The organism is Ramlibacter sp. PS4R-6, from assembly GCF_037572775.1.
Lineage (GTDB): Bacteria > Pseudomonadota > Gammaproteobacteria > Burkholderiales > Burkholderiaceae_C > Ramlibacter.
The window spans coordinates 3,380,795-3,433,465 of the sequence record NZ_JBBHKA010000001.1 but is presented as its reverse complement, the minus strand read 5'-3'; the positions used below and the strand labels follow the sequence as shown (position 1 = coordinate 3,433,465).

At 68.1% G+C, this 52,671-nt stretch carries 63 protein-coding genes (1 of these 63 running past the window's edge); 22 read left to right on the top strand and 41 right to left on the bottom strand.

The genetic code is table 11. The annotated features are described in order from the left end of the window. Positions 1-36: 36 nt before the first annotated feature. Complete coding sequence (locus WG903_RS17070) at positions 37-510, bottom strand: SRPBCC family protein (RefSeq protein WP_340077622.1); 474 nt, start codon at positions 508-510, stop codon at positions 37-39. Between the two features lie 56 nt (positions 511-566). Further along, positions 567-893, bottom strand: coding sequence for a hypothetical protein (locus WG903_RS17065; protein WP_340077620.1), 327 nt, complete (start codon positions 891-893; stop codon positions 567-569). Positions 894-1,081: 188 nt separating this feature from the next. Between WG903_RS17065 and gshA the strand changes: the two genes are divergently transcribed. The 3 genes from gshA to WG903_RS17050 all read left to right on the top strand — a co-directional run bounded on the left by gshA (position 1,082) and on the right by WG903_RS17050 (position 3,818). Beyond that, positions 1,082-2,635, top strand: a complete 1,554-nt coding sequence (gene gshA, locus WG903_RS17060) for a glutamate--cysteine ligase (RefSeq protein ID WP_340077618.1) — start codon at positions 1,082-1,084, stop codon at positions 2,633-2,635. 83 nt (positions 2,636-2,718) lie between these two features. Next, a complete protein-coding gene (locus tag WG903_RS17055; protein ID WP_340077616.1) occupies positions 2,719-3,213 on the top strand; it encodes a hypothetical protein in 495 nt (164 codons plus the stop codon). 128 nt (positions 3,214-3,341) lie between these two features. Next, positions 3,342-3,818 (top strand): hypothetical protein, encoded by a 477-nt coding sequence (locus WG903_RS17050; RefSeq protein WP_340077614.1) that lies wholly within the window; start codon positions 3,342-3,344, stop codon positions 3,816-3,818. Here the strand turns inward: WG903_RS17050 and WG903_RS17045 are convergent. Beyond that, complete coding sequence (locus WG903_RS17045) at positions 3,815-4,474, bottom strand: hypothetical protein (protein ID WP_340077612.1); 660 nt, start codon at positions 4,472-4,474, stop codon at positions 3,815-3,817. The two genes, WG903_RS17050 and WG903_RS17045, sit on opposite strands and share 4 nt — an antisense overlap. Before the next feature lie 108 nt (positions 4,475-4,582). Between WG903_RS17045 and WG903_RS17040 the strand changes: the two genes are divergently transcribed. Further along, on the top strand, positions 4,583-5,512 hold the full coding sequence (locus WG903_RS17040; protein WP_340077610.1) for a succinylglutamate desuccinylase/aspartoacylase domain-containing protein: 930 nt from the start codon (positions 4,583-4,585) through the stop codon (positions 5,510-5,512). Positions 5,513-5,519: 7 nt separating this feature from the next. Here WG903_RS17040 and WG903_RS17035 read toward each other — a convergent pair whose 3' ends face one another. From WG903_RS17035 to WG903_RS17025, 3 genes are all read right to left on the bottom strand, one after another. After that, entirely contained in the window at positions 5,520-5,993 is a 474-nt protein-coding gene (locus WG903_RS17035) for an RcnB family protein (RefSeq protein WP_340077608.1), read from the bottom strand. 70 nt (positions 5,994-6,063) lie between these two features. Further along, entirely contained in the window at positions 6,064-6,570 is a 507-nt protein-coding gene (locus tag WG903_RS17030; RefSeq protein WP_340077606.1) for an RcnB family protein, read from the bottom strand. A 105-nt stretch (positions 6,571-6,675) separates the two neighbouring features. Beyond that, positions 6,676-6,999 (bottom strand): hypothetical protein, encoded by a 324-nt coding sequence (locus WG903_RS17025; RefSeq protein ID WP_340077604.1) that lies wholly within the window; start codon positions 6,997-6,999, stop codon positions 6,676-6,678. A gap of 100 nt (positions 7,000-7,099) precedes the next feature. Here WG903_RS17025 and WG903_RS17020 point away from each other — a divergent pair, with 100 nt between their 5' ends. The 3 genes from WG903_RS17020 (at position 7,100) to WG903_RS17010 (ending at position 8,231) form a co-directional block, all read left to right on the top strand. Next, the gene (locus WG903_RS17020) at positions 7,100-7,591 is read left to right on the top strand and encodes a BON domain-containing protein (protein ID WP_340077602.1); all 492 of its coding nucleotides are present in this window, start codon (positions 7,100-7,102) and stop codon (positions 7,589-7,591) included. A 93-nt stretch (positions 7,592-7,684) separates the two neighbouring features. Continuing rightward, positions 7,685-7,903: a hypothetical protein gene (locus WG903_RS17015; RefSeq protein WP_340077600.1), complete on the top strand. Its 219-nt coding sequence runs from the start codon at positions 7,685-7,687 to the stop codon at positions 7,901-7,903. Between the two features lie 19 nt (positions 7,904-7,922). Then, entirely contained in the window at positions 7,923-8,231 is a 309-nt protein-coding gene (locus WG903_RS17010) for a plasmid stabilization protein (protein WP_340077598.1), read from the top strand. A gap of 4 nt (positions 8,232-8,235) precedes the next feature. Here WG903_RS17010 and WG903_RS17005 read toward each other — a convergent pair whose 3' ends face one another. The 5 genes from WG903_RS17005 to WG903_RS16985 form a co-directional block, all read right to left on the bottom strand. Beyond that, positions 8,236-8,445 (bottom strand): hypothetical protein, encoded by a 210-nt coding sequence (locus WG903_RS17005; RefSeq protein WP_340077596.1) that lies wholly within the window; start codon positions 8,443-8,445, stop codon positions 8,236-8,238. An 82-nt stretch (positions 8,446-8,527) separates the two neighbouring features. After that, a complete protein-coding gene (locus WG903_RS17000) occupies positions 8,528-10,717 on the bottom strand; it encodes a hybrid sensor histidine kinase/response regulator (RefSeq protein WP_340077594.1) in 2,190 nt (729 codons plus the stop codon). Positions 10,718-10,745: 28 nt separating this feature from the next. After that, on the bottom strand, positions 10,746-11,444 hold the full coding sequence (locus WG903_RS16995; RefSeq protein ID WP_340077592.1) for a B3/B4 domain-containing protein: 699 nt from the start codon (positions 11,442-11,444) through the stop codon (positions 10,746-10,748). A 21-nt stretch (positions 11,445-11,465) separates the two neighbouring features. After that, positions 11,466-12,272: a helix-turn-helix transcriptional regulator gene (locus WG903_RS16990; RefSeq protein ID WP_340077590.1), complete on the bottom strand. Its 807-nt coding sequence runs from the start codon at positions 12,270-12,272 to the stop codon at positions 11,466-11,468. After that, a complete protein-coding gene (locus WG903_RS16985; protein ID WP_340077588.1) occupies positions 12,269-13,705 on the bottom strand; it encodes an amidase in 1,437 nt (478 codons plus the stop codon). Before WG903_RS16985 ends, WG903_RS16990 begins: the two co-directional genes overlap by 4 nt. An 80-nt stretch (positions 13,706-13,785) precedes the next feature. On the opposite strand from WG903_RS16985, the gene WG903_RS16980 reads away from it, so the two are divergent. The 3 genes from WG903_RS16980 to WG903_RS16970 all read left to right on the top strand — a co-directional run bounded on the left by WG903_RS16980 (position 13,786) and on the right by WG903_RS16970 (position 16,113). Continuing rightward, positions 13,786-14,178: a hypothetical protein gene (locus WG903_RS16980; protein ID WP_340077586.1), complete on the top strand. Its 393-nt coding sequence runs from the start codon at positions 13,786-13,788 to the stop codon at positions 14,176-14,178. A 79-nt stretch (positions 14,179-14,257) separates the two neighbouring features. After that, the gene (locus WG903_RS16975) at positions 14,258-15,451 is read left to right on the top strand and encodes a bactofilin family protein (RefSeq protein WP_340077584.1); all 1,194 of its coding nucleotides are present in this window, start codon (positions 14,258-14,260) and stop codon (positions 15,449-15,451) included. A gap of 146 nt (positions 15,452-15,597) precedes the next feature. Next, positions 15,598-16,113 carry a restriction endonuclease gene (locus tag WG903_RS16970; RefSeq protein ID WP_340077582.1) on the top strand — a complete coding sequence of 172 codons (516 nt, stop codon included), beginning with the start codon at positions 15,598-15,600 and terminating at the stop codon, positions 16,111-16,113. Here the strand turns inward: WG903_RS16970 and WG903_RS16965 are convergent. Further along, positions 16,110-16,418 (bottom strand): hypothetical protein, encoded by a 309-nt coding sequence (locus WG903_RS16965; RefSeq protein WP_340077580.1) that lies wholly within the window; start codon positions 16,416-16,418, stop codon positions 16,110-16,112. The two genes, WG903_RS16970 and WG903_RS16965, sit on opposite strands and share 4 nt — an antisense overlap. A 95-nt stretch (positions 16,419-16,513) precedes the next feature. On the opposite strand from WG903_RS16965, the gene WG903_RS16960 reads away from it, so the two are divergent. Next, positions 16,514-16,951 carry a VOC family protein gene (locus WG903_RS16960; protein ID WP_340077578.1) on the top strand — a complete coding sequence of 146 codons (438 nt, stop codon included), beginning with the start codon at positions 16,514-16,516 and terminating at the stop codon, positions 16,949-16,951. A 52-nt stretch (positions 16,952-17,003) separates the two neighbouring features. On the opposite strand, the gene WG903_RS16955 is transcribed toward WG903_RS16960, so the two are convergent. Continuing rightward, positions 17,004-17,564 (bottom strand): pyridoxamine 5'-phosphate oxidase family protein, encoded by a 561-nt coding sequence (locus WG903_RS16955; protein WP_340077576.1) that lies wholly within the window; start codon positions 17,562-17,564, stop codon positions 17,004-17,006. Between the two features lie 114 nt (positions 17,565-17,678). On the opposite strand from WG903_RS16955, the gene WG903_RS16950 reads away from it, so the two are divergent. Then, the gene (locus WG903_RS16950; RefSeq protein ID WP_340077574.1) at positions 17,679-18,488 is read left to right on the top strand and encodes a glycine-rich domain-containing protein; all 810 of its coding nucleotides are present in this window, start codon (positions 17,679-17,681) and stop codon (positions 18,486-18,488) included. An 85-nt stretch (positions 18,489-18,573) separates the two neighbouring features. Here WG903_RS16950 and WG903_RS16945 read toward each other — a convergent pair whose 3' ends face one another. Beyond that, the gene (locus WG903_RS16945) at positions 18,574-20,022 is read right to left on the bottom strand and encodes a DUF4214 domain-containing protein (protein ID WP_340077572.1); all 1,449 of its coding nucleotides are present in this window, start codon (positions 20,020-20,022) and stop codon (positions 18,574-18,576) included. A gap of 71 nt (positions 20,023-20,093) precedes the next feature. On the opposite strand from WG903_RS16945, the gene WG903_RS16940 reads away from it, so the two are divergent. From WG903_RS16940 to WG903_RS16920, 5 genes are all read left to right on the top strand, one after another. Then, complete coding sequence (locus WG903_RS16940; RefSeq protein ID WP_340077570.1) at positions 20,094-20,873, top strand: SDR family NAD(P)-dependent oxidoreductase; 780 nt, start codon at positions 20,094-20,096, stop codon at positions 20,871-20,873. A gap of 124 nt (positions 20,874-20,997) precedes the next feature. Continuing rightward, the gene (locus tag WG903_RS16935) at positions 20,998-22,488 is read left to right on the top strand and encodes an ATPase domain-containing protein (RefSeq protein ID WP_340077568.1); all 1,491 of its coding nucleotides are present in this window, start codon (positions 20,998-21,000) and stop codon (positions 22,486-22,488) included. 4 nt (positions 22,489-22,492) lie between these two features. Next, positions 22,493-23,995: an ATP-binding protein gene (locus tag WG903_RS16930; protein WP_340077566.1), complete on the top strand. Its 1,503-nt coding sequence runs from the start codon at positions 22,493-22,495 to the stop codon at positions 23,993-23,995. A gap of 53 nt (positions 23,996-24,048) precedes the next feature. Next, positions 24,049-24,243 carry a hypothetical protein gene (locus WG903_RS16925; RefSeq protein WP_340077564.1) on the top strand — a complete coding sequence of 65 codons (195 nt, stop codon included), beginning with the start codon at positions 24,049-24,051 and terminating at the stop codon, positions 24,241-24,243. 19 nt (positions 24,244-24,262) lie between these two features. Beyond that, positions 24,263-24,430, top strand: coding sequence for a hypothetical protein (locus WG903_RS16920; RefSeq protein ID WP_340077562.1), 168 nt, complete (start codon positions 24,263-24,265; stop codon positions 24,428-24,430). A gap of 9 nt (positions 24,431-24,439) precedes the next feature. Here the strand turns inward: WG903_RS16920 and WG903_RS16915 are convergent, their stop codons facing one another. After that, a complete protein-coding gene (locus WG903_RS16915; RefSeq protein WP_340077560.1) occupies positions 24,440-24,910 on the bottom strand; it encodes a hemerythrin domain-containing protein in 471 nt (156 codons plus the stop codon). Positions 24,911-24,924: 14 nt separating this feature from the next. Next, positions 24,925-27,357, bottom strand: coding sequence for a catalase (locus WG903_RS16910; RefSeq protein WP_340077558.1), 2,433 nt, complete (start codon positions 27,355-27,357; stop codon positions 24,925-24,927). A gap of 187 nt (positions 27,358-27,544) precedes the next feature. Between WG903_RS16910 and WG903_RS16905 the strand changes: the two genes are divergently transcribed. Then, entirely contained in the window at positions 27,545-27,769 is a 225-nt protein-coding gene (locus WG903_RS16905) for a hypothetical protein (protein ID WP_340077556.1), read from the top strand. A 44-nt stretch (positions 27,770-27,813) separates the two neighbouring features. On the opposite strand, the gene WG903_RS16900 is transcribed toward WG903_RS16905, so the two are convergent. The 6 genes from WG903_RS16900 to WG903_RS16875 all read right to left on the bottom strand — a co-directional run bounded on the left by WG903_RS16900 (position 27,814) and on the right by WG903_RS16875 (position 34,307). Next, the gene (locus tag WG903_RS16900; protein ID WP_340077554.1) at positions 27,814-27,960 is read right to left on the bottom strand and encodes a hypothetical protein; all 147 of its coding nucleotides are present in this window, start codon (positions 27,958-27,960) and stop codon (positions 27,814-27,816) included. 84 nt (positions 27,961-28,044) lie between these two features. Beyond that, on the bottom strand, positions 28,045-28,485 hold the full coding sequence (locus WG903_RS16895; protein ID WP_340077552.1) for a hypothetical protein: 441 nt from the start codon (positions 28,483-28,485) through the stop codon (positions 28,045-28,047). A 560-nt stretch (positions 28,486-29,045) separates the two neighbouring features. Next, positions 29,046-29,735, bottom strand: coding sequence for a beta/gamma crystallin family protein (locus tag WG903_RS16890; protein WP_340077550.1), 690 nt, complete (start codon positions 29,733-29,735; stop codon positions 29,046-29,048). Positions 29,736-29,954: 219 nt separating this feature from the next. Continuing rightward, positions 29,955-31,541: a DUF262 domain-containing protein gene (locus tag WG903_RS16885; protein ID WP_340077548.1), complete on the bottom strand. Its 1,587-nt coding sequence runs from the start codon at positions 31,539-31,541 to the stop codon at positions 29,955-29,957. After that, complete coding sequence (locus WG903_RS16880; RefSeq protein ID WP_340077546.1) at positions 31,538-32,509, bottom strand: putative phage abortive infection protein; 972 nt, start codon at positions 32,507-32,509, stop codon at positions 31,538-31,540. Before WG903_RS16880 ends, WG903_RS16885 begins: the two co-directional genes overlap by 4 nt. Positions 32,510-32,522: 13 nt before the next feature. Continuing rightward, positions 32,523-34,307: a glutamine--tRNA ligase/YqeY domain fusion protein gene (locus tag WG903_RS16875; protein ID WP_340077544.1), complete on the bottom strand. Its 1,785-nt coding sequence runs from the start codon at positions 34,305-34,307 to the stop codon at positions 32,523-32,525. Between the two features lie 200 nt (positions 34,308-34,507). On the opposite strand from WG903_RS16875, the gene WG903_RS16870 reads away from it, so the two are divergent. After that, the gene (locus WG903_RS16870; RefSeq protein WP_340077542.1) at positions 34,508-34,861 is read left to right on the top strand and encodes a hypothetical protein; all 354 of its coding nucleotides are present in this window, start codon (positions 34,508-34,510) and stop codon (positions 34,859-34,861) included. Positions 34,862-34,976: 115 nt separating this feature from the next. Beyond that, the gene (locus WG903_RS16865; RefSeq protein ID WP_340077540.1) at positions 34,977-35,444 is read left to right on the top strand and encodes a DUF1579 domain-containing protein; all 468 of its coding nucleotides are present in this window, start codon (positions 34,977-34,979) and stop codon (positions 35,442-35,444) included. Between the two features lie 3 nt (positions 35,445-35,447). Here WG903_RS16865 and WG903_RS16860 read toward each other — a convergent pair whose 3' ends face one another. Next, positions 35,448-35,639: a hypothetical protein gene (locus WG903_RS16860; protein ID WP_340077538.1), complete on the bottom strand. Its 192-nt coding sequence runs from the start codon at positions 35,637-35,639 to the stop codon at positions 35,448-35,450. Between the two features lie 326 nt (positions 35,640-35,965). Between WG903_RS16860 and WG903_RS16855 the strand changes: the two genes are divergently transcribed. Next, positions 35,966-36,778, top strand: coding sequence for a nickel-binding protein (locus tag WG903_RS16855; protein WP_340077536.1), 813 nt, complete (start codon positions 35,966-35,968; stop codon positions 36,776-36,778). Positions 36,779-36,785: 7 nt separating this feature from the next. Here WG903_RS16855 and WG903_RS16850 read toward each other — a convergent pair whose 3' ends face one another. The 18 genes from WG903_RS16850 to WG903_RS16765 form a co-directional block, all read right to left on the bottom strand. Then, positions 36,786-37,739, bottom strand: a complete 954-nt coding sequence (locus WG903_RS16850; protein ID WP_340077534.1) for a hypothetical protein — start codon at positions 37,737-37,739, stop codon at positions 36,786-36,788. A 24-nt stretch (positions 37,740-37,763) separates the two neighbouring features. Continuing rightward, complete coding sequence (locus WG903_RS16845) at positions 37,764-38,201, bottom strand: chemotaxis protein CheW (RefSeq protein WP_340077532.1); 438 nt, start codon at positions 38,199-38,201, stop codon at positions 37,764-37,766. Positions 38,202-38,205: 4 nt separating this feature from the next. Continuing rightward, entirely contained in the window at positions 38,206-38,580 is a 375-nt protein-coding gene (locus tag WG903_RS16840) for a hypothetical protein (RefSeq protein ID WP_340077530.1), read from the bottom strand. Then, positions 38,577-41,363, bottom strand: a complete 2,787-nt coding sequence (locus WG903_RS16835; RefSeq protein WP_340077528.1) for a hybrid sensor histidine kinase/response regulator — start codon at positions 41,361-41,363, stop codon at positions 38,577-38,579. The genes WG903_RS16840 and WG903_RS16835 overlap by 4 nt, the downstream gene beginning before the upstream one ends. Before the next feature lie 7 nt (positions 41,364-41,370). After that, entirely contained in the window at positions 41,371-43,677 is a 2,307-nt protein-coding gene (locus tag WG903_RS16830) for a methyl-accepting chemotaxis protein (protein ID WP_340077526.1), read from the bottom strand. A 1-nt stretch (position 43,678) separates the two neighbouring features. Then, entirely contained in the window at positions 43,679-44,251 is a 573-nt protein-coding gene (locus WG903_RS16825) for a chemotaxis protein CheW (RefSeq protein ID WP_340077524.1), read from the bottom strand. Between the two features lie 10 nt (positions 44,252-44,261). Beyond that, positions 44,262-44,618, bottom strand: coding sequence for a response regulator (locus WG903_RS16820; RefSeq protein WP_340077522.1), 357 nt, complete (start codon positions 44,616-44,618; stop codon positions 44,262-44,264). 3 nt (positions 44,619-44,621) lie between these two features. Further along, entirely contained in the window at positions 44,622-44,981 is a 360-nt protein-coding gene (locus WG903_RS16815; RefSeq protein ID WP_340077520.1) for a response regulator, read from the bottom strand. A 13-nt stretch (positions 44,982-44,994) separates the two neighbouring features. After that, entirely contained in the window at positions 44,995-45,762 is a 768-nt protein-coding gene (locus WG903_RS16810; protein WP_340077518.1) for a response regulator transcription factor, read from the bottom strand. After that, positions 45,759-46,793, bottom strand: a complete 1,035-nt coding sequence (locus tag WG903_RS16805) for a hypothetical protein (protein WP_340077516.1) — start codon at positions 46,791-46,793, stop codon at positions 45,759-45,761. The genes WG903_RS16810 and WG903_RS16805 overlap by 4 nt, the downstream gene beginning before the upstream one ends. A 96-nt stretch (positions 46,794-46,889) precedes the next feature. Further along, the gene (locus WG903_RS16800; RefSeq protein ID WP_340077514.1) at positions 46,890-47,519 is read right to left on the bottom strand and encodes a response regulator transcription factor; all 630 of its coding nucleotides are present in this window, start codon (positions 47,517-47,519) and stop codon (positions 46,890-46,892) included. Then, entirely contained in the window at positions 47,516-48,889 is a 1,374-nt protein-coding gene (locus WG903_RS16795) for a PAS domain-containing sensor histidine kinase (protein WP_340077512.1), read from the bottom strand. Before WG903_RS16795 ends, WG903_RS16800 begins: the two co-directional genes overlap by 4 nt. Further along, on the bottom strand, positions 48,889-49,674 hold the full coding sequence (locus WG903_RS16790; RefSeq protein WP_340077510.1) for a LytR/AlgR family response regulator transcription factor: 786 nt from the start codon (positions 49,672-49,674) through the stop codon (positions 48,889-48,891). The genes WG903_RS16795 and WG903_RS16790 overlap by 1 nt, the downstream gene beginning before the upstream one ends. Beyond that, positions 49,671-50,723, bottom strand: coding sequence for a sensor histidine kinase (locus WG903_RS16785; RefSeq protein ID WP_340077508.1), 1,053 nt, complete (start codon positions 50,721-50,723; stop codon positions 49,671-49,673). Before WG903_RS16785 ends, WG903_RS16790 begins: the two co-directional genes overlap by 4 nt. 6 nt (positions 50,724-50,729) lie before the next feature. Next, a complete protein-coding gene (locus WG903_RS16780) occupies positions 50,730-51,029 on the bottom strand; it encodes a 2TM domain-containing protein (RefSeq protein WP_340077506.1) in 300 nt (99 codons plus the stop codon). A 29-nt stretch (positions 51,030-51,058) separates the two neighbouring features. Further along, positions 51,059-51,628: a DUF6622 family protein gene (locus WG903_RS16775; protein ID WP_340077504.1), complete on the bottom strand. Its 570-nt coding sequence runs from the start codon at positions 51,626-51,628 to the stop codon at positions 51,059-51,061. A 26-nt stretch (positions 51,629-51,654) separates the two neighbouring features. Next, positions 51,655-52,065, bottom strand: coding sequence for a DUF2306 domain-containing protein (locus tag WG903_RS16770; protein ID WP_340077502.1), 411 nt, complete (start codon positions 52,063-52,065; stop codon positions 51,655-51,657). A 129-nt stretch (positions 52,066-52,194) separates the two neighbouring features. Next, positions 52,195-52,464 (bottom strand): hypothetical protein, encoded by a 270-nt coding sequence (locus WG903_RS16765; RefSeq protein ID WP_340077500.1) that lies wholly within the window; start codon positions 52,462-52,464, stop codon positions 52,195-52,197. Positions 52,465-52,579: 115 nt separating this feature from the next. On the opposite strand from WG903_RS16765, the gene WG903_RS16760 reads away from it, so the two are divergent. Continuing rightward, positions 52,580-52,671, top strand: partial view of an undecaprenyl-diphosphate phosphatase gene (locus tag WG903_RS16760; protein WP_340077498.1) — the 5' end (the start) only. 733 nt of this gene lie beyond the right edge of the window; 92 of the gene's 825 nt are visible here — the first part of the coding sequence; it begins with the start codon at positions 52,580-52,582; its stop codon lies beyond the right edge, outside the window.

Sequence of the window (52,671 nt, the reverse complement as noted above, 5' to 3'; positions counted from 1 at the left end):
GATCCCGGCCTGCGCCGGGATGACCTGGGCTCGCGCTCAGGTCACCTCGCCGCCGAACTTCTTGATGAGGTTGGCGATGTACTTGTCGACGAGCTTCTCGAACTCGCCTTCGACGACCGGCTGCACGATCATCTTCATCAGCGCCGGCAGCGGCACGGTGACTTCACCGGCGGTCTTGAGCTCGATCGAGGTGGACTTCTTGTTGTCCTTGATCTTCCAGTGGCCGCCGACGAGCGCGTTGCCCACGCCCTTGACGGGCGTCCACACGACGGTGCCCTTGGCCTTGTCGCTCTTGTACTTGCTGGCGTAGACGGTCTGGATGCCGACTTCCTTGGTGCCGACCTTCTCCATCTCCCACTTGTAGACGCCGTCGCCCATGTCGGTGAGCTTCTCCACCTTGGGAAAGTGCGACACGGAGGCGGGAACGTCGGAGAGGACGGCGAAGACGTCGTCGTACTTCGCCTTGACCTCGAACTCGTAGCCGAGGTCGATGTTGACCGTCACAGCCATGCTTCGTCTCCTCTTTCTTGTGCGGGTGGCCATTCTGCCACCCGGTGCCCGAAGCCTTAAGCGTGCTTGTACGAGCCCACGCGGTCGATGCCCGCGATCCACGCGCCGACGATCGTGTCGACCACGACGCCCGCGCCGTCGGCCGACAGGGCCAGGCCGCGCTCGTAGTAGCCGGCGAACACGTCGCGCGCATGCTTGGCGTTCTTGCGCGTCTCGGCGTCGAGTTCCTTCTTCGACTGCTCGAACGCGGTGTCCCAGCGCTCGCCGGCCAGCGTGGCCAGGCGCTCGCCGCCTTCGCGGTACAGGTCGATCGCCTTGTGGGCGGTGGTGCCGAAACGCGTGAAGGCGGCCTTCGCGGCGGCGGTGAATTCGTGCTTGTCCATGGGATGTCCTTTCAGGGGTTGAGGCAATTCTCCGCAAGCGGCCTAGTCGGCGCGACCTAGTCTTCTAGGGAGGGCGCTCCAACACGGGCCCTTTGCCTACCAGAAATGCCGCAAACCGGCCGGAAGCGGAAAAAAGCCAGCCGTGCTACCTTCCGCCCGAATAAGCAAATCACGGTCCGACAGAAGAAATGAGCCAGCTCCCGGCCCGCCTCGCCGCCCTTTCCGCCGACCGGCTGAAGGGCATGCGCCGCGGCATCGAAAAGGAAAGCCTGCGCACGCTCGCCGACGGCGGGCTGGCCATGACGCCGCACCCGCAGGCACTGGGCTCGGCCCTGACGCACCCGAACATCACCACCGACTACAGCGAAGCGCAGCTGGAGCTGATCACGGGCGTGCACGCCACGCCCGAGGCCTGCCTGGAGGAGCTCACGCAGGTGCACCAGTTCACGTACCGGGCGCTCGGCGACGAGCAGATGTGGGTGTCGAGCATGCCGTGCAACCTGCCGGCCGACGAGAACATCCCGATCGGCCGCTACGGTTCGTCGAACGTGGGCCGCGCCAAGAGCGTGTACCGCATGGGCCTGGCGCACCGCTACGGCCGGCGCATGCAGACGATCTCGGGCATCCACTACAACTGGTCGCTGCCCGGTGTGACGAGCGAGGAGTACTTCGCGCTCATCCGCAACTTCCGCCGCCACGCCTTCCTGCTTCTCTATCTGTTCGGCGCATCGCCCGCTGTGTGTTCGAGCTTCGTCGCGGGCCGCCAGCATTCGCTGGAGAAGCTCGCCGAGGGCACGATGTACATGCCCTACGGCACGTCGCTGCGCATGGGGCGCCTGGGCTACCAGAGCGAGGCGCAGGCCAGCCTGGCCGTGAGCTACAACGGGCTCGAGGGCTACGCGGCTTCGCTGCAGGAAGCGCTGACGCGTCCGTACCCCGCCTACGAAGCGATCGGCATCATGAACCCGGGCGGCGAGTACAACCAGCTCGCCACCAGCCTGCTGCAGATCGAGAACGAGTTCTACGGCACCATCCGCCCCAAGCGCGTGATCCAGTCCGGCGAACGCCCGCTGCACGCGCTGCGCGATCGCGGCGTGGAGTACGTCGAGGTGCGCCTGCTGGACCTGAACCCGTTCGTGCCCATCGGCATCACGCTACCGACGGTGCGCTTCCTCGACATCTTCCTGCTGCACTGCCTGCTGCAGGACAGCCCCAACGACACGCCGGCGGAGATCGCGGCGCTCGGGCGCAACCAGCACAAGACCGCGGCGTTCGGCCGCCAGCCCGGGCTGATGCTCGAGCGCGGCAACCGCGAGGTCCCGCTGGTCGAATGGGCCGCCGAGCTGCTCGATGCCTGCGCGCCGATCGCCGCAATGCTCGATGCCACGCACGGCAGCACCGACTACGGCGATGCGCTGCGTTCGGCGCGCGCGCTGCTCCAAGGGCCCGAGCTGTTGCCGTCGGCACGCGTGCTGGCCGTGATGGAGGCCGAGCACGGCCAGTCGCACATTGCCTTCACGCGCGCGCAGTCGAAGCAGACCAAGTCGAAGCTGCTCGCGCTGCCGTTCCCTGCGGCGCTGCAAACGAAGTTCGAGGAGCTCAGCGCGACCTCGGTGCGCGAGCAGAAAGCCATCGAGGCCGCCGACACGCTGCCCTTCGAGGTGTGGCGCCAGCAGTACGTCTCGCCCGATCGGCTGGGCATGACGCGCGCGGCGATCGCCCCGGCTCTCGCCGCGGTGTAGTTACAAGTCGCGACTTTGTCCTACAGCCGCAGGTCAGCCGTGCGGCCATGTTTGCCGTTGAGCCAGGACAACAGGAGCAACCCATGAACCGTCGCCTCGCCATCGCTGCAGCCATCGCCGCCGCGTCCCTCTTGAGCATGCCCGCTTTCGCCAAGGACGGCGACAAGGGCGACAAGCATGCGGACAAGGCCGAACGCAAGGCCGAGAAGGAACACCGCAAGGCCGAGAAGCGTGCGGCCAAGGAAGAGATCCGCGAAGGCGCGTACTTCCGCGAAGAGCATCGCCAGGCCGCGCGCCGCTACTACGTGGAGCACTACAGCGAGGGCAAGGCCAAGAAGTGCCCGCCCGGCCTCGCCAAGAAGCACAACGGCTGCATGCCGCCCGGCCAGGCGCGCAAGTGGGCGGTGGGCCAGCCCCTGCCGCGCGACGTCGTGGTCTACGAGGTGCCGCGCCCGGTGCTGGTCCAGCTGCCGCCCGCGCCGGTGGGCTACCGCTACGAGCGTGTGGGCGGCGACATCGTGCTCGTTCGCGTCAATGGCCGCGTCGTGGTCGACATCATGCTCAACATCTTCGGCTGATCCGTCGTACCGCGACCTTTCGTAACGGGGCTTCACGGCCCCGTGTTCATTTATGGCCGGCGTCCTACAGCGGCGAACTCGTCCGCGCATGAGACTTTTCTCTTGCAGTAGCAAGAGGAGTACGCGCAATGGATGGTTGGAAGTTTTCCGCGCGCGGCCTGGCCTTCGCCCTGATCGCGGCGCTGGCGGGCGCGAGCGGGGCGGCCCAGAAGGCCGCGGAGAAGAAGGCCGAACAGGAGCCGCAGGCGGCTCCCGCACCCGGCAACACCATGGGCTACGGCGTGAAGCTGGGAGGCTTCTTCACCGACCAGCACAAGGCCGCCGCGAAGCGATCGTTCGCGCAGCACTTCGCCAAGGCGAAGACCTGCCCCAAGGACATGGACCGCGAAGGCAAGACCTGCCGTGCGCAGGTCAAGGGGCATTACTGGGCGGTGGGCCAGACGCTGCAGAAGGCGGTGGAGACGCATCCCCTGCCCGATGAAGTGGTGGCCAGGCTGCCGCCGGCTCCCGACGGCTACGAGTACGTTCGCGCCGGCGAGGACATCCTGCTGCTCTCCAAGGGCCTGCACCTCGTCGTCGACGTGATGCAGGACGTGGCCGGCTAGCGCGCGTCGAGCTTGGCGGGCTCCGTGCTCGCCCAGGTCTGCTTGGTGCCGCCATGCTGCTTGAAATCCGCGTCGCGGATGGCGAGCAGCTGGTCGAGGTCGGCGCGCGCGGCGTCGACTTCCTTGCCGGGCGCGGCCTGCGGGGCGATGCGCACCGGCCCTTCGATCACGCCGCCCACCTTCTCGGGCGCGGGCGCGACCTTCACCAGTTCGTGCGGCGCCGACGTCCAGCTGCCCGGGTGCGGCAGCGGCGGGCATTGCGATTCGTCTTCCAGCGCGAACTGCCACGAGATGCCCGTGAGCCAGTTGGATGCGAGCGGGTCGAACGTCGTCACGCGCTTGATCAGGGCCTGCTGCAACGCGATCTCGCAGGCGAGCAGGCGCGGGTCCCAATGCTTGATCATCAGCCGCCAGTGCACGCCACGCTCGCCGTTGCGCGACGTCGTGGTGAGGACTTCCGCGGCGATCCACGCCGACGGGATGCCGTGGCGGTTCAGCGTGTCGCGCAGGACGACGCGCAGGAGTTCACGGCGCGTCGTGCCTTGCATCGTCATCGCGTTCTGCTGCGACAGGCCACCCGATGAAATCTGCGAGTGCATGCGCGACGTCGGCGGCACGGAAGGCTTCTTGCCGAAGAGTCGCTCGATCAGGCTCATGGACATCCCCTCGTTACTGCAGGCATAGTAACAACTTGTTGCAAGCATGTACAAGTGGCAACACGCACTGTTTCGCGTAACCTCGTGAATTCCTCCACGGCAGTAAGCATGGACCAAACTTTCGAATTACTCCCGCGCGACCTCAAGCCGTATCGCGACGGCAACGCCGGCGTCCCCTACGTCCACCGTTTCGAGTCCGGCAAGCCCGGCCCGCACGTCCTGGTCAACGCGCTCACGCACGGCAACGAGTTCTGCGGCATGGTCGCCGCGACGCACCTGCTCGATCGCGGCGTGCGCCCCAAGGTGGGCACGCTCACCGTAAGCTTCGCGAATGTCGAAGCGTACGAATCGTTCGACACCAACGACCCCTTCAAGAGCCGCCTGCTCGTGCACAACTTGAACCGCATCTGGTCCAGCCAGTGGCTCGACGGCGGCGAGGACAGCCCCGAGCTGCGGCGCGCGCGCGAGCTGCGGCCCGTCGTCGCCGCAGCCGACCACATCCTCGACATCCACTCCACCGCGCAACCGGTCGAGCCGTTCTGGGTCTACTCGGGCTTCGAGCGCAACGCGAGGGCGGCAACCGCCATCGGCGTGCCGCCCGTCCACCTGGTGATGCCCGGCGGCATGAGCACCGGCACGCCGCTCATCGAACACGGCCTGCACGGCAAGGCCTCCCACGACGGCGTGTCGCTGGTGGTCGAATGCGGCCAGCACTTCCGCCGCGCGAGCGGCGAGCTCGCGGTGGAAGTGACGATGCGCTTCCTCGCGCACTTCGGGCTGGTGGATGCGGACCCGTCGTGGCCCGCGCCGCAGCGGCAGCGGCGCTACGAGCTGCTGGCCACGCCGGTGATCAAGACGGGGAACGTGAAGTTCGCGCGCCCCGTCGTCGGCATGGAAACCTTCGACAAGGGCGAGCTGATCGTGACGGACGGCGACGAGGAAGTGCGCGCGCCGGTCGACGGCTGCACGATCTTCATGCCGGCGCGCGTGCACATCCCCGGCCGCGAGCTGGTGTACCTGACGCGGCCGCTGGACTGAAACGCTGCTAGCGGCGGCCGATGACGCGCGCGATGCGCCCGGAGTCCTGCGCCATCAGCAGCACCTCTCCGTTGTCGGCCTGCACCCAGCGGTAGCCCTGCGGCGGCCGGTCGAGGCGGCGGGCGCGCCAGTCGCGCACCCAGTATTGCTCCGAGCGGAACTGCGGCGCGTAGCCGCCGGCACGGAAGCGCTGGCCGAACACGCGCGCCTGGCGGTCGTACTCGTAGCCGGGCGACACCGACTGGTACTGCGAGCGCTGCGGGTCGTTCGCGTACGCGTGGCCGGGCGGCACGTTGTTCGCGTTGTACTGCGGGCTGCGCGGGTCGAGCTCGGGGTTGTAGTGCTCCGAACCCGGCTGCGGCGCCTGGTACTGCTGCTGTGCCTGGATCTGCGAGTCGCGGTATGCGCCGTAGTCCGGCTGGGCTGCGGCCCCGAAGCTGGCGGCTGCCAGCACGGCGCCCATCACGAGGGTCTTGTTCATGGCTTATCTCCCAACGGTCGGCACCCATGGTGCGCGCGGCCGGCGGCCGCGCGCGTCGGAAAATCCCCGCTCACTGCGACAGGATCGCGCTGGCAATGAGGCCCGTGGCCAGCGCCATCAGGAGCACGTCGCCGCCATCCGTCTGGACCCACTGGTAGCCATAGGGCGGGGCGTAGAGGTGGCGGGAGCGCCAGTCGTTCACCCAGTAGCGCTGCGCGCGGTACTGGTGGGGCACGTAGCCGCCGGCGTAGTAGCGCGGGGCGTATGCCTGCCGGTACTGCGGCGTGTACTGGCCGTACGAGCGGTACTGCGGCGCGTAGTTGTCGTACGCGCGGTATTGCGGCTGCGCGTAGCTGCGCTGCGAGTAGCGCTGGGTCTGGTTGTCCTGGTAGCTGCGCTGGTGGTCGCGCTGCCAGTTGCGCTCCACGTTGCGTTCCTGGTGGCGGCTGCCGTCGTGGCGCTGCACGTGGTCGCGGCCCTGGCGGTTGCCGTCGCGGTCCCAGTCGCGCGCCTGCGCGGCGGTGCTGAAGCCCAGCGTCGCGGCGAGCGCGGTGCAGAGGATGGCTGTGGTTTTCATGGCTGTCTCCCAGGTTGGACAGCCTGCATCGTGCGCGCCCCAGGTGTCGCTGCTGCGTCGCCACCGCCTGCGCAGGCAAAGTTCAGTGACGAAGTGTGTGGCTCTTCAGAAGGTGGCGGGCAGCACCTTCAGGCCCAGCCAGGCCGCGCCGATGACGGCATTGACCGGCACGCTCAGCGCGCCGGGGATGTAGAACAGCATCGAGAGCACCGGCGCGTCGAGCACCCACTCGGCGAAGCCGCCCAGGCCGTAGAAGATCACGCCGCACCACAGCCACCGGATCATGTAGGTGACGAGCCAGTGCGCGTGCTCCTTGTTGTAGCGCAGGGCGGCCGCGCGCTCGAACAGGTTGCCGCGCGAGGCATCCTTGTACAACCAGCTGAAGAAGAAGTAGCGGTACAGCAGGGTGTGGAAAGCGGTGTCCGGCACTCGACGTCTCCTTGCCTCGGCAATGCGTCATCGTAGGCACGATGGGCCCAATGTGCTTGTAGGACGTTCAGGGTTTTCACCAGCGGCACAATCGCGGGGCATGAAAGCCCTGGCCTTCGCCGCGCTCGTCATGCCCGCATGTGGTGCCTTCGGCCAGCAGGTGGGCAACCTTTTCAACGACCCGTTCGTCCAGGTCACCGCCGGCCTGCCCGGCTGCCCCGTGCCGCGCGGGCCGTACATCACCGAGGAGAAGGCGCGCGTGCAGCAGCACGTGCGCTCGCAGCATGGCAACAGCTGCTACCGCTCGGGCCGCTGCCGGCTGCCCAACTCCTACCTCTATGACGCGGAGCTGGTCCCGCGCGTGCAGACCTTCATCCGCGCCGACGGCCGCTTCAACGACACGAGCCTGTGGATCGTGGGCGAGCGCCGCATCGTCACGGTCATGGGCTGCGTGAGGACGCAGGAGCAGGCGATAGCCCTGGAGCGCGCCATCACGCTGGTCGACGACGTGTCGAACGTGATCCCGTACGTCATGGTCGGCACGCAGGGCGCGCCCCCGTACAAGGTGGTGGGCGACACCCAGCCCGATTGAGTAGCCCCGCACGGCACGTCAGGGTGCGGTCCTACGCGTAACTGCGTCGACGCACGCCTAACATTCCCCGATTCGACAACAGGGAGATGTCAGATGTCCACCGACAAGACCGAAACGCTGTCCGAGGTGTGGAACGCGCGCTTCGACGACCGCGACGACGAGGACCTGGCGTGGCACGTTTGGTCGCAGCGCCTGGCGGAGAGGGAGAAGGCGATGGCGCAGCCCATCCGCAATTTCACGCTTCCGGAACAGGAAGGCGCGCGCCCCGACCTGCGCGAGGCCGCCAACGATTCCAAGCCCTCAGCCAAGTGAACCGCAGAAAGGAGTAGCCATGCCCCGCGGAGACAAGTCCTCCTACACCGACAAGCAGAAACGCCAGGCCGAGCACATCGAGGAAGGCTACGAGAAGCGCGGCGTCGGCAAGAAGGAAGCGGAATCGCGCGCCTGGGCCACCGTCAACAAGGAAACGGGCGGCGGCAAGAAGAGCGGCTCGGGCCGCGGCAAGGCCGTGAACCACAGCTCCTCGAAGAAGGGCGGCGAGAAGGGCGGGCGCGCCTCCGCGTCGCGCTCCGCCGCCGAGCGCTCGGCTTCCGCCAAGAAGGCGGCCGCCACGCGCAAGCGCAACGCTGCGAAGAAGTAGCGCCTCAGCGCAGGCGGATCTTCCCCTCGCGCACGTAGCGGTCGAACTCGTCGCGCGTGATCGCGGTCGAGCTTGCGTCCGCGCCTTCGTGCCAGCTCAGCATCACGCTGTCGGCGGCCACCTCGATCTCGACGGGGCCGTCGGGAATCTCCAGCTTCATGCCGTCGCCGGCGCGAAACTCCACGTCGCCGCGGATGGTGGCTTGCTGCGTCATGGGCACTCCTTGTGTTGCACTGCACCCATTGCAGCAGAGCACGGTCCTCCGCGCTGTCAGCGGAGACCGACGGAAGCTGTCGCTAGGCCGGCGCGCCCTCGCTGAGCTTGGCGACGAGCTCGAGCAACTCCTGCGGCGACACCGGTTTCGTCAGGTGCGCATCGAAGCCGGCCACCTTCGAGGCCGCCATGTCCGCCGCCTGCCCGTAGCCCGTGAGTGCCGCGAGCCGCCCGCCGTAGTTGCGCTGGCGGAATTCGCGCGCCAGCTCGTAGCCGCTCATGCCGGGCAGGCCGATGTCGAGGATGGCCACGTCGGGCGTCCATTCCTCGAGCAGCTTCAGCGCCGCGTCGGGCGTGTACGCCACCTTCACGGCATAGCCCGACATCTCCAGCAGCGTCGCGCAGGTGTCGGCCGCGTCCTCGTTGTCGTCCACGACCATCACGCGGCCGGACCCCTTTTCGAGCGCCATCGGCGCAGAGGGGGCCGCCTGCTCGGGCGGCGACGCCAGGGGCAGCGTCACTTCGATGCAGGCGCCGCGCCCGGGGCCTTCGCTGGTCGCCTTCACCGAGCCGCCGTGCATCTGGACCAGGCTGCGCACGATGGGCAGGCCCAGGCCCAGCCCGCCGCGCGAGCGGTCGGTGTTCTGCGGGGCCTGGTAGAACAGTTCGAACACGCGCTTGAGTTCGTCGCTCGCCATGCCGATGCCGTCGTCGCGCACCTCGACGCGCACGTCCTCGCCGGCCACGTGCGCCCGGACGTGGATCTCGCCGCCGCTCGGCGTGAACTTGACGGCGTTGACCAGGAGGTTGTTGAACACCTGCACCAGCCGCACCTCGTCGCCTTCGATCCATGCGCCGTGCACTTCCGGGTCCAGCTCCAGCAGCAGCGTGCGCTTCATCAGCAGGGGCTGGATCGCGTCGACCACCTGCTCCAGGATGTGGGCCACGTTCACCGGCCGCCGCGCGAGCGTCAGGCGCCCGGTCGTGATGCGCGAGACGTCCAGCAGGTCGTCGACCAGGCGCGTGACGTGCACCAGCTGGCGCTCGATGATGCGGCGCTCCTGCGCGGTCGCCTCGTCGCCCTTGAGCGCCATCAGTTGCACCGCGTTGGCGATCGGCGCCAGCGGGTTGCGCAGCTCGTGGCCCAGCATCGCGAGGAACTGGTCCTTGCTGCGGTTGGCGTCCTCGGCGATGCGCAGCGCCTCCACGCGCTCCTGCGTCGCGAGGTCGCGCTCCATCGCCGCCGTGCGCAAGGCCACGGCCACGTCGTCGAGCTCGCTGATTTCCAGCGTGGGCACGTGCACGGGGGCGCCCCGGCCCAGCGCGCTCGCCGCTTCCTTGAGCCTCTCGATCGGTTCGCTCACGCGGCGCGCGAGCACCCAGGCGAGCACCAGCGCGAGCGCGAGCGATGCGCCCAGGCCCAGCGCGATCGCGCCCAGCAACGCATAGAAGGAGCGGTTGGCTTCGTTCACCGAGGTGCCCACCGACACGACCCAGCCGAACGAGTGCAGGCGCGTGAAGCCGGTGTACACCTGCTCGCCTTCGGTCGTGGTGGTCATGCCGACGCCTTGCGTGGCGCCGCCGGCGAGCAGGCGCGTGAGCGAGGGGTTCGGCGGGGCGCTGACCGGCGGGCGCGAGCGCGCCATGCGCCGCCCGGTCTGGTCGAACACCGAGGCCACCGAGCCCACGGGGATGTTCTGCCGCGCCAGCACCTTGTGGATCACCTCGGTCGACAGCACCGCCGACAGGATGTAGACGACGTGTTCGCCGCGCACGACCGGAACCCGTACCACGAAGGTCTCGACCTTGTCGGATGGCGAGACCACCACGCGCGACACCAGCGGCTTCTTCGTGCGCACCACCTCGTTCAGGCTGTCCGGGTCGACCGGCTGCGGGTCGAAGCGGTCGAAGGGCTGGTTCGAGCGGAAGAGGAGGTGGCCTTCCGCATCGGCCAGCACGACCTGCCGCCACCCGAGCTGCTGCGCGCTGCGCCGCGTGGACAGGTGGAAGGCGCGCAGGTCCGCGCGTTCCAGCTCGTCGGACGTGCTCATCTGGTCGAGCAGCGCCGTGATGGAGCGCACCTCGGCCTCCACGGCGGTCGCGAGCGCGCGCGAAATTTCCAACGCGGAACGCTGCGCGGAGTTGCGCTGTTCGTCGTAGAGGTGGCTCACGCCCCAGGCCAGCACCATCACCAGCGGCACGAGGCCGCTCGCGGCCAGGAGCAGCAGGCGCATCCGCAGCGGGCCGGTGGTACCACGCGAGACCGGGCTCATCCGCCCATGGTAATGGCGGAAAGCTGGCTCAGCCGAAGGAAATCGTGGGCTGGTGCGGCTCCAGCCGCCCCTGCTGGACCGTAACGCCCCAGGCGGACGCGATCGCCTGCGCGAGGGCGGCCGCCAGCGCGCCCACGTCCGCGCGGCCGCCCGGGTGGACGGCTTCCATGACGACCAGGACATCTCGCGTTTCATCGCGCACCGCCGACAGGCCGCTTTGGCGGTGCGTCCAGCGCCGCGCGTGGGCCTGGCCCGAGGCGTCGACGAAGCTCACCTCGCCGGGGTCGGGATGCTCGACGTCGCCGCCGAAGGGGAGGTAGCGCTCCGTGCCCTCCGCCAGGCGCACCTGCAGCGGCCATTCGACCTTGGCGACGTCGAGCGCCGCGACCGGGATCGCATACGCCAGCGACGCCGCGTTGCACACGTCGATCAGCGGGTGGATGGCGGGCAGCTCGCCTTCCTTGCGGAAGCGCCGCAGGAGCGACTCCGACGCGCAGCGGTACTGCGTGGGCTTCAGGCCCATGCGCGAGAACACGCGGCGCCAGGCGTTCACCTCGGGCAGCTCGCTTTCCGATTCGACGGCGGCCAGGCGCTGGCGCGCCGTGGTGTTGAAGGCCGCGACATGCTGCGAGACATCGGCCTTCGCGTCGATGCCGCGCACGAACAGCGCGGCGGCCGCGAGCTCGGGATAGCGCGACCAGATCTGCGGGTGGTGGCTGAACTCCATGGGCGCAGTGTCGCGCCCGCCTCAGGCCCGCGTCTTGAACGAAATTGCGCCCGCGCGCCAGGCGCCGGGCGTGAAGCCGAAGCGCTGCACGAAGACGCGCGTCATGTGGCTCTGGTCGGCGAAGCCGCAGGCCGCCGCCGCGTCGCCGAGCGCCACGCCCTCGCGGATCAGCGCACGCGCGCGCTCGGCGCGGCGCTGCACCAGCCAGTCGTGCGGCGTGACGCCGAAGCGCCGGCGGAAGCGCCGCAGCAGCTGGAACTTGCCCAGGCCCGACAGCGCGGCCAGCTCGTCGAGCGAAGGCGCTTCGGTGCCGTCGGCCAGCCGCTCGCGCACGCGCTCGAGGTCGCCGTCGGCCTCCTCGTCGCGCACGACCAGCGTCGAGTGGCCCCGCAGCATCAGGCCGCACGCGGCCACCAGCGCCTCCTCGAACGCCAGCGATTCGCCGTGCTCCATCGCGTGCAGGAGCGCGCCGACCGCGCGCCGCACGCGTGCATCGCCGAACGCCGCCTTGGTGAAGGCGACGTCGCTGCGGCCCGCGATGCCGCCGAACACCCCGGGCTCGATGTACACGGTGAACCAGCGCCGCGACGGCCCGCCCAGCGGCCGCCCGTCGTGCACGTCGCCGGGGTTCATGCAGACGATGTCGCCCTCGAACGCATCGACCGCGCCCTGCGGGCTGGCGGAGCGGTGCGCGCCGCGCGCGATCAGCCCGAAGCCATAGGTGGTGTGCCAGTGCCGGGCGTAGTGCCGCGCGCTGTCGACCTCGGTGGCGTACACGCCTGCATCGGGCGACGCGATCACGCGGCAGCGGTGCGGGGCGGCGCTCACGGCTGCGGCGGGCGCAAGGCGATGAAGTCGCGGCGCACCTGCTCGTACGCGGCCGCCACGCGCAGCAGGAAGGCATCGGCGCTGTGGCGCGCCATCAGCTGGATGCCCATCGGCCACTTGCCGTTGGCATGGAAGCCTGCGGGCACGGCCAGCGACGGGATGCCCACGAGCGTCGCGTAGGTGGTCACTTCCATCCAGCGGTGGTACGTGTCCATGTGCCGCCCGGCGATTTCGTTGGGCCAGCGCATGCTCACGTCGAAGGGCCAGACCTGCGCCGTCGGCAGCACCAGCACGTCCCATTTATCGAAGAGGCCGGCCACGTGCTTGTAGAAGGCCGAGCGCGTCTCGGTCGCGCGGCGGAACTCGGGGAACTTCATGCCTTGCGAGCATTCGTATTCCCACTGCGCCTCGGGCTTGATCTTCTCCCGGGCGCCGGGCAGGTGCATCAACGCGCCCACGCGAGGGCCGGCGACGGCACGCCGCCACGCGAGCCAGCTGTCCCACACCTTCGCCGGGTCGAAGCCGAGCGGGATCTCCTCGACCACCGCCCCGGCCGACGTGAAATGCTTCAGCGCGTCCTCGCACACGTCGAGCACGCCGTCGTCGGTGGCGAGGTGCCCGTCGAGGTCCGCGAGCCAGCCGATGCGCAGGCCTTTCAGCACGGACACATCGGGCTCGTAGCGCCATTCGATGGCCGACTGCAGCGACAGCGGCGCGCGCGGGTCGTAGCCGCTTTGCGTCAGGAGCAGCCGCCCCAGGTCCTCGACGTTGCGCGCCATCGGCCCTTCGGTGGACAGCATGTCGATCCACACGTCGTTGTTGAACGCCTGCGGCACGCGGCCCTGCGTGGGGCGGAAGCCGTAGCAGTGGTTCCAGCCCGCGGGGTTGCGCAGCGACCCCATGAAGTCGGAGCCGTCGGCGATGGGCAGCATGCGCTGCGCCAGGCACACGGCCGCGCCGCCGCTGGAGCCGCCGGCGCTCACGTGCGTGTCCCACGCGTTGTGCGTGGCGCCCCACAGCGTGCTGAAGGTGTGCGAGCCCAGCCCGAGCTCGGGCGTCGTGGTCTTGCCGATCACGATGCAGCCCGCGTCCTTCATGCGCGCGGCCATCACGCTGTCGCGCACCGGCTTGTTGTTGGCGAGCAGCTCGCAGCCCTTCGTCGTGGGGAAACCCACCGCGTCGGCGGCGTCCTTGATCGCGACCGGGATGCCGTGCAGCCACCCGCGCGAAGCGCCGCCCGCCAGCTCCTTGTCGTACGCATCGGCTTGCGCGAGTAGCGTGTCCTGCGGCGCCAGGTTGACGATGGCATTGAAGCTGGGATTGAGCTGCGCGATGCGGGCCAGGAAGGCCTGCATCACCTCGCGGCAGGAAACTTCTTTCGAATGGATGCTGCGGGAGAGCGCGGTAGCGCCCCGATCGGTGATCTCTTGCATGCACGCATTGTTTCACTCGGATACGGCAGAGCCAAGGTTTTCGTCCCTATGCTGGCTCATCCATTCGGAGGTGCCAGCGTATGAAGAGGGTGACGAGCATCATGGCCGCCCTGGTGTTCACGGCGGCAGCCGGCGCGGCCGGCGCGCAGACCGTCTACAAGTGCAAGGAAGGCAGCTATTCGGACCAGAACTGCGCCAGCCGCGTCGTGCGCACGTACGACTCGCCGGTGCCCGTGACGGCCAAGGCGCGCGACGGCGCGTCGCGGCGGCTGCCCGGCGAGACCGTCGCCGAGTTCAACGTGCGCAAGCGCCGGGGCCACATGAAGGAAACCGACCGCGACGAATGCGCGCGCCTGGACAAGCGCATCCCCTTCGAGCAGGAGCGCGCCAAGACCAACAACGAGGACGAGGTGGACGCCGCCCAGGCCGCCCTGGACATCAGCCGCAAGCGCTTCAAGGCCCTGGGCTGCTGACCGAAACCGTTTCGGCGCGTAACACGGGTTGACTATGATGGCCCCCTTCCCCGGTCACGAGCCGGGGGCAGGAGGACTCATGACGGACATCTCGCGCGCGATCCGCCGCGCATTCCTTGCGGCGGCTCTCGTGCTGCCGGCGATCCACGCCGTGGCCGCCGGCGACGACTCGGCCGCGATCATCATCGACAACGACAGCAACATGGTGGTCATCGGCGGCCGCGTGGTGCCGCCGCATCCCATCCCGCAGAACTTCGCGGCCGCCGGCGGGCGCATCGTCGTCGACAAGCCCATCGGCCACAACGCGGGCCTCGCGGGCGGATCGGTGGAGATCCGCGCGCCCATCGGCGGCAAGCTGGGCGCCGCGGGGGGCAGCATCACCATCGACGCCGCGGTGGGCAGCAGCGTGGGCGCGGCGGGCGGCGAGGTGCGCATCGCGAAGAACGGTTCCATCGGCGGCACGGCGCGCATCACCGGCAGCCGGCTCGACGTGGACGGCGTGGTGCGCGGCAGCCTGCACGCGGTCGGCGAAATCCTCACGATCAACGGCGAGGTGCAAGGCGACGTCGACGCCGAGGTCGAGCAGCTCGTGCTCGGCCCGGGCGCGAAGGTCGGCGGCAACATCAAGTACATCGCGGGCAGCGAGATCGTGAAGGGCGAGGGCGCCACCATCGGCGGCCAGGTGGTGCGCCGCGACTCGGCGTCGCTCGCCCACGAAGCGTCGCGCAGCGAAGGCGCGCGCACGGCGATCACGGTGATCGGCTTCATCGCCACCGCGATGGTGTTCCTCGTCGTGCTGGCCTGCGGCGCCATCTTCCTGGCGGTCGCGCCGATCTTCAGCGTGGAGGCGCCGGACCGCCTGCGCGCGAGCCCCGGCAAGTCCTTCGGCATGGGCCTGCTCACGGTGGTGGGCGCGCCCATCCTCGCCGTGCTGCTCATGATCACCATCGTCGGCATCCCGGTGGGCATCCTCATCTTCGCGCTGTACCCGCTGGCGCTGCTGCTCGGCTTCGTCGTCGGCATCCTGTGGCTCGCGAGCTGGATCACGCAGCTGGCCAGGAAGCCGCCGCCGCCCACGGTGGCGCGCGCGATCGGCTACTTCGCCATCGCGCTGCTCGCGGCCACCATCGTCAGCAAGATCCCCGTGCTGGGCGGCTTCCTCGTGGGCCTGCTCCTGCTGATGGGCGTGGGCGCGCTGGAGGTGGAGCTGTTCCGCCGCATGCGCGCCGGCTCCGGCGCGATGCGCGGGCGCGTCGAAGTGGTGCGGCCCTAGGACTGCACGGTTCGAACTTTCTACCGAAAGAAGCCGCCGCGCGTGTGACTGCGCCGCAACGCGGCCGCACGCCGCCATTGGGTTGCATGCCAACGTGAGCTAGATTGCGCCCATTGGAGGGGAGGGGGCGCAATGCCCGAAGTCCGATGAACCACGCCCCGGATTGGGTGGAGACGTTGCCGGGCCCGTGGTGGGCCGACGGCGCCATCGTCGTCGCCGCCTTCGTGCTGCTGTTCGCGCTGTCGGCCTTCCTGCGCCGCCGCTACCGCGTGCGGCTCGCGCGCGTCGTCAGCGCGTCGCGCAGCGCCGATGCCTTCGCCGCGCTGTCTCTGCGTGAATTCCAGATCGTCGTGGGCGACGCGTTCCGCGCGCAGGGCTACGAGGTGCGGGAACTGCACGGGCCGGACCTGGAAGGCGGCGTCGACATGGAGCTGCGCCGCGACGGCGAGTTCTACATCGCGCAGTGCACGCACTGGCAGACCTACAAGGTGCCGGCCTCCGCAGTCCGCGAGCTGTACATGGAGATGGACAGCCGCGGGGCCAGCGGCGCCTTCCTGGTCACCGCGGGCACGTTCAGCGAGGACGCCCGTGCGTTCGTCCAGGGCACGGACGTGCAACTGGTCGATGGCGGGAAGCTCGTCGAGCTGGTGGGGCAGCGCTAGCGGTCGCGCGGCGGCGGCTCTTCCATCGTCGTCGTCTCGCCTTCCTCGTACAGCATCGAATCGGGTTGCCGCTGCGTGGGCGCATCGGCCAATCGGTTGACCACGAAGTAGAGCACCGTCAGCAGCACGCCGGCCAGCAGCACCCAGGGGCTGAGCGCCCGGAAGGCGCCGGCGGCTTCGCGCAGGCCGGGATGGGTTGCGGCGGCCAGCAGCAACGCCGCTACGTAGAGGGCCGCGCTGGCGCCCAGCAGGCAGACGCCGCCGATGAGCACGGGGCGCCGCGGGTCCTTCGTTGTCTTGTCCACGCCCCGATGGTAGAAGGTCGTGTCGATTCCGTGGGGCTTCGCACGTCGTGGGGGTGGAGGGCGCCTTGCCCCCGGAACCAACCCAGGAGAAATCCATGCCCATGCTCGACAGCTACCTGTTCTTCGACGGCAACTGCGCCGAGGCCATGCGCTTCTACGAGCGCGTCACCGGCGGCAAGCTGCTGGCGATGATGAAGTACGGCGAATCGCCCGTGCCCCAGGACCCGGCCCACTGCGGCCCCGGCGACATGGACCGCATCATGCATGCGCACATCCTCATCGACGGCCGCAACCTGATGGCCAGCGACTCGCCCAAGGGCCAGCACAAGCCGATGCAGGGCTTCTCGCTTTCGCTCTTCTACGACACGCCCGAGGAAGCGAAGAAGAAGTTCGACATGCTCGCCGACGGCGGCCAGACCTTCATGCCCTGGGGCCCGACGTTCTGGGCCAATGGTTTCGGCATGTGCGTCGACAAATTCGGCACGCCATGGATGGTGAGCGGCGGGGCGGTGAACGCGCCGCCGCAGGGCTGAAGAGGCGCTAGGCCAGCACGCCTTCGGCCTTGTCGGGTTGGGCTGGAATCCCTTAGCCGGCGGGCGGGCGGGCCCCGGGTGTCTGCGTGCGGTCTCGCGCCGGCCACAAGTCTTCGGCGGCTGGGAGCACCGTCTGCTTGCCCGTGATGCGCTCCACGGCAATCGCATAGACGGTGACTCCGTCCAGGCGCGGGTAGAAGCCGCGCGGGCGGTCCGGGTCGGTGGGGTAGTAGCGTGCCATCAGCGCGTCGAAGAACCCGGCTTTCGCTTCGGCTTCGTCGACGATGCGCACTGCGCCGTACGCCACGACGCTGCGATAGGCCAGCCCCGTGTCGCAGGCGAAGCGGCCGTACGCGAACACTTCGCCCGGGTCGTCCACCTCGAAACACGCGCGGGCGTTCTGGTCGACGTTGCGCCGAAGGTGCCCCTCGGCGTGCGTGTTGTGGAACCAGATCTCGCCGCCCTTCACGACGAACAGCATCGGGCACACGTAGGGCTCGCCGGAGGCGCTGGCCGTCGCGACCCGGCCGCAGTACGCGGACCGCAGCGCGTTCCAGGCCTCGTCGTCGGGCATCTGCCTGTCGGCGCGGCGCAGGTTGGGGGCTTCGCTCATGGGACCTCCTGGCCCATTATTTTCGAATTCGGCGCCGCGCAGTCGCGGGCTTGACCGCGCATCGGGCGTCTTTCAACATCGCTTGCGGACGGAGGAGTCCGGGGAGCCGATGCAATGGGCCGACTTGCCATTTCGCTGCGTGTGGCGCGGGCGCTGCCGTGGCTGCTGTTTTTCACGTGGATCGTCGTCGTCACCGGCGCCGCCAACGGGTGGTGGCGCGCCGGCCCCAGCTGGGGCTTCCCCTTCATCCTGTCGGTGATCGCGGGCGCGGCCGCCTACGGCTGGCAGCGCTGGCGGCGCGAACGCATCATCCGCGAAAGCGCGCTGCCGCAATACCTCAAGATGAAGCTGCGCAAGGCCTACCCGCACCTGTCGCAGAAGGATGCGGAGCTCGTGGAGCGCGGCCTGCGGCAGTACTTCCTGGCCTGCAGCCGCAGCAAGCGCCAGTTCGTCAGCATGCCTTCGCGCGTGGTCGACTCCATGTGGCACGAGTTCATCCTGCACACGCAGGCCTACCGCCACTGGTGCAACACGGCGCTGGGCTGGTTCCTGCACCACACGCCCGCCGAAGCGCTGGGCGGTGAACCCAGGCGCAACGACGGTTTGCGCCGTGCGTGGTACTGGGCCTGCAAGGACGAAGCGATCAACCCGAGGTTGCCGACGCGCCTGCCGTTGCTCTTCGCGCTGGACACGAAGCTCGCGATCGAGAACGGGTTCAAGTACGTGCCCGATTGCCACGACATCAACCGCAAGGCGGATGGGTCGGTGGGGTTCGCGTATTGCGGCACGGACTTCGGGGACGGCGGGGCGTTCGGTGGGGACGCGGGTAGCTTCGGGGGCGCGGAGTCGTCGGATGGGAGTGGGGCGGATGGCGGGGGAGACGGTGGGTGTGGCGGCGGTGGGTGCGGAGGTGGAGGCGATTGACGAAATCCCTCAAGGCCGTCCGCAGGGTCCGGTTTTGGGCTGCACGCGTTTCCCCGCGCGTCGAGGGACGCGCTAGCTCCTTCCTTCAACCGAACATCCGGTCTTCCACGTCGTAGCCGAGCGCGCCCAGGTCCACCAGCCCCACCAGTTTCACCACGCGATCGCTGCGGTCCTGGAAGGTCGCCTCCTTGCTGCTGTCGATGACCAAGTAGGTGTCGCCGTCGTACTCGAACCATTGCAGGGCCGAATAGTTGGGCGCCTTGGTGGCGGCCGCGTCCAGGTAGGCGCCAAAGCTGGAGCCATCGGGAAGGACGAGACGCGAAGGGAACCACGTCTGCGCATCGAGCGGACCGTTCCACCATGCGTCATCCGGCAAGCGCACCATGTATTCCAGGTCGAGCTTGTCGATGCCGGGCTGGAAATCGGCGACGACGGACGGCCTCTCGCGTCCGAAGTACGAGGTCAGCCAGAAATGGTCCGCGCCTTCTCCGCCCACGAGGATGGTCGGCCCGCGGGCATACAGCACGTCGTCGCCTGCACCCCCTTCGACCGCTGCGCCTGTACCGCTGTATGCAAAAAGCTTGTCGTTCCCCGCGCCGCCGACCAGGCGGGTGTCCGGCGCCATGTACGCGGCGACCATGCCCACGAAACCCGAAGCGTCGATGACGGCGGCGTCGACGGGGTGCTCCGCGGTCCCCAGGTGCAGCAGGTCGCGGCCGGAAACCGACAGCCGCTCGAGGTGCCCGGAAGCGATGGTGACCTCGTGGGTCGTGTAGTAGGGCGGATCCGCCAGCATGAGGTTCACGCGTTCGAAGCCGCTCACATAGAGCGTGAAATCCCAGTTCGATTGGATGTCGAGGTTGGCCGAGAAGGTGACGGCCGACGCCGCATCCTGCGGATGCACCTCGACAAGGCTCATCAACCCGCCGTCGGCGATGGTGAGTGTCGCGCCGTCCATCACGTTCCGGACGACGGGGTTGCGATAGATGTTGGCGAGGTAGATGTCCTGCAGGCCGTACGCATCCACTTCGCGGTCCGCCAGCCAATCCGTCGCGTTGCGCGCAGTGGTCACCGAAGCCGGGTCCGACGTGACGTTGGCGAGCACGTCGCTTGCGAAGCTGATGGAACCGCCGCTTTCGCCGTAGTACAGGGCGGCGTCGCAGCGATTGCGGAACAGCGCCGCGCTCTGCAGCCCCGCGGGATCCGTCCCGTCGTAGTGGGTCACCACATCGATCATCTCGAGGAGCACGCCCGTGCGTGTCGCCCCGGGCGCCGCGAACCTTGCGAGCCAGAATTCAAGGCCCTCGAGATCGGTCACCCGCCCCAACACGTTCGCGTAGAACGCGAAGATCACCTGCGCGTCGCTCTGGTGTGTCGGGTAGTAGGCCCGCGCGGCTGCGGTGCCGAACATGGCATCGGCGATTTCCTGGGGCGATCGGCCGGAGGCCGACCAATAAGCCAGCCCTTCGGCATCGGGCGCGCGCCCGAACATGGCGACGTACAGCTGCGCGACGAGCGTGTGAGCGGAATCCATCCGTCCTCCGTCCCTTTGTTGGTCTTCTGGGTGGGCGGACTGTACGATTGCAGCGCTTCGGGAGTTGTGACGTGTACCACCCTTTTGACTTATCCAATCGCACGGCGATCGTCACCGGCGGCAACGGCGGCATCGGCCTCGGCATGGCCAGCGCGCTGCTCGCTTCAGGCGCCGCGGTCGCGATCTGGGGCAGCAATGCCGCCAAGACGCAAGCCGCCAAGGAGAAGCTCGCCGCCGAATGCGGCGATGCCAAGCGCGTCCAAGCTTTTGTGTGCGACGTCGGTGACGAAGCGCAGGTCGAATCCACCTTCGCGCAATCCGTGCAGGCGCTCGGCGGCACCGTGAATGCTGTCTTCGCCAACGCCGGCGTCTCCAGCAAGGGCACGCAATTGCAGGACATGACCCTCGACGAATTCCGCCGCGTGCAGCGCGTGAACGTCGAAGGCGTGTTCCTCACCTTCCGCGCCGCGGCGCGCCACATGATCGAGCGCGGCCAGGGCGGCTCGCTCGTCGCGACAGCCAGCACGGCCGCCGTCGAAGGCGCCGCGCGCAACAGCCACTACGGCGCGTCGAAGGGCGCGGTGACGTCGATGGTGCGCGCGCTCGCCGTCGAACTGGCGCGCCACAGGATCCGCGTCAACTCGATCCTCCCGGGCTGGATCGAAACCGACATGACCGAGCGCTCGATCGGCAATTCCAAGTTCGCCGACGCCGTGCTGCCGCGCATCCCGTCGCGGCGCTGGGGCACGATCGAGGATTTCGGCGGCATCGCGGTGTACCTGGCCAGCGACGCGTCGGCGTACGCGACCGGCGAACAGTTCCTCATCGACGGCGGCTACACAAAGTTCTAGTCCTCCAGCTCTGCAACGGCGCAAGGCCCTATTGCAGAGCAGCCCTGCGCTACAGTCGCAGGTATCCGCCGCCTCCCGCATCTGTCTTGTGGAGGGTTGCGCCGATCGAACCGGGAACGCAAACATGGGCGGTGCGCAAAGGCGCGAAATCCTTTCTTCGGGCGTGCCCGGACTCGACGACATCCTCGGCGGCGGGCTCACGGCGCATCGCATCTATCTCCTCGAAGGCGAGCCCGGCGCGGGCAAGACGACCTCGGGCCTGCAGTTCCTGATGGAAGGGGCGCGCAACGGCGAGGAGGTGGTCTACATCACCCTCGCCGAGAACATCGAGGAGCTGCGCTCCGTCGCCGAGTCGCACGGCTGGGACCTGAAGGGCATCCACATCCACGAGGTGCTGCCCACCGAGGAAGTGCTGCTGCGCGAAGACCAGTACGCCATGTTCCATCCCTCCGAGGTGGAGATGGTCGACACGCTCAAGACCATCCTGTCGGTGGTGGAGGAGCGCAAGCCGGTGCGCGTGGTGCTCGATTCGCTGTCCGAACTGCAGCTGCTGGCCGAATCGCCGCTGCGCTACCGCCGCCAGGTGCTGGCGCTCAAGCAGTTCTTCTCCACGCGGCACTGCACGGTGCTGCTGCTGGACGACCGCACGGCATCGATCGCCGGCGACCTGCAGGTGCGCAGCATCGCGCACGGGGTGATCCAGCTGTCGCACACCGTTCAGGCCTACGGCGCCGAGCGCCGGCAGATGCGCATCGTCAAGCACCGCGGCCGCGAGGTGGCGGGAGGCCTGCACGACTACAACCTGGCGCGGGGCGGCATGGTCGTCCATCCGCGCCTGGTGGCTGCGGAATCGCGCGTGCTGCAGGACCGCAGCCAGTTCTCCACCGGTGTGATGCAGCTCGACCAACTGCTGGGCGGCGGCATCGAGGAGGGCACCAGCACGCTGGTCGTCGGCCCGCCGGGCACGGGCAAGTCCACCCTGGCGACGCAGTTCGTCGTGGCGGCGTGCCAGCGCAAGCAGCGGGCGGCGATGTTCCTGTTCGAGGAATCGGCCAGCAACATGCTGCACCGCGCCGATGGGTTGGGCATGCCGCTTCGCCAAGCCCTCCAGGACGATTGCCTCACCGTGCAGCAGATCGACCCCGCGGAGCTGTCGCCCGGCCAGTTCGCCGCTGCCGTGCGCGCCAGTGTCGACGCGGGCGTGAAGGTGGTGGTGATCGACAGCCTCAACGGCTACCTCAACGCGGTGCCCGACGAGCGCTTCCTCACCACGCACCTGCACGAGCTGCTGACTTTCCTGGGCCAGCACCGCGTGCTGACGATCCTGGTGGCCGTGCAGCAGGGCATGCTGGGCGGCAGCATGTCGTCGGCGATGGACGCCAGCTACGTGGCCGATAACGTGCTGATCCTGCGCTACTTCGAGAACGACGGCGAGATTCAGCAGGCCATCTCGGTGTTCAAAAAGCGCGGCAGCGCGCACGAGCGCACCATCCGCGCGTTCTCGCTGGGCAAGGGCGGCATCCAGGTCGGCCCGGTGCTGCGCGGCTACCGCGGGCTTCTCACGGGCGTTCCGGTGCAGACGGGAACGCGTGCGAAGGACGGCACGGAGACCTGAGCGAATGAGCGTGCTGGTCTATGCGATGTCTGCCGGGGATGGCGCCGTCGCCGAGCGCGTGCTGCGCGGCTCGCAGTTGGAGGCGCGGGCGGTCTCCGGTGCGGCGCAGCTGCGCAGCGAACTCGAGCGCGGCACCGGTGCGCTGCTGGTGATGGAAGAGGCGCTGGCCGGCCCGGTACTCACCGTCGTCACCGAGTACCTTGCCGCGCAGGAGCCGTGGTCGGACCTGCCGATCCTCGTCATGACCAAGCGCGGCGCCGACTCCGTGGAAGCGCAGCGCGCCGTGGAATACCTGGGCAACGTGACGCTGTTGGAACGCCCCGTGCGCACCATGGCGCTGGTGAGCGCGGTGCGCTCGGCGCTGCGCGGGCGCAAGCGCCAGTACGAGGTGCGCGCGCTCAACGCGCGCAAGGACCAGCTGCTGGCCACGCTGGCGCACGAGCTGCGCAACCCTTTGGCGCCCATCAGCAATGCCACGGCGGTGCTCAGGCGCATGTACCCCACGCCGCAGGCCGAGCGGCTCACCGACATCATCGGGCGCCAGACGGCGCACCTCACGCGGCTCGTGGACGACCTGCTGGACGTCGCGCGCATCACCAACGGCAAGCTGCAGCTGCAGCCTGCACCGACCACCGTGGCGCAGGTGGTGGTGCACGCGCTGGAGATTGCGTCGGGCGCCATCGAGTCCAATGGCCACCGCCTCGCGGTGCACCAGCCGGCGCAGCACGTGCCCCTGGTGGCCGACCATGTGCGCCTGGTCCAGGCCGTCTCCAACCTGCTGCTCAACGCGGCCAAGTTCACGCCGCCCGGCGGCGACATCTCGCTGACCGTGGAAGTCGACGCCCCCTGGGTCGAATTCCGCGTCAAGGATTCCGGCCGCGGCATCGAGCGCGACTCGCTCGAGCGCATCTTCGACATGTTCGAGCAGGCGCGCGCGGCGGGCGAGCCGTCGGCCGGGCTGGGCCTGGGCCTGCACCTGGCGCGCGCGTTCGCGGAGCTGCACGGCGGCTCGGCCAAGGCGTTCAGCGAAGGGCCCGACAAGGGCAGCGAGTTCACGCTGGCGATCCCGGCCGTGCAGGAAGACGCCGCGGTGTCGGGCGCCGCGCCGTTGCAGCTGCGGCGCAATGCGCTGCCGCAACGCGTCCTGGTGGTCGACGACAACCGGGACGCCGCGCACACGCTCGAGGCGCTGCTGGCCATGCACGGCGTGACGCCGGCGGTGGTCTACGACGGCGCGGCGGCGGTGGCCTACTTCGAGCGCGAGAAACCCGCCCTGGTGGTGATGGACGTGGGCATGCCCGTGATGAACGGCTACGACGCTGCGCGCCGCATCCGGGCGCTGGAGGGCGGGCGCGACGTGGTGCTGGTGGCGCTGACCGGCTGGGGGCAGTACGCCGACAAGGCGCGGGCGGCCGAGGCGGGCTTCGACTTCCACTTCGTCAAGCCCCTGCGCATCGAGGACCTGGTGGCCTCCCTGGCCGGCGCCGGCAGGCCCCAGCCGGCCTGACGGGAGGCAAAAAGGGCGCATACTGCGGGGCATCGACGGCAGAAGGAGAGCCCTTGAAGGACCAGGTCAAGACGAAGATCCGCCAGGACGGGCTTCGATACCAGAGCAAGACGGTGGGTAGCGAGTTTTCGGGGCCGTTCGGCGGCACCATGAGCTGCATCCTCTGCGGCAAGCACGTGCCGCGCGCGCGGCTGGCTTCCGTGATGCTGGGCGGCCGCCGCCAGATGCGCTGCCGCGACGGCTGCTAAGCGAGGGAGAGCTCCAGAGATGCCGAAACCCAATTACTCCTTCGAAAAGCGCCAGCGCGAGCTGGAGAAGAAGCGCAAGAAGGCCGAGAAGGAAGCCGAGAAGGCCGCGCGCAAGAACGCGCCCGACAACGGCTCCACCACCCAGCTCGACCCTTCGCAGCCCGTTCCCGAGCCGCCGAAGGAATAGCTTTGCGCCTCAGGCCGTAGCGGCCTGCAGTGCCTGCTGCCGCTCGCGCAGCCGGTCGCCCACCTCGCCCAGGTCCATGCGGGCCTTGGCTTTCGGGAAGAGCTCGTCGCGCTCCTCCTTCACGTGGTGCTCGATCGCGCAGGCCAGCTGCGACACCAGTTCGTCCATCTGCGGCCCGGCGCTGCCCAGCGCCCGGATGCTCGCGATCATTTGCTTGGCTTCCTGGTGCTCCTGCCGCGCCTCGTCCAGTTGCGCACGCGTTTCCGGCGCGGCTTCGCGCAGCGCGGGGTAGAAGATGTCCTCCTCGATCTGCGCGTGCACGGTGAGCTCGTCGCAGATGCGCATGGCCAGCTGCGTGCGCTCGCCCGCGCTCTCGTCGGGCATCGCGACCGCGAGCCGCGCGTACTCCACGAAGAGGTGCTTGACGGCGATGTGGTCGGCGTCGAGCAGCTCGCACGCGTCCTTGTCGGCGAATTCCATGGGTGTGTGTCCTTTCAAACCAGCGGCGGGTCCATCTCGCGGCCGAAGTGCCGGTGCTTGGCCACGCCGGCGATGAACGCCTGCGTGGCGGCATCGACGTCGGCCGCGGCGGCGACGATCAAACCCGTCTCCGCCTGCGCCTGGGCCTTGTCCATCGCGGCGGGCAGGCCCGCGCGCATCAGCAGCAACTGCGACGCGCCCAGCGCCAGGATGGTCTTGCAGTGGCGGAACTGGTCCTTGATGAATTCCATCGTGTGGCCGTCCTGCGCCAGCGCGGCCACGGCTTCGTCGCCGTCAGGCAGTACGAGGGCGTCGAAGAGGAAGCCCGGCTCGTTCTCGAGCGAGCAGTCCGCATCGAGCATGTCGCCGGCGATCGTCTTGAAGGGCCCGATGCGCGGGCCCACCAGGCGGGCCACCGCGCCCTGCTCGACGAGTGCGGCCTGCACGCGCGACACCGAATCGCCGTCGCATCCCGCGGCGATGAGGATCGCGATCTTGCGGCCCTTGATCGAGCCGTCACCCGGGCGCGCCAGCAGCGACAGCGCCGGCGACTTCAGCACCTCGGGCTTGGCGGGTTTGGCCAGCGCCAGCGGCAGGGGCTGCGGCATCGGGTCCATGCCCAAGCCCATCGCCACCTTCTTCGCGAGATCTTCCGACGCGTTGCGCAGCGAGGCCACCATGCGCTCGCGGATGGCGGGCACCGTCACCTTCGACAACTCGAAGCGGAAGGCATTGGCGATGTGGTCCTTCTCCACCGGCGTCTGGCTCTCGAAGAACAGCCGCGCCTGCGTGTAGTGGTCGGCGAACTTCTCGGGCTTGGCGCGCACCTTGCCCTGTTCCTCCTTGGCCCGGATGCTGGCGGGCACGGACACGAAGCCTTGCGCCGCGCCGGCCTGGAAGGGGCAGCCGCCCGCCAGCGAATTGGGCTCGTACGACACGCGCCCGCGCGGGATGGCCTGGCGGTGCATGCCGTCGCGCTGGTTGTTGTGCACCGGCGCGATCGGCGCGTTGATCGGGATCTCGTGGAAGTTCGGCCCGCCCAGGCGCGTGATCTGCGTGTCCACGTACGAGTGGATGCGCCCGGCCAGCAACGGGTCGTTGGAGAAGTCGATGCCCGGCACGACGTGCGCCGTGCAGTACGCCACCTGCTCCGTCTCGGCGAAGAAGTTGTCGGGGTTGCGATTGAGCACCATGCGGCCCACGGGGCGGATCGGCACGAGCTCCTCGGGCACGATCTTGGTGGCGTCCAGGATGTCGAAGCTGAACTGGTCGGCCTGCTCCTCGGTGAAGATTTGCAGGCCCAGCTCGTACTCGGGGTACGCGCCGGCCTCGATGCGCTCCCACAGATCGCGGCGGTGGTAGTCGGGGTCGGCGCCGGAGATCTTCACGGCCTCGTCCCACACCAGTGAGTGCGTGCCCGCCACCGGCGTCCAGTGGAACTTGACGAACACCGAGTCGCCCGCCTCGTTGACCATGCGGAACGTGTGCACGCCGAAACCCTGCATCGTGGCGAAGCTGCGCGGGATGGCGCGGTCGCTCATCACCCACATCAGCATGTGCGTGGATTCCGGCATGAGCGATACGAAGTCCCAGAACGTGTCGTGGGCGCTCGCGGCCTGCGGCATCTGGTGGTGCGGCTCGGGCTTGACGGCGTGCACCAGGTCCGGGAACTTCATCGCGTCCTGGATGAAGAACACCGGGATGTTGTTGCCCACCAGGTCCCAGTTGCCTTCGTCGGTGTAGAACTTGACGGCGAAGCCGCGCACGTCGCGCGCCGTGTCCTTGCTGCCGCGCTCGCCCTGCACGGTGGAAAAGCGCACGAACACCGGCGTGCGCTTGCCCGCGGCCTGGAAGGGCGCGGCCTTGGTGATGTCGGTGATCGGCTCGTAGCACTCGAAGAAGCCGTGCGCGGCCGAGCCGCGCGCGTGCACGATGCGCTCGGGGATGCGCTCGTGGTCGAAGTGCGTGATCTTCTCGCGCAGGATGAAGTCTTCCAGCAGCGCGGGCCCGCGCACGCCGTACTTCAGCGAGTTCTGGTTGTCGGCGATGCGCACGCCCTGGTTGGTGGTGAGCATCTGCCCCGACGAATCCACGCGCACGCGGTCCAGCGGCGCGATGGTGGCGTTGACGCCTTCGGGCGCCTGAGTGCCCACCTTGTCGGATTCGTTGGCTTCGGACAGCGTGCTGGCCGAGGGCAGGCGCGAAGGCGGCTCCGACGTGGCGCCCGGCTGCGGGTTGACGCCGTTGGCGAAACCGTGTTCCAGCGGCTTGGTGGGGTTGTGCGGCATCGAGGCCGCGAGGGCTTGCGTGTCCGCGGCCTTGGCAGCGGGAAGGTCGTCGCCCGCGTCGGGCGAGATGCGGCTGGGTCCGCTGTCGGTGTTGCGGGCGGCGGACTTGCCGGCGACGCGCTTCGGCGAGGTGCCGGGGCCCTTGGATTGCTTGGCCATGTGGCTCCTGTGTGTCGAAAGTGGACGGAAGCGACAACAGTAGGGGCCTGAACAACGCGGGCCTGTAGGACGAATTCCGTTGCTTGTGGGCCTTTCCGCTGCCGCCGAGCATCGAAAGGCCCTTCGCGGGCGGCGCCGCGCACGAGGCCTCATACTCCACGCTTAACCACGAACCGGAAAGAACACCATGAGCGATTGGGAAGAACGACTGAAGGCCGCGGAAGCCGGCGCCGAGCGCTCCGAAGCCGCCGAGCTGGCTGCCGAAGAAAAATTCAAGGCCGTGCAGGCGCAGACCAACGACGCCGAGGCGCTGGCCAGCGATGAATTCCGTTCGTGGATGGGATCGCGCCGCGCCACCGACGACGCGTGGGGCAAGTGGGCGACCGTGATGGACGCCAAGCCCGCCGGCTGAAGCGCCGGCGCATCAAGCAGAAAACGGGGCCTAGGCCCCGTTTCTCATTTGTTCTTTAACTTGCCCTTGGGCATGACCACCGTGGTCGGCGGCACCGGGCGGTCGGACGTGCCGGCGCCTTCCTTCGGCGTCGAATGGTCCTTCTTGGGTTTCTTGGACATCTTGTTGGATCGCTGTTCGCCTTTGGGCATGGGGGGCTCCTTCTTTTCTCTCTGAGTGGGCGCAAATATAGCAAGCCCAACGAGAGGAAGCGGACTCTCGAAGCCCGGCGCCCCTTACCAGCCCTTGCTGGCGATGAAGTCGCGGATCATCGCGGCCGCCCAGGACGAGCCCGCCTGCCGCAGGTGGATCTCGTCGGAGCGGTACGTCCACGGGATCGTGTCGTCGTTGTGGTCGAGCACGTCCTGCGGGTCGTTGGGGTTGTACGCGTTGATGAACGTGTGGCGCGTGTCCAGGAAGTTGCTGGGGTACAGCGCCTGCAGCTGCGCGTTGATGTCGAGCACCGGCTGGTAATCGGCACCGCCCCGGCGGCCGCGCGGCGTGGCCACGTTGTGCATCGACATGACGATGAAGTGCCCGCCGTTGTAGGGCATGAGCGCGTTGACCAGGCCCTGGATGTCGCCGACCACCCGCTCGGGCGTGTGGATCGACACCGACAGGTTGGCGTGGCCGCACCAGATCACCGGGATGAAGCCGCGGCGGGACGTGTCGGACATGGCGCGCGCAGCCACCTGCTCGGACGTCTGGCCGAGGGCGCTGCCGTCGAAGACGACGCGCTGGGGAATTTGCGCCGCCAGGTTCGCGGCGACGGGGATGCCGATCGAATCGGCCCAGATGACGATGCTTTGGCCTGCCGCGACGGAGGGAGCGGGCGCCGGGGCGGGTGCTGGCGTTGGTGCGGGGGCAGGCGCCGGTGTGGGCGCTGGTGCCGGGGCCGGTGTGGGAGCGGGTGCCGGTGCAGGCGTGGGGGCCGGGGCGGGAGCGGGCGTCGGGGCAGGAGCCGGCGCGGGTGCGGGTGCAGGCGCCGGGGCCGGCGAAGGAGCCGCAGCGGACGTGACGGCTTCACCGCCGCCTCCGCCACCGCCACAGCCGGTCAATGTTGCGACAACCCACGCCGTTGCTGATCGCCTGTCCATGCTGTTCTCCCTAATTCGGCGAAGCCTAAGGAGAGTGCGCTGCCTGAGCAATGGCCCATTCGGATGTATGAGCGCGACAGTGCCCAACGAAAAACGGCGAGCTCTCGCTCGCCGTTTGCTGTTGCCTGCCGGGTGGCAGCTTACATGCGGGGTTCGCCGCGCTGGTTGACGACGATGCGGTTGTTTTCCGGCGGCGCGGCCATCTGCACCGTGTGCGGCGAGCCGCGGAAGTTGTAGGTGACTTCGTAGTAGGCGGGTTTGCCCTGCACGGTCCTGCAGCGCTGCACGTTCTGCTGCGCGCCGCCGACCTGGTAGCCCAGGATGCCCGCGATCAACGCGGCGCCCGGGTCCACCGGGGCGGCTTCCTGGCGCTCCACCCAGCAGCGCTGGTTGGCCTCGCCCATGATCGCGCGCACGTTGGTCACCGGCACTTCGGTCGTGCGCTCATTGGCGCGGCGGCGGTACCGGTACTCTTCGCCGGCTGCGGCTTGCGGCTCGTTTTCGTAACGGCGACCCTCGCTGGCCTTGCGGATGGACGAGATGTTGGCGTCGAGGCCGGTGCCGCGCAGGTTGGGATAGTTGCCGCGGCGCAGGACGGCGCATTTGCCTTCGAAGCGCGGGTTCTCGCAAACTTCCCAGCGGCCCCGTTCCACCACGATCGAACGTGTCGAGTTGCCCAGGCCACGGCGGTCCAGGTTGCGCATGTCCTTGTCGACGACGACGGAGCGGCCGCGGAAGCCCTCGCCCTCGTACAGGACGATTTGGGCCATCGCTTGCGAGCCGAGGATCAGCGCGCCGACGGCGAGCGCCGATTTGATTTGCATTCTCATGAGGTGTCTCCAATGTGAGCCCGCCTTGCGGGACAAGCTCGAGCATCGACGACTTTTGGGTAAATGCCTGTAGTCCGCTACCGATGAGCTTTGTGGGCGGGCATCGTGCAAGCCGGCGACATGCACCCCTTGCATCTTCCAACCATGGGGAGCGGTCGAGGCGACTCGACACGTAAGTCAGGTGATAGTCCGACTTCTCTCAGGAGAATTCCGGCGTGCCTAGGAGTTAGCGGGGCTTGGATCGCCAAGCTCCACTTCTTTGAATACTGCGAGTCGTCCAGTCAGATGCGAAATGCGTCCGGCAATGATGGCAGCGCGCCGCTTCACCAGAATATCAATCTCGCCAGACGCCCACAGTTCGATGCATTCCTCATCCAAGAAGTTTTCTTCGAGTGCGGGAATGTAGATCGGGTGCTGGGGACCGGTCTCGACCTCTTTAAATGGATTCAAAAGCAAACCTATGTTCCGCTTAGCGAACCTGTGGTCGGGAGGTACGATCTCATCGAAAATATGCCGCTCCTTTTGTTTAATGTGCGCGGCGTCGAGCAACTCTCCGTAAATTGTCCGAGCTGGACGAATAGACTTGAGCAAGAGCGCGAACGCCGTCGTCGTCGCATTGCGAAGATTCGCGGCATTAAACAAAAACTGTGTGATGTCCAGTTCTTCGTCTTCGTCCCCGATGGCGAGCCCGTGGATAGTCCGGCTCGCAAGTTTCCGCATCTGATCCAAATCTTTGGCAGTTTGACCGGTTGTACTAGCACTCGCAAAGTACCTTGAGACAGACGTCGCCCAAAACCACTGGGCGAGAACGGTTCGCTCGATACCGGACGGTTCCGGTCTAAGACGAAAATACTCCGCGAGGTGAGTCAACTGGAGGGCGTACGGGAGAAACGAGAGATCGTCTAACGAAACACTCGTTCGCAAAAACCCCAAAGCTGCCAGTAAGGCGACCTTCGCATCGTTTACTCTGGTTCGCAGTTGATCAGCGGTCAGATGGCGCAGCTTGTCAATGTCTTCCTTGTTGATCCCAAAACCCGCTGCCGCGGAGATTGCTCGCAGAACGTACGTATCGGGAATCTCACCAAACCCAGCAGTCCGTACTTCTGCGACGATGTCGTCTATGGCATCGGTTAGGTCAAATCCGTCCTTCCAGGTTGCCGCGCGCATGAGGTCGACCATCGTGAGTTTGCGCCCAGTGCTGTTTATGCGCTCGAATATCGGAGCGACCTCATCGAGAGGGATGTCTCCGATGCGAACAACCGCGATCTTGTAGTCCTTGAAGGATTGCAGAAGCTTTTCTGCTCGCTCTATGTATTTCTTCGGCTGCTGAGTCGCTTGAAAGCTGGTGCACTGACTAATAAAGTCACTCGTCGACATCAGACGGTTCATCGGGAAAAAATGAATCGGAAGCGGTTTCTTCGCGAACGTGAACTCTTCGCGTTCCAAATCAAAAAATATCCGCCAAATGCTGCGCTCGTCCTCTCCGTTCCAAAAAAGCGAGCCGCAAAGCGTAGTAAGACGCTGTTGTCCGTCCAGCAAATAATTGGTCGGGTAATTGTCGGCAGTCTGCGTGGCGACTTCGAAACCAACAATCTCGCGCTCACTCTTTAGCCGCTCTGAGCTATGCCAAAGCAGGATGCTTCCAATCGGATAGCCGTTATAGATCGAGTCGAGCAAGTTCAACATATCGGACTTCGACCATACAAAGGGGCGCTGAAAGCGTGGCAGGCGAATTTCGCCGCGTCGAACTGCGGTAACCAGTTCCTCAAGTCGCTGGATCTCAGGGCGGGGATCTCGCAGTTTCACTTGGCCTCCAACGGAACGGCGTTCAGCATCTTCAGATGTATTGGATGAACAACGCTTCCGGCATACACATTTTGGAGGAGGTCGTATTTTCTGACGAGCGCCAGCATCTTCGGGTACCCGAACTCCGAGGAGCCGCGTGCTAGCGCGTTATAAAGGACCGCCACAAGTTCCTCGTTCGAAAGCTGCGCTCTCACCATTCGCGCGTATGTCTTTTTTTCGTGAGGTTCTAATTCGGCTGCGTCGTCGACAAAGCGGAGGACGTGATAGAGATTCCGGAAGTAGTGGGCAAGTCGGCGCTCCGAGCCCTCGTCGGCAAATGCATAGGCTTTATCGAGTAGCTTCCAATGAAACTCCATTCCTTCGTCCAAGAACTCCCCAACGCATCCGGGTCCCTTTTCGAAGGCGGTTTCTAAGTTAGAAATGTCTGAGGGAGACAATTTCTTCCGTATCTCATCAGTGAGCTCTAGCTTGGCGGTCAACTGGTGGAGTTCCGTCTTCGTCAGGCGACTAAGCGGCTGGAATGCGCTGAAGGTCGTACTGCTGGCCTTTAGAGAATCGACAAAGAACCGGAAGGCGGCGGACTGCCTGAAAGACGAGAGTTCAATGTTTGCCAAGATATCGCGGTGGAGCGATAGCAGCTGAAAAAAGCTATTCTCGAAACGCTGACGTCTGAGCGTTTCATTCTGATCTTCGATGTCCTCGCGCTGCAGACGGAGTTCGCGCCTCTGCAACAAGATTGTGAAAATGACGCCTGCTAAGGCAAGACCGGAAAAGAGGGCGTTGATTGCGCCGAACTTATCTCCAAAAGTCCCGCGCATCGCCTCATGAGACTGTACTTTTGTATCGGGACTCTTGATGTTGTTGTCGATCCATTGCCAACCTTGCCACCAGAGCGCAACGACAACAGCTGCAATAACTGCGAATAGACCTAGGTCTGAGAGTTTCTTTTCTGGTCGGTTTCGCTTCATCGTTCCTCCCGTTCTACTTCCCCCAACTATCCTTCATCCCCGCCACCCTGTTAAACACGGGTTTCCCGTCGCGGCAATCCCCCCGATCCGCCACGAAGTACCCATGCCTCTCGAACTGAAACCTTTCATCCCCCTTCGCTGACTTCAGCGCCGGCTCCACGTACGCGTGGACTACCTTCAGCGATTCCGGGTTCAGTTCCTCGATCACGTCCTTGCCGCTGGTCCCCGGCTGCGGCACCGTGAACAGCCGGTCGTACAGCCGCACTTCCGCCTTCACGCCGTCGGCCACGCTCACCCAGGTGATGTTGCCCTTCACCTTGATCGCGTCCGCGCCCGGCGTGCCGCTCTTGGTGTCGGGGACCAGCTTGGCGTGCACTTCGGTCACTTGCCCGGCCGCATCTTTCTGCGCGCCGGTGCACTCCACCACGTGGCCGTACTTCAGGCGCACCTTGTTGCCGGGGAACAGGCGGTTGTAGCCCTTGGGCGGCACGTCCTCGTAGTCGGTGCGCTCGATCCAGATCTCCTTGCCGAACTGGAACTCGCGCCGCCCCAGTTCGGGCTTGTGCGGGTGCACGGGCGCGCTGCACGCATCCAGCTTGCCGTCGCTGCCCATCACCTCGGCCCAGTTCGTGATCACCAGCTTCACCGGGTCCAGCACCGCCATCGCGCGCGGCGCCTTGGGGTCCAGGTCGTCGCGCAAGGCCTGGTCCAGCACGCTGTAGTCGATCCAGGTGTTCTCCTTGCTCACGCCGATGCGCTCGGCAAAGAGCTGGATGGCCTCGGGCGTGTAGCCGCGGCGGCGCATGCCGACGATGGTGGGCATGCGCGGGTCATCCCAGCCGGTCACGTGGCCGTCGTCCACCAGCTGCTTCAGCTTGCGCTTGCTGGTGATGACGTAGGTGAGGTTCAGCCGCGCAAACTCGTACTGGCGCGGGTGCGGCTTGTTGATCAGGCCGCCTTCTGCCAGGCGGTCCAAGAGCCAGTCGTAGAAGGGCCGCTGGTCCTCGAACTCCAGCGTGCACAGGCTGTGCGTGATGTTCTCCAGCGCGTCCTCGATGGGGTGCGCGTAGGTGTACATCGGGTAGATGCACCACTTGTTGCCGGTGTTGTGGTGCTCCGCATGCTTGATGCGGTACAGGGCCGGGTCCCGCATGTTGATGTTGGGGCTGGCCATGTCGATCTTGGCGCGCAGCACCGCGGCGCCGTCGTCCAGCTTGCCGTCGCGCATCTCGCGAAAGCGCGCCAGGTTTTGTTCCACCGTGCGCTGGCGGAAGGGGCTGTCGGTGCCCGGGCGGCCGAAGTCGCCGCGGTTCTTGCGCATCTCCTCGGCGCTTTGTTCGTCCACGTAGGCCAGGCCCGCGCCGATCAGGTATTCGGCCGCGCGGTACATGAAGTCGAAATAGTCACTGGCGTGGTACAGGTGGCTGGTGCCGTTGGCGTCCCAGCCGAACCCCAGCCAGTGCACGGCGTCCAGGATGCCGTCGACGTACTCCTGTTCTTCCTTCTCGGGGTTCGTGTCGTCGAACCGCATGTGGCAGATGCCGTTGTAATCGCGCGCCAACCCGAAGTTCAGGCAGATCGATTTCGCATGGCCCACATGTAAATAACCGTTGGGCTCGGGCGGGAAGCGCGTGCGCACCTTGGCCGGGTCCGGCGTGCCCATTTGGTGCTGTGCCGCGTCCGCCGGGCGGCCCGCCCATTTCCGTTGCGCGTAGGTGCCTTGCTCGAGGTCGCGCTCAATGATGTGCCGCAGGAAGTTGGCCGGCTTCGTGGAATTGTTCTCGGTGGGGGACGTCATGGCGAAACCATTTTAGGGTGCGCTGCACAAGGGGCCCGCCCGTGGGGCCGGGCCGTGTAGGACGGCACGCATTCGGAGAGGCTTCGTTACCTCCCTTCACGGGTTTGACTGTGCAGGGGGTATTCCGCATGGAGTGCCCTGCGTTTAATAAGCGCAAGGGCCTTTTTTTGGGAGTGCCCTGCACTACAGGAGAGATTGCAATGAAACTGAGCCGTCCCGTGATCGCAGCCGCGCTGGCTGTCGCAGCCGCCGGCGCCGTGTCCGTGGCCCATGCCCGCGACAACGTCTATTTCTCGATCGGCGCCAATGTGGCGCCGGGCGTGTCCATCGGCGCCAGCAACTACGCGCCGCGCTACTACGCCCCGGCGCCCGTGTACTACGCGCCCGCACCGGTCTACTACGAGCCGGCGCCCGTGTACTACGAGCCCGCGCCTGTCGTGTGGGGGCCGCGCCCCGTGTTCTACAGCGGCGTCCAGTACTACTGGAGCCCGCAGTACCGCAACCACTACTACGTGGACCACAAGGGCCACCGCCACTGGCGCAAGCACCACTGATCGAACGCATGGTTGCCTGACGAGAGAAGTTCTCCAAGCTGGCCCCGCGCACCTGGCGGGGCTTTTTTTTGGCTCCTGCCAGGTTCATGCGGGGCGCGGCCACACACTGCGCGCCATGGACAACGACTTCACCCCGCTCGTCGGCTCGTGGCACGTGCACCACCGCCGGCTGAAGGAACGCCTGGCCGGCTGCACGGATTGGGAAGAGTTCGAAGGCCAGTCCACGCTGCGCCCGCTGATGGACGGCGCCGGCAACGTGGACGACAACGTGCTGCACCTGCCGTCGGGCACCTACCGCGCGGCCACGCTGCGCACCTACAACCCGAAGACCGGCCTGTGGGCGATCTGGTGGTTCGACGGCCGCAATCCGCACCAGCTCGACCCGCCGGTGGTCGGCCGCTTCGAAGATGGCGTGGGCACGTTCGAGTGCGACGACACCTTGCGCGGCATGCCGATCCGCGTGCGCTACCTGTGGTCCGAGATCACGGCCACCAGCGCGCGCTGGCAGCAGTCGTTCTCGCCGGACGGCGGCAAGAGCTGGGAAACCAATTGGGACATGCGCTTCACGCGCACCGGTGACTGAAGCCTAGGACGGCTTGTTTTCCTTGTCGCGCGGGTTGCGCAGCAGGCGCGCCTCCAGCTCGATGAGCTTGTCGATCGAGTCGAGCATGGCGGGGCGGTGGCCTTCGCGCGCCTCTTCCCGCAGGCGCTGAAGGGTGGCCAAGCGCGCCAACGCCTTCTTCTGCCCGTTCGTGATCGTGTTGTCCCAGTCGCTCATACCGCCTACTGCTGCTGCGAGCGGATGTTAATCGCGTGTGCGCGCGTTGCCGGTAGGACAACTTCGGCGTTACCTTGCAGAAAAAAAGAGGGCCCAGTCATGGACTGGGCCCAACATGCTAGTCGCGGGACGGAGGGCCGGACCAGCTCACCCCGGAGGAGGAGGGGACTCAGAGGAGTCGGGGTGATTGCTAGGAAGTGTGCAATCCGGCTTACCGCTGTGCTTGTAGGACAAGACCGACAGGGGCTGACAGACAAGGCCCGAAGCTCCTCCTTTGATTCCGCGCCGTCATCCCCCAGAATGGCGCGCTATTGCCTGGAGTTGCGATGCCGATGTACATGGATATCCACGAGGTCAAGGGCGCGAAGGCCGAAGACGTCGCCAACGCCCACATGGCGGACATGAAGGTGCAGGGCCGCTACGGCGTGGAGTACCACAAGTACTGGCTGAACGAGGCCTCCGGCAAGATCTTCTGCTTGTGCAGCGCGCCTACCGCCGAGCTGGCGTCGCGCGTGCACGCCGAGGCCCATGGCCTCATCGCGTCGAAGATCATCGAGGTCGACCCCGACGTGGCCGACGGCTTCCTCGGCGGTACCGCCATCAACACCGGCGGTGCGGCGGTCTTCCCCGCCACCGCGGAGCCGGACACCGGCATCCGCTCGATCCTCTTCACCGACATCGTCAACTCCACCGGCATCACGCAGCGCCACGGCGACGACGTGGGCATGCAGTGCCTGCGGCTGCACGACGACATCGTGCGCGCCGCGCTGGCCGAGTTCCACGGCCGCGAGGTGAAGCACACGGGCGACGGGATCATGGCGTCGTTCGCGTCGGCCGCCAGCGCCGTGCGGGCCGCGGCGCAGATCCACGAAAAGCTGGCCAAGTGCGACGCAACGCCCGTGCGCGTGCAGGTGCGCGTGGGCATCGCGGCGGGCGAGCCGGTGGAGCGCAACCAGGACCTTTTCGGCTCCACGGTGCAACTGGCGGCGCGCCTGTGCGCGGCAGCGGACCCGTCACGCAGTTTCGTCTCGGGCGCGGTCGCCGAGCTGTGTGGCGGCAAGGGCCTGGAGTTCGACTACATCGGCGAAGTCACGCTGAAGGGCTTCGAGCAGCCGCAGCGCGTACACGCGGCGCACTAGTTTTTCTTCAGCGGTTCGCCACCGGCTTCAGCCCGGCAGCAGCCAGCAGGCCCACCAGGTCGTTGCGGCCCGTCCCTGGCAGTGGCGCTTCTTCGGCCGCCACGCCCAATTGCTCGAGCAGCCGAAGGGAGGCGGATGTCGGCTCGCCCGGCGCGCCGGCCACCCACACCTTCGGCGGGCGTTCCAGCGGCAGCAGCGCCTTCGCCACGTTGGTCACCAGTTCCACCACCGCCAGCGGGCGGCCGCCGAGCAGCAGGATGATGGCGTCCAGCGGCGGCATCGAGTGGCGCACGGCCGAGCGCGCCATCGCGGCGCCGGACAGCAAGCGGATGCGCGCGGGGCCCCTGCGCACCCATACGTCGACGTAAGCCATGCCCATGTCGGGCGAGCGGTGCTGCGCGACGCCAAAGCGCTGGTACACGACCGGGCTCTTGAAGTGTTCGCCGAGCCTGCGCAGCTGGTCGACGGGGCCGTGGTCGTCGGCCGCGATGAAGGCGTACTGCTGCACCGGGCGCTGCGGCTGCGGCGAGCGGTCGATGAGGCAGGGCGCCCCAAGGCGGTTCCAGATCTCCGAAGGCTCCATCCCCGCGCCTTCGTCGATCAGGTGCACGACCCAGCGCGCGAACTGCGTGGGCCGCAGCGTCGTCTGCGTCGTGGCCACGAGCACGCGGTCGGCCAGGCCGGCGGGGCCGCGGCTGAAGTGCAGGAGCTTCTGGTGTTCGTTGCGCGGGTCGGCCGCGGCGCGCGCGATGGCCTTGCGCACCGCATCCTCGCTGCCTTCCACCCACAGCACCAGCCAGCCGCTGGTGTACAGCACGGCGTACTTCACGCGCACGCGGGCGCCCGGGGCGACGAGCTCGTTGCGCAGCTTCAGCAGCTCCTGCATCACCGATCCCTCGACGCGCGAGAGACTCGCGCACACGGCCCGGGTCACTTCGCGGTCATCGCGCGTGTCATGCATGCCACCCCATCTTGCCAGTTCCGGCTAAGCCGTGATGACAACCTTTGCGGTGTCCACGATGGGGACCGGCACGCCGTCGTGCAGGAAGCACGAAATCGCGACGCTGTGCCAGGCGTCGCTCGCGGGGATCTCGCAGGCCGCGGCGTCGTCGACGGCCACGGTCTCGGGCAACGCGTCGAGCGCGATCGCGGCATGCTCGATCGGCGCGCCGGGCGCTGGCTGGACGGCGACGACCAGCGCGTAGCGCGGCGCACCGCTTCGGGGCGCGCAGGCGCCCAGGCGCACGGCCACGTCGATGAGGGGAAGCCGCGTGCCCTGCCAGGCCATGAGGCCCAGCGCGTGGCGGTTCGCGCCGGGCACGGCCACGGCTTGCGGGTGCTCCACGATCTCCTGCGTCACGTGCGGCGGCAGCGCGTAGCGCACGCTGCCGCGGTCTCGGACGATTCGGGCGACGGCGGCCATGGCGTCAGGCTTCGGCCAGGGCGTAGCCGCACAGGCTTGCCGCGTCGCACAGGAAAGCCAGCTCGCCGTCGACTTCGACGTAAGCTTTCACAGGCGTATTGCCGGATACGAGCGCGCGCGGCACGGGGATCGCATGCAGCTCGACGTCGATGAGCACGCGCAATTCGTCCCAGCACCAGGGGGCGCCCGCGTGCTCGCCGTTGAACTCGGCGGCGATGAAGCGCCCCGGCGGGCGATGGGGCAGCAGCTTCATCGTGTCCGACAAGGCGAAGCAGTCGTCGCCTTCGCCAGCGTCGATGTAGCGCGCCACGCCCATGTCGTCCTGCGGGACGACCAGGCGCAGCTGGCCCGCGCGCAACAGCACGAAATTGCCCTTCATGCCATCGCCTCGCGGATCGCCTGCAGCAGGTCGCCGTCGTTGTACGGCTTGGTCATGTACGTGTCCACGCCGGCCTGTTCCGCCATGCGGCGGTGCTTGTCCTGCGAGCGCGAGGTGATCATGATGATCGGCACGTCCTTCATGTCGTCGCGCCCGCGCAGGTGCATGGTGAACTCCACGCCGTTCATGTTGGGCATTTCCAGGTCGGTCAGCACCAGGCGCGGCTTGAAGGCGCGCAGCGTATCGATGGCCTCGACGCCGTCGCGCGCGGCTTCCACGCGGTAGCCGGCGTCCTGCACCAGCTGGCGCAGCGAGTTGCGCACCGACAGCGAGTCGTCCACGATCAGAACGCCGGGCAGTTCACGGCGCGGCGCTTCCACCGCCTTCGTGCGCACGACGGCCTCGCCGGCGCCGGAGCCCGTGGACAGCAGCTGCGGCAGGTCCAGGTTCACGGCCACGCTGCCGTCGCCCAGGATCGACAGGCCTGCCACGCCGCGCACGTGCTGCGCGTAGCGGCCGGGGCTCTTCACCAGCAGTTCGCGCGCGTCCAGCAGGCGTTCCACCGCCAGGGCGCGTACCTTGTCGTCGATGCGCACGATCACGGCATCGTGGTCGTTGAGCGCGCGCTCGGTGTCGCGCGGCAAGCCCGTGGCGTCGGCCAGGTGGTTCGCCGGGATGGCGCGCTTGTCGTGGCGGAACACGAGCTGCCCGCCCACCGACTCGAACTCGCCCACGCCGCGCGGCACCGCCTGCTCGACGTGCACCGAAGGCAGGGCGAAGCGCTGGCCGTCGGCCTCGACGATGAGCGACTGCACGGTGGACAGCGACGCCGCGAAGCGCAGCTCGACGGTCGTGCCGCGGCCCGGCTGCGAGGTGATGCGCACGGTGCCGTTCATGCCGCGCACCCACTCGTGCACCACGTCCATGCCCACGCCGCGGCCGGAAACTTCGCTGACCGCATCGCGCGTGGAGAAGCCGGGCAGCAGGATCAGGCGCGCGACCTCCTCGTCGCTCATCACGCGGTCTTCGGCGACCAGGCCGCGCTCGATGGCGCGGCGGCGGATGGCCGGCAGGTCCAGCCCGCGGCCGTCATCGGCGCAGCGCAGCACCACCTGCTGGCCCTGGCGCGAGAACGCCAGCACGATGCGGCCTTCGGCGTGCTTGCCCAGGCTGGTGCGCACTTCCGGCGCCTCGATGCCGTGGTCCACCGCGTTGCGCAGCATGTGCAAGAGCGGCTCGGCCAGGCGCGTCAGCACGTCGGCGTCGACCAGCGTCTGCGGGCCTTCGAGCACCAGCGCCGCCTGCTTGCCGGTGGCCTGGCAGGTGGAGCGCACGTTGCGGTGCAGGCGCGACTCCAGCGAGCCGGCCTCCGTCATGCGCGTGCCGATCACCAGGTGCTGCAAGTCCTTGTTCAGGCGCTGCTGGCGCGCCTGCAGGCTGGCCAGCTGCGCGATTTCTTCCTCGAGGCGGCTGGAGAGAGCCCGGGCGTCCGAGGCTTCCTCGACCAGCGCGTGCGAAGTGCTGTGCAGCTCGCTGTACTGGTCCAGCTCCAGCGAGTCGAAGCCCGCTTCGGCGCCGCGCGTAGTGCGGCCGCGCATGGTGGCGAGCGTGCGCACGTCCACCAGCGTCTCCAGCTCGAACAGGCGCTTCTGCACGCGCAGGTTCTGCGCCAGCAGCTCGCGGGAGCTGTCGACCAGCGCCTTCACGCGCGCTTCCATGGCCGCGCCGTGGACGGACACTTCGCCGGAGACGCGGAAGAGTTCTTCCACACGCTCGACGCTCACGCGCATGCCGGTATTCGGCGTTGCGGCAGTCGCCGGCGCGGCGTTGCGGCCTTCACCCGACGCAATACGCGGTGCGGCCGAATCGATCTCCTCGCCGCGGTCGATGCGGTTCGCGATGTCCAGCACGTTCTGCAGCACCGATTGCGCGCCGTCGGGGAATTCGTCGGCGCCCATCACGTAGCCCACCATCTGCTCCAGGCAGAAGGCGGCGTCCAGCAGCGCCTCGGCCACCGGGCGCGCCACCTGCGAGCCCTCGTGTTCGAAGTGGTCGAGGATGTCTTCCAGGTGGTGGCCCAGCGCGGCGATGCCGCGCAGGCCGATGATCGCGCCCGAGCCCTTGAGCGTGTGCGCCACGCGCTTGGCCGCGACCACGTCGGAGCTGTCGCCTTCGCCCGCGGCCATGTTGCGCGCCAGCTGCACGAGGTAGCGCGCCTGTTCGGGCGCTTCGTGCTGGAAGCCTTCGAGCAGCTTGGCATCGACGTCGTCGGCCATCACCAGCGCCACGTCGTCGGCCGTCGCCACCACCGGGCGGCGCGGCGCATCGTCTTCGGACGGGCCGTCCACCTGCAGCGGCATCGCGCCCAGCATGTGCATGATCTTGAGCGACTCTTCTTCCGGCAGCGGGTCGGGTGCCGTCGTCAGGTGGTCCATCAGGCCCACCGCGGCCGACGGGTCGCTCAGGTTGCCCAGGTAGAAGACGATCAGGGGCGGCCAGCCGCGCAGGAATGTCACGAGCGGCTCGCGTTCCTCGGGCGGCGTCACGGTGAGCAGCAGGCAGTTCTGCACCACGTGCGCGCAAACGGCCTGCAGCCCGGGAAAGCCCGCCAGCTCGGCGGCCTCTCCCATGCGCTGCGCCTGGCCGCTGTACTGCTCGTACGCGTCGAGGAACGCCGGGTCGCCGGCATCGCGCGTGGCCAGTTCGGCCAGGCTTTCCTCGAGCTGCGCCCGGGCGCGCTCGATCTCGCCGGCCAGCGCCTCGATCAGGTCCTTGAGCTTCACTTGAGCCTCAGGCGGCTTGCAGCTTGAACACGTTCACCGATTCCACGAGGCGGCGCGCGGAATCCAGCAGCGTCTCGGTTTCCTGGTTCTGCGTCTGGATCTGCTGGGCGGTGCGCTCCGTGCTGTGGCCGATGGACTCCACCGACTTCAGCAGCTCCTGCGCCGCGGCCTTTTGCGTGGCCGACGCGGACGCAATGCGCTGCACCTGCGCCACCAGCTCGCCGGTGATCTGCTGCGTGACGCGCATCTGCTCGCCGGCCTTCTGCGCCTGCTCGGAACCGGTGACCACCTGGCTGATGGTCTTGTTCACCGTGGCGATCGTTTCGTTGGTTTCCAGCTGGATGTTGCCCACCAGCGTGCCGATCTGCTGCGTGGCGTTGCGCGAGCTTTCCGCGAGGCGCTGCACTTCTTCGGCCACCACCGCGAAACCGCGGCCCGCTTCGCCGGCCACCGCGGCCTGCATGGACGCGTTCAGGGCCAGCACGTGCGTGCGTTCCGAAATCGTGTTGATCAGGTTCACGATGCCGGTGATTTCCTGCGAACGCTCGCCCAGGCGCTTGATGCGCTTTTCCGTTTCGGAAATCGTCTCGCGGATCGATTCCATGCCTTGCACGGTGCCGTTCACCGTCGCCAGGGCGTTGTCGGTGGCCTGCGTGGCGCGCTCGGCGGAGCGGTTGCTCTGCTCGGCCAGCGTCGCCATCTGCGTCATCGTGTCCGTGGCCTGCGACAGCGACTGGATCACCTCGCCCACCGCGGTGCGCTCGTCCTCGGCGGTGCGGGACACCAGGTCGGCCTGGCCCTTCACCTTGCCGGAGGCCTGCGCCACGTTGGTGGCGATGCGCGTGACTTCCTGCAGCACCTTCGCCGTTTCGTCGGCCAGGGCGTTCACCGAGTCGGACACCGTGCCGATCACGTCCTGCGTCACCGGCGCGCGCGCCGTGAGGTCACGCTGCGAGAGCTGGTTCACGGCTTCCAGGATCGAGATCACCGAGTTGTTCAGCTGTTCGTTCTCGGCTTCGGCCTTGCGGGCCTGTGCTTCCGATTCCTTCTGTGCGGCGATGCGCTCCTGCAGCAGCGAGTTCACCGTGCGGCCCAGGTCGCCCACTTCGTCCTTCGAATCGATCGACTGCAGCGCCGAGTAGTCGCCGCCGCGAACGCGCTCGACGGAGTCCTGCAGGCCCGCGACGGTCGACGTGATGTTGCGCACGATCAGCACGGCCACCACGGTACCCACCGCCAGCAGCACCAGCACGGCCAGCAGGGTGTTCAGCCTTTCCTTCTGGGCCGCCGACACGCGGCGGTTCATTTCGTTCAGCAGCAGGTCCTGCTGCGTGGCGGCCTTCTGCACCAGTTCGCGCGGCGCGGAGACTTCCTTCAGGTACACGGCGGCTTCGATGGTGGGCACTTCCTTGCCCAGCACCTCGGTCTGCACCAGCTGCACGGCCCTGGCCGTCGCGCGCTGGATCTCCGCCACCTGCGCGCCCGAGCTCGCTTCCAGGTCGGGCAGGGCCTGCATGGCCAGCCGCTGGTCGGCGACGTAGTGGTCCAGCGCGTCCTGCACGTCGCGCAGCGATTCGGCGATGCGCGCGCGGTCGGAGGAGCGGAAGGCTTCGCGCAGGGCGGCCTCCACCTTCTTGGCGTCGCCCGCGTCGGGGCCGGAACGCACGGATGCGATCTCCTGCAGGCGCGACACCACCGGGCTGCGCAGCTGGCCCAGCGCTTCGGACAGCGCGGGCAGCTTGATCAGCGTGGAGCGCGCGACGTAGAACGTGGCGGGGTCGGAGTCCAGGTCGATCTTGTAGACCGCGGAGAGGTCTTCCACCAGGCGCAGCAGCGTGCCGATGGCGGCGATGTGGTCCTCGGTCATGCGGCGCTGGTCGACCTTCTTGCCGGCGACGTTGTCCTTGATGGCGGCCCAGGCCTTCTCGTAGGCGCCAAGGCGCTCGGTGACGATCTTCGACTCCAGCGGGTCGACGATGCCGTGCACCTTGGCCAGGGCCGCGGCGACCGCGGCCGCGTCCTTCGGCTGCGCGGCGCCGCGCTTCTCGTCGCCCAGCACGTAGTAGCTGGACGAGGCGCGGTGGTCCTGCATGGCGCGCACCAGTTCGAGCGAGGCCGTGATGGCCGCGAGGCCCGACTCCTCGGTGCGCACGTGCGCGATCGATTGCTCCACGCCCTTGAAGAGGCGGTAGACGGGGAACGCGGCCAGCGCGATCGCGATGGCGCCGAGCAGCGCGAACTTCTGCCAGAGGCGAAGCGCCAGGAGGAAGTCGAAGCGCGCGGCGGAGGCGCGCTCGTTCAGGTTGGGTGTCATGTCAGTTTCCGTTGGAAGAGGTGCGGGCGATCGACTCCTCGATCGCTTCGAGGAGGGCGGCGCGGTCGATGTCGAACCACAGCGCGCCGTCGATGAGGGCGGCGCCGTGGACATAGGGGGCGAGCCGCGCCGGCGCCGTGGCCGCGTCCGCTTTCTGGTCGGCCGCCCAGCGCAGGCGCTGGGGCAGGCCGTCGATCACCACACCCGCGGCATCCGCGCCGTGCGCGAGCACCAGCAGCATGCGCCGCAGGGCGGGCTCGGGCGCCGCGCCGGCCAGTCCGGCCCAGCCGGCGAGGTCGAACACGGGCACGAGCATGCCGTGCAGGTTGGCGATGCCCAGGAGCCACGACGGCACGTTGGGCAGGCGGTGCAGCCGCGGCATCTCGGTGAGCTCGCTGCCGTCCGCGTAGCGGACCATCAGGCGCAGCCCGCCGATGCGAAAGCCCTGGCGCGCTTCGAAGGTGGCGCCTTGCGCCTGCGCGGGCTTCGCTTGCGGCGTGCCGCCGACGAAGCCCCGCGTGAGGGCAACGCTGGGCGGCAGGGGGGTGACGGGGTTGGGGCTTCCGAAGTCCACGTGCGCTCCTTCAGGTCGCCAGCTGCGCCAGGATCTCGGCGTCGTCGTAGGGCTTGCCCACGAAGCCGCGAGCGCCCAGCATCCGGCCCCAGGCGATGTCGGCCTTCTGGTTCTTGCCGGTGACGAACACGACGGGGATGTGCCTCGTCTGCGCGTCGGCCTTGAGCTGCCGCGTCGCCGCGAACCCGTCCAGGTCGGGCATGTTCACGTCCATCAGGATCACGTCGGGCTGGTCGGCCTTCGCGCAAGCCACGCCTTCCTCGCCGTTCTCGGCCACCAGGACGCGGTGGCCCGCGCCCGCGACGATCCGCATGAGGTTGTTGCGGTCGACCAGGGCGTCGTCGACGATGAGGACCTTGAGCGCCATGGCTTAGAGCGCGCGGACCTGCGAGAGGATCTGGTCGTCGCTGTAGGGCTTGGTGATGTAGCCCTTCGCGCCGAGCATCTGGCCCCAGGCCTTGTCGGCCTTCTGGTCCTTGGCGGTGACCAGCACGACGGGAATGTCCTTGGTGCCGGCGTCGCCGCGCAGCGCGCGCGTCGCCGCGAAGCCGTCCATGCCCGGCATGTTCACGTCCATCAGGATCGCGTCGGGCTTGGTGCGCTTGACGGACGCGAGGGCCTGCTCGCCGTTTTCGGCCAGGCTCACCTGGTAGCCGTTGCCCGCGAGCAGCGTCTCGAGGCGGGCGCGGTCGACCTGGCTGTCTTCGACGATGAGGATGTGGCGTGCCATGGGGGTCCTTTCTTCAGGCGTTGGTGTTCAGGGAGGGAAGGTGGCGGCCGACCGTCTCGCGCAGCTGCACGGGGTCGACCGGCTTGGTGAGGTAGGTGTCGCAGCCGGCCATCTTTCCGCGCACGCGGTCGAACGGCGACGACTTGCTGGTGAGCATCACGACGGGAAGGTGCGCGCGCTTCGCCTTGATGCGGCGGCAGGCCTCGAAGCCGTCGATGCCGGGCATCAGCACGTCCATCAGCACGCAGGCGAAGGGCTGCGTGGCCGTGAGGGCGATGCCTTCCTCGGCCGACGCGGCGGTGGTGACGGTGGCGCCGGCGCGCTCCAGCAGTGACTGCAGGTGGTTGCGCACGGCCAGGCTGTCGTCGATGACCAGCACGCTGCGGCTCGCGGCAGCGGGCGCGGGGGCGGGCGTCGCGCGCGGCGCGAGCTGCGCGTGTTCGATGGCGCGGTACAGCAGCACGGGCAGGATCGGCCACTTCAGGTGCCGCTCGACCAGCGTGTGCTGGGGGCGCACGGCCTTGGCGCCGGCCCAGATCGCGGGCTTGCCCGCCAGCCACGGCTGCGCGGCGGCCCATTGCAGCGCAGACGTTTCCTGGGCGTCGATCAGCACGACGTCGGCGTCCGTCGCGTCCGCGTCCGCCACCAGCTCGATGCGCGGCGCGCGGCGCTCCGACAGCTTCACCGTGCCGTCCAGCAGGCGGCGCTCCATGGGGTTGAAGCCCTTCACGAGCAGCTTCACCACGGGGTTGTGCGCGGCTTCGGCGGTGGCGGTCGTCATGCGAATCGGCTCCTGGTCGACATGGAGAGGGATCGTAGGAAGCCCTGCGGCCCTTGGGGATCGGGGCGTTTGCCCGCCGGGCCTACAGAATTACCCCGAGGCACCAGGCCGATGACCGGCAGCAGCGCCGCCAGGTCCACGTGGCCCGTGGTGTCGGGCGGGCCGATGTGCGGCACGACGCCGCAGCGTTCGAGCAGGCGCGCGCACGCTTCGGTCGGTTCGCCCGCCGGGCCCACCAGCCACACCCGGGGCGGCTGGGCGGCGCCCCTCACGGCATCGGCCACGCTGGACGTGAGTTCGATCGCCGGGGCAGGCCGCGTGCCGACGAGCAGCACGAGCGCGTCGACCGGCGGCATCGAGCGGCGCACCGATGCCTGCGCGAGGGCGCGCCGCGTCAGCACACGCACGCGCGCGGCGCCGCGGTCGGTGGGCACGTCCACATAGGCCATGCCCATGTCGGGCGAATGGCTGCGGGCCAGGCCGAAGCGCTGGTAGATGACGGGGCTTGCAAAGCGCTCGCCGATCTTGCGCAACTGGTCGACGGGGCCGTGGTCGTCGGCCGCCACCACGGCGAATTGCTGCTCGGGCCGCTCGAAGGGCTTGCGGGTGGGATCGATCAGGCAGGGCGCGCCGAGGCGGTTCCAGATGTCCAGGGGCTCCAGGCGCGAACCCTCGTCCCTGAGGGTCATCACCCAGCGCGCGAAGTGCGTGGGCCGCAGCGGCGTCTGCGTGGTGGCGACGATCACGCGCTCGCGCAGCGTCGCCGGGCCGCGGCTGCGGTGCAGCAGCTTCTGGTGGTGGTTGCGCTTGTCGTCCGCCGCGCGCTTGAGGGCCGCGTCGACGGCCTTGTCGCTGCCTTCCACCCACACCACGAACCAGCCGCTGGTGTAGAGGAACGCGGAGTTCACGCGCACCTGCCCCGGGGCGCAGATGTCGTTGCGGATGGCCAGGAGCTGCTCCATGACCGACCCTTCCATGCGGGAGACGCTGGCGACGAGTGCGCGCGTGACTTCGGGCCGTGGTGTTTCCATGGCACGAATCGTAGGAACGGGGGGCCGCCGCGCCTATCCATGCGGTGCCCGTGCGGGGCATACAGAGATACCCCTAGGCGAAACTACGCGCGCGGGTCAGGCATCGGAGCCGACGAGACCGCTGCGCACCGCGTAGCGCACCAGGCCGGCGAGGTCGCGGATCTCGAGGCGGTCCATGATCTGGGTGCGGTGCGTCTCCACCGTCTTGATCGACAGGTCCAGCTCCCGGGCGATCTCCTTGGAGGAGTTGCCCAGCGCGATGAGGCGCAGCACCTGCGTCTGGCGGGCGGTCAGGCCCGGGCTGGGCCGTCCGCCGCTGAATGCCTGCGCGAGCTTGCGCGAGATGGCGGGGCTCAGGTAGACGTCGCCGCGCTTCAATGCTTCGAGCGCGAGGCACAGCTCCTCGACCGCCGCGTCCTTGATCAGGTAGCCCGCGGCGCCGGCGCGGATCGCCTCCGCCACATACTCGTCGTTGTCGTACATGGACAGCAGCAGAACCCGCGTCGGCAGCTTCGCGGCCGTCACCTGCTGCAGCACGGCCAGGCCACTCAGCTTCGGCATGGCGATGTCCAGCAAGGCGGCGTCGGGCTGGTGCTGCTGGATCAGGCGCCACGCCTCCTCGCCGTCGGTGGCTTCGGCGATGACTTCGACGCCGGGCTCCGCATCCAGAAGCGCGCGCAGGCCGGCGCGCACGAGTCGGTGGTCATCGGCCAGGACGATCTTCATGCAGCCACCCTTTCAAGCGCCCAGGGCAGCGTGACGCGAACGCGCGTGCCCACGCCGGGCGTGCTGTCCATCGCCATCTCGCCGCCGATCTCCGCCACGCGGTCGTTCATGCCGGTCAGGCCCAGGGACGTCCCGCGCTTGGCGTTGACTTCCTCGAAACCGACGCCGTCGTCCATCACCTCGATCGACAGCCGGCCCTCGGCGGATTCCAGGATCACGCCGATGCGCGTGGCCTGCGCGTGCCGGGCCGCGTTGGTCAGCGCCTCCTGCACGACGCGGAAGGCGACGAGCTCCACCTCCTGCGCGGCGCGGGCCGGCGCGATGCGGCAGCGCAGGTCCACCGTGGGGACGAGCGGGCGGATGAAGCGGTCGATCAGCCAGTTGAGCGCGGGTTCCAGGCCCAGGTCGTCGAGCAGGTGCGGGTGCAGGGACGCGCTCAGGTCGCGGATGTGGCGCAGCGCCTCTTCCGCGAATTCACGCGACAGCAGCAGCGCGGTCGCGGCATCGTCCACGGCGCCGCGCTTGGCCACGGACGCGAGCTGGAGCTTGAGCGCGGTCAGGATCTGGCCGACCTGGTCGTGCAGGTCGCGCGCGATGCGGCGGCGCTCCTCCTCCTGCGCATCGATCATCTGGGCCGACAGGCGCCGCAGCCGCTCGTTGCTCACGCGCAGGTCGGTGATGTCGTCGCGCGCGATGACGATGCCCAGCGCGGCGCCGTCGGTGTCGCGCACCGCCTGGAAGCGCTGGATCGCGTGCAGGGGCTTGCCGGGCTCGGACAGGTCGATCTCGACCTCGACCGGCTCCCGGGAGGCGAGCGCGCGGTTGTCCATCTCCGCGACGATGCGCACGATTTCGGGGGTGAAGAACGCCGAGTAGTGACGGCCCGTCACGTCGCGCTTTTTCACGCCGAAGCGCCTTTCGAACTCCGAGTTGACACGCAGGTAGAGCCCGTCTGGCGTGCGCAGCGACAGAGGCAGCGGCACGGCGTCGAACACCTGGTCGGCAAACAAGGCGTGCTCGCGCAGTTGCTTCTGCAGGCCGAAGCGCACGATCGCGGAGACGAGGAGCGTGAGCGACGCCAGTGCCACCAGCGCGAGCACCTGGTCGCGCATCCGCAGCACGACGGCGCGCCGCGCCTCGACTTCCAGCTTGACGCACTCGCGAGCCTGCGCGCCCGGCTGCGGCATACAGCGGTCGAGCGCCTCGTCGAAATCCGCGAAGGGCTTGGAGAGCGACGCGTGCAGGACGACAAGGAGGAGGCTGATGGAGAGAACCCGCAGGGTCCAGAGCAGGCGGGTGCGCCAGCGCTGTTTCAACTGCTGTTCGCGCACCGAAACCTTGACCTGGGCAAGTTCGGATTCGCGGAGCATCACATGGCCTTGAACAAATGGGCGTAGAGGCGGCTGACCGCCAGCTTGTCCTGCCGCCCGCGCAGCGTCAAGTGCATCTTCCCGGCTTCGTCGCGCGAAACGGTCTCGATGGCGTCGGCGCGCACGATGGTGCCGCGGTGAACCTGCCAGAACTTCTGCGCATCGAGCTGCGGCGCGAGATCCTTCAAAGGCGTGCGTATGAGGTATTCGTGTTGCGCCGTGAGCACACGCACGTACTTGTCGGCGGCCTCGAAGTACAGCACCTCGTCCACCGGCACCATGCGGATGTTGTTGCCCACGCTCACCTGCAGCACGTTCAGCACGGGCTGCGGCGCCGGCTCGGGCACCTTGCCGATCAGCGAACGCAGCTGCCCGAGCGTGGCCTCCAGGCCGTTGCCGTTGCGCTGGGCCAGGAAGTCCTTCACCTTCGCCATGGTCCTGGCCAGGCGCGCGGGCTGCACGGGCTTGAGCACGTAGTCGATCGCCTGCGTCTCGAACGCCTGCACCGCGTACTGGTCGTAGGCCGTGATGAAGACCAGCGCCGGGAAGGGCTTGCCGTCCGGCCATTCGTCGGCCAGCTGCGCCGCGGCATCGATGCCGCTTTGCCCGGGCATGCGGATGTCGAAGAACAGCACGTCGGGCGCGAGCGCGAGCGCCTGCGTGACGGCCGCCTCGCCATCGCCGACGACCGCGACGATGTCGATTCCGGGGCAGGCCTTTGCCAGCTCCGCCTGCAACGCCTGCGCCAGCAGCGGTTCGTCCTCGGCGATGAGCGCGGTGATCATTCGGGCAGGGGGTAGCGGATGACGACGCGGCAGCCGCCCGTGTCCACATCGCCGAATTCCATGGTGGCTCGCGCACCGTAAAGCGTGGCCAGGCGCTCGCGCACCTGGTTCGTGCCGAAGCCCTTGGAGGTGGCGGGCAGCGCGCCGCCCAGGCCTGTGCCGGTGTCGCAGACTTCCAGTACCACCTGCTCGCCCTCGCGCCGTGCGGCGATGCGGATCTCGCCGCCGCCCACCTTGGGCTCCAGCCCGTGCTGGATGGCGTTTTCCACCAGCGGCTGCAGCAGCAGCGACGGCACCTTCACCTGCGCGAGCGCGCCCGGCAGGTCCAGCGTGAACTTCAGGCGCGGGCCCATGCGGATCGCCATGAGCTCCAGGTAGTCCTGGATGCGGTCGAACTCGGCCTGCAGGCTGTGCGACGTGGCGCGCGATGCGTTCAGCGTGGCGCGCAGGTACGCGATCATGTGGTCGAGCATGTTCTGCGCACGCGACGGGTCCACGGCGATCAGCGCGCGCAGGTTGGCCAGCGTGTTGAACAGCATGTGCGGCTCCAGCTGCGTCTCCAGCAGCTTCAGGCGCGCTTCGTCGGCGTGCTTGCGCACTTCGGCCATCTGCCGCTCGAGGTAGCGGCTGCGGTTGGCGGTGTAGAAGTAGAAGGTGCCCGCGCCGCCGGCCAGGAGCGTGATCAGGATGGAGTTGCGCAGCTCGGTGGCCGGGTCCACCGGCGCCGCGCCGGGCGAGTAGAAGCCGTAGAGGCGGCACAGGTAGTCGGCGGCGCGCGTGCCGAAGAACCAGCCGATGGCGATGCCCCCCGCCACCAGCGCCACGCCGGCGAAGCCCTTGGGCCAGCCGGTCTCGGCGCTCGAGGGGAAGAAGCCGCGGCCCAGGTCGATCACCGCCCAGATGGTGGTGCCGATGAACAGCGAGTAGACGACGCCGGGGCCGTAGGGCCGGTCGGGCTGGAAGCCGTATTGCACCGTCGCGATGACCAGGCAGAAGGCCAGCACCTGCACGAAGTGGCGCAGCTTCTCTTCCCAGTCGATGCGGGGCATGCGGACCTAGGGACGGTTCTGCTCGCGCAGGATCTTCTCGCGCTCGCGCTCGACCAGCTGCTGGCGCAGGCCCGAGCCTTTCCCGAGCACGAACACCGACAGGAAGTGCAGCGCCAGGCCCAGGCCCCAGCCCATGGCGGGGTAGATGTTCCAGGGCCGCGCGCCGTCCACGAACAGGCCGCGCGCGAGGAACAGGCCGTTGACGCAGATGTAGACGCACGCGTGGATGTACCACCCCATCTTGGCCGAGGCGCGCTTGTGCGCCAGGCGTTCGATTTCTTCGGGGGACAGCTGGGGAGCGGGCATGGTCAATTCCATTGTAGGGTTCACGGCGTTCACCACGGGTCGCGCTGCAGCAGGAAGCCGAAGCCCGAGCGCTCGGCCGCCAGGCGCCACAGGCGCGCGGCGCGGCCGACGAACAGGCCCGTGGAGATGCCGTAGATGCCGGCGACCACGGCCATGTAGCTGCCATCCTGCTTGAGCGAGGGCTGCATGGCGATGTCGATGTTCACGACGTAGCGCGTGAGGAAGACGGCGAGGATCAGCGCCAGCGGCACCCAGCTGCCGGGCAGGAAGAAGGTGCGCTGCGCGGCGTCGTACTCGGTGCCCTTGGGCGCCGCGGTCATCGCGATGCCCGCGAAGACGACGGCGGCGACGAGCATCCACGCGATCATCATGTAGCCGAAGGCCGACGCCGCGGAGAACGCGCCGACCAGCCCCCAGATGGCGAAGCCGGTCATCGCCACGGGCATGATGGAAACGCGCACCAGGCTGGCCTGGCGGTCGCGCAATTGAGTGACGCCGAGGGCGACGAGGGCGGCGAGGAGCCCCCAGACCCAGCCGGGCGTGCCGCGCAGCACGGGGCCAATGACTTGCGGGTGGTCGATGAGCATGGGAATCAACATGGTTTTCTCCGGTTGGGTGAAAGGGGTCAGATCAGCCCGAGCTGCGACCACACCAAGTGGCCGAGGAAGCGCTTGGGCATCAGGGTGAACGCGCCGGCGACGACGCACGCGCCGTAGTACAGGCGCTGCATGGTCAGGCGGTGCGCGGCGATGTCGCCCTTGGCCAGCGCGTAGAAGGCGTAGGCCAGGCCGGCGAACGTCACGGGCACGAGCAGGTGGATGGGCGAGAAGCCGGCAAGGGTCGGCAGGTCGGACACCTGGATGAAGACCGCCGAGACGGCGGTGATCACCATCAGGGTCACCCAGGCGTAGCCGAAGGCGCGGTGCAGTTTCGGGCGCTGCTGCGTGCCCTTGCGGGCCCACAGCGCAACCGGGCCCGTGGCCACCGCCAGCAGGGCGGCGGTCATGTGGACGGCGATGAGGGGGCTGAAGGCCATGGGGTTCTCCGGGCGGTGTTCCTATGGGCGGAACTGTGCCGGGGCCCCCTCGCCGTCACGAGCGGCTTGGGACGAAATGCAAAAACCCCGCCGCGAAATGCCGGCGGGGTGGAGTGGAATGCGGGTGCGTCAGATGGGCGCGATGGTCGTCAGGTGCCCCAGCAGGCGCTCGCGCTCGGGATCGGGCTTGACGATGCCCAGCATGCGGCGCACGTCGGCCAGGCTCTGCGCTTCGTCCTTGCACGCCTTGGGCAGCGCGTTCTCGGCCTTGATCAGCGCCTCTTCCAGCGCCGGCCGGGCGGCCGACGGCACCAGCAGGTCGCCGTTGACCTGCTCGACGGCCCGGAGTTCGTCGCCGGGCGCGAATTCGATGGCGAAAACGTAGGTTTGCGAGGACATGGTCTTGTTTCCCTGAGCGTGTGAGGACACTTTGCGCCTGCGGAAGGGGCAGGCCCTGTCGGTGCGCACCTCATGGCCGTGCCAGAATGCCCGGTCTCATCGCGAAGGAGTGCAAGTGGATCTGGTGTTGCTGGCCAAGGCGGCCGTCATGGGCGTCGTCGAGGGCCTCACCGAATTCCTCCCCATCTCCAGCACCGGCCACCTCAT

Bases quoted from the DNA above. Each gene is read 5' to 3' on its own strand.
- WG903_RS17070 (WP_340077622.1), bottom strand. From the start codon at position 510: ATGGCTGTGACGGTCAACATCGACCTCGGCTACGAGTTCGAGGTCAAG.
- WG903_RS17065 (WP_340077620.1), bottom strand. From the start codon at position 893: ATGGACAAGCACGAATTCACCGCCGCCGCGAAGGCCGCCTTCACGCGT.
- gshA (WP_340077618.1), top strand. From the start codon at position 1,082: ATGAGCCAGCTCCCGGCCCGCCTCGCCGCCCTTTCCGCCGACCGGCTG.
- WG903_RS17055 (WP_340077616.1), top strand. From the start codon at position 2,719: ATGAACCGTCGCCTCGCCATCGCTGCAGCCATCGCCGCCGCGTCCCTC.
- WG903_RS17050 (WP_340077614.1), top strand. From the start codon at position 3,342: ATGGATGGTTGGAAGTTTTCCGCGCGCGGCCTGGCCTTCGCCCTGATC.
- WG903_RS17045 (WP_340077612.1), bottom strand. From the start codon at position 4,474: ATGAGCCTGATCGAGCGACTCTTCGGCAAGAAGCCTTCCGTGCCGCCG.
- WG903_RS17040 (WP_340077610.1), top strand. From the start codon at position 4,583: ATGGACCAAACTTTCGAATTACTCCCGCGCGACCTCAAGCCGTATCGC.
- WG903_RS17035 (WP_340077608.1), bottom strand. From the start codon at position 5,993: ATGAACAAGACCCTCGTGATGGGCGCCGTGCTGGCAGCCGCCAGCTTC.
- WG903_RS17030 (WP_340077606.1), bottom strand. From the start codon at position 6,570: ATGAAAACCACAGCCATCCTCTGCACCGCGCTCGCCGCGACGCTGGGC.
- WG903_RS17020 (WP_340077602.1), top strand. From the start codon at position 7,100: ATGAAAGCCCTGGCCTTCGCCGCGCTCGTCATGCCCGCATGTGGTGCC.
- WG903_RS17015 (WP_340077600.1), top strand. From the start codon at position 7,685: ATGTCCACCGACAAGACCGAAACGCTGTCCGAGGTGTGGAACGCGCGC.
- WG903_RS17010 (WP_340077598.1), top strand. From the start codon at position 7,923: ATGCCCCGCGGAGACAAGTCCTCCTACACCGACAAGCAGAAACGCCAG.
- WG903_RS17005 (WP_340077596.1), bottom strand. From the start codon at position 8,445: ATGACGCAGCAAGCCACCATCCGCGGCGACGTGGAGTTTCGCGCCGGC.
- WG903_RS17000 (WP_340077594.1), bottom strand. From the start codon at position 10,717: ATGAGCCCGGTCTCGCGTGGTACCACCGGCCCGCTGCGGATGCGCCTG.
- WG903_RS16995 (WP_340077592.1), bottom strand. From the start codon at position 11,444: ATGGAGTTCAGCCACCACCCGCAGATCTGGTCGCGCTATCCCGAGCTC.
- WG903_RS16985 (WP_340077588.1), bottom strand. From the start codon at position 13,705: ATGCAAGAGATCACCGATCGGGGCGCTACCGCGCTCTCCCGCAGCATC.
- WG903_RS16980 (WP_340077586.1), top strand. From the start codon at position 13,786: ATGAAGAGGGTGACGAGCATCATGGCCGCCCTGGTGTTCACGGCGGCA.
- WG903_RS16975 (WP_340077584.1), top strand. From the start codon at position 14,258: ATGACGGACATCTCGCGCGCGATCCGCCGCGCATTCCTTGCGGCGGCT.
- WG903_RS16970 (WP_340077582.1), top strand. From the start codon at position 15,598: ATGAACCACGCCCCGGATTGGGTGGAGACGTTGCCGGGCCCGTGGTGG.
- WG903_RS16960 (WP_340077578.1), top strand. From the start codon at position 16,514: ATGCCCATGCTCGACAGCTACCTGTTCTTCGACGGCAACTGCGCCGAG.
- WG903_RS16955 (WP_340077576.1), bottom strand. From the start codon at position 17,564: ATGAGCGAAGCCCCCAACCTGCGCCGCGCCGACAGGCAGATGCCCGAC.
- WG903_RS16950 (WP_340077574.1), top strand. From the start codon at position 17,679: ATGGGCCGACTTGCCATTTCGCTGCGTGTGGCGCGGGCGCTGCCGTGG.
- WG903_RS16945 (WP_340077572.1), bottom strand. From the start codon at position 20,022: ATGGATTCCGCTCACACGCTCGTCGCGCAGCTGTACGTCGCCATGTTC.
- WG903_RS16935 (WP_340077568.1), top strand. From the start codon at position 20,998: ATGGGCGGTGCGCAAAGGCGCGAAATCCTTTCTTCGGGCGTGCCCGGA.
- WG903_RS16930 (WP_340077566.1), top strand. From the start codon at position 22,493: ATGAGCGTGCTGGTCTATGCGATGTCTGCCGGGGATGGCGCCGTCGCC.
- WG903_RS16920 (WP_340077562.1), top strand. From the start codon at position 24,263: ATGCCGAAACCCAATTACTCCTTCGAAAAGCGCCAGCGCGAGCTGGAG.
- WG903_RS16915 (WP_340077560.1), bottom strand. From the start codon at position 24,910: ATGGAATTCGCCGACAAGGACGCGTGCGAGCTGCTCGACGCCGACCAC.
- WG903_RS16910 (WP_340077558.1), bottom strand. From the start codon at position 27,357: ATGGCCAAGCAATCCAAGGGCCCCGGCACCTCGCCGAAGCGCGTCGCC.
- WG903_RS16905 (WP_340077556.1), top strand. From the start codon at position 27,545: ATGAGCGATTGGGAAGAACGACTGAAGGCCGCGGAAGCCGGCGCCGAG.
- WG903_RS16900 (WP_340077554.1), bottom strand. From the start codon at position 27,960: ATGCCCAAAGGCGAACAGCGATCCAACAAGATGTCCAAGAAACCCAAG.
- WG903_RS16895 (WP_340077552.1), bottom strand. From the start codon at position 28,485: ATGTCCGACACGTCCCGCCGCGGCTTCATCCCGGTGATCTGGTGCGGC.
- WG903_RS16890 (WP_340077550.1), bottom strand. From the start codon at position 29,735: ATGAGAATGCAAATCAAATCGGCGCTCGCCGTCGGCGCGCTGATCCTC.
- WG903_RS16880 (WP_340077546.1), bottom strand. From the start codon at position 32,509: ATGAAGCGAAACCGACCAGAAAAGAAACTCTCAGACCTAGGTCTATTC.
- WG903_RS16875 (WP_340077544.1), bottom strand. From the start codon at position 34,307: ATGACGTCCCCCACCGAGAACAATTCCACGAAGCCGGCCAACTTCCTG.
- WG903_RS16870 (WP_340077542.1), top strand. From the start codon at position 34,508: ATGAAACTGAGCCGTCCCGTGATCGCAGCCGCGCTGGCTGTCGCAGCC.
- WG903_RS16865 (WP_340077540.1), top strand. From the start codon at position 34,977: ATGGACAACGACTTCACCCCGCTCGTCGGCTCGTGGCACGTGCACCAC.
- WG903_RS16860 (WP_340077538.1), bottom strand. From the start codon at position 35,639: ATGAGCGACTGGGACAACACGATCACGAACGGGCAGAAGAAGGCGTTG.
- WG903_RS16855 (WP_340077536.1), top strand. From the start codon at position 35,966: ATGCCGATGTACATGGATATCCACGAGGTCAAGGGCGCGAAGGCCGAA.
- WG903_RS16850 (WP_340077534.1), bottom strand. From the start codon at position 37,739: ATGCATGACACGCGCGATGACCGCGAAGTGACCCGGGCCGTGTGCGCG.
- WG903_RS16845 (WP_340077532.1), bottom strand. From the start codon at position 38,201: ATGGCCGCCGTCGCCCGAATCGTCCGAGACCGCGGCAGCGTGCGCTAC.
- WG903_RS16840 (WP_340077530.1), bottom strand. From the start codon at position 38,580: ATGAAGGGCAATTTCGTGCTGTTGCGCGCGGGCCAGCTGCGCCTGGTC.
- WG903_RS16830 (WP_340077526.1), bottom strand. From the start codon at position 43,677: ATGACACCCAACCTGAACGAGCGCGCCTCCGCCGCGCGCTTCGACTTC.
- WG903_RS16820 (WP_340077522.1), bottom strand. From the start codon at position 44,618: ATGGCGCTCAAGGTCCTCATCGTCGACGACGCCCTGGTCGACCGCAAC.
- WG903_RS16815 (WP_340077520.1), bottom strand. From the start codon at position 44,981: ATGGCACGCCACATCCTCATCGTCGAAGACAGCCAGGTCGACCGCGCC.
- WG903_RS16810 (WP_340077518.1), bottom strand. From the start codon at position 45,762: ATGACGACCGCCACCGCCGAAGCCGCGCACAACCCCGTGGTGAAGCTG.
- WG903_RS16805 (WP_340077516.1), bottom strand. From the start codon at position 46,793: ATGGAAACACCACGGCCCGAAGTCACGCGCGCACTCGTCGCCAGCGTC.
- WG903_RS16800 (WP_340077514.1), bottom strand. From the start codon at position 47,519: ATGAAGATCGTCCTGGCCGATGACCACCGACTCGTGCGCGCCGGCCTG.
- WG903_RS16795 (WP_340077512.1), bottom strand. From the start codon at position 48,889: ATGCTCCGCGAATCCGAACTTGCCCAGGTCAAGGTTTCGGTGCGCGAA.
- WG903_RS16790 (WP_340077510.1), bottom strand. From the start codon at position 49,674: ATGATCACCGCGCTCATCGCCGAGGACGAACCGCTGCTGGCGCAGGCG.
- WG903_RS16785 (WP_340077508.1), bottom strand. From the start codon at position 50,723: ATGCCCCGCATCGACTGGGAAGAGAAGCTGCGCCACTTCGTGCAGGTG.
- WG903_RS16780 (WP_340077506.1), bottom strand. From the start codon at position 51,029: ATGCCCGCTCCCCAGCTGTCCCCCGAAGAAATCGAACGCCTGGCGCAC.
- WG903_RS16775 (WP_340077504.1), bottom strand. From the start codon at position 51,628: ATGTTGATTCCCATGCTCATCGACCACCCGCAAGTCATTGGCCCCGTG.
- WG903_RS16770 (WP_340077502.1), bottom strand. From the start codon at position 52,065: ATGGCCTTCAGCCCCCTCATCGCCGTCCACATGACCGCCGCCCTGCTG.
- WG903_RS16765 (WP_340077500.1), bottom strand. From the start codon at position 52,464: ATGTCCTCGCAAACCTACGTTTTCGCCATCGAATTCGCGCCCGGCGAC.